General features: G+C 68.7%; 58 protein-coding genes (2 of these 58 cut by a window edge). 32 read left to right on the top strand and 26 right to left on the bottom strand.

Annotation, left to right across the window (positions count from 1 at the left end; translation table 11 throughout):
• On the top strand, window positions 1-321 hold the 3' portion of the coding sequence (locus tag LX12_RS05925; RefSeq protein ID WP_253653591.1) for a DUF7064 domain-containing protein. 1689 nt of this gene lie to the left of the window's left edge; 321 of the gene's 2010 nt are visible here — the last part of the coding sequence; its start codon lies beyond the left edge, outside the window; it ends in the stop codon at window positions 319-321.
• Window positions 322-331: 10 nt separating this feature from the next.
• On the top strand, window positions 332-1858 hold the full coding sequence (locus LX12_RS05920; RefSeq protein ID WP_253653590.1) for a glycosyltransferase family protein: 1527 nt from the start codon (window positions 332-334) through the stop codon (window positions 1856-1858).
• On the opposite strand, the gene LX12_RS05915 is transcribed toward LX12_RS05920, so the two are convergent.
• From LX12_RS05915 to LX12_RS05905, 3 genes are read right to left on the bottom strand one after another with little or no spacing between them, the layout of a single operon-like run.
• Entirely contained in the window at window positions 1747-3318 is a 1572-nt protein-coding gene (locus tag LX12_RS05915; RefSeq protein WP_253653589.1) for a glycosyltransferase family 87 protein, read from the bottom strand. The genes LX12_RS05920 and LX12_RS05915 overlap by 112 nt on opposite strands.
• A 10-nt stretch (window positions 3319-3328) precedes the next feature.
• The gene (locus tag LX12_RS05910; RefSeq protein ID WP_253653588.1) at window positions 3329-5491 is read right to left on the bottom strand and encodes a transglycosylase domain-containing protein; all 2163 of its coding nucleotides are present in this window, start codon (window positions 5489-5491) and stop codon (window positions 3329-3331) included.
• 45 nt (window positions 5492-5536) lie between these two features.
• Window positions 5537-5941, bottom strand: coding sequence for a DUF5318 family protein (locus tag LX12_RS05905; protein ID WP_253653882.1), 405 nt, complete (start codon window positions 5939-5941; stop codon window positions 5537-5539).
• A 221-nt stretch (window positions 5942-6162) separates the two neighbouring features.
• On the opposite strand from LX12_RS05905, the gene LX12_RS05900 reads away from it, so the two are divergent.
• Genes LX12_RS05900 through LX12_RS05890 form a run of 3 tightly spaced genes read left to right on the top strand, consistent with a single transcriptional unit; the run spans window position 6163 to window position 8693 of the window.
• A complete protein-coding gene (locus LX12_RS05900; protein WP_253653587.1) occupies window positions 6163-6759 on the top strand; it encodes a PadR family transcriptional regulator in 597 nt (198 codons plus the stop codon).
• Entirely contained in the window at window positions 6752-7849 is a 1098-nt protein-coding gene (locus LX12_RS05895; RefSeq protein WP_253653586.1) for an inositol-3-phosphate synthase, read from the top strand. Before LX12_RS05900 ends, LX12_RS05895 begins: the two co-directional genes overlap by 8 nt.
• Window position 7850: 1 nt before the next feature.
• A complete protein-coding gene (locus tag LX12_RS05890) occupies window positions 7851-8693 on the top strand; it encodes a DUF1206 domain-containing protein (protein WP_253653881.1) in 843 nt (280 codons plus the stop codon).
• Between the two features lie 7 nt (window positions 8694-8700).
• Here the strand turns inward: LX12_RS05890 and LX12_RS05885 are convergent, their stop codons facing one another.
• The 3 genes from LX12_RS05885 to LX12_RS05875 all read right to left on the bottom strand — a co-directional run bounded on the left by LX12_RS05885 (window position 8701) and on the right by LX12_RS05875 (window position 12017).
• On the bottom strand, window positions 8701-9948 hold the full coding sequence (locus tag LX12_RS05885) for a lipase family protein (protein WP_253653585.1): 1248 nt from the start codon (window positions 9946-9948) through the stop codon (window positions 8701-8703).
• Between the two features lie 78 nt (window positions 9949-10026).
• A complete protein-coding gene (gene dinB, locus LX12_RS05880; RefSeq protein WP_253653584.1) occupies window positions 10027-11283 on the bottom strand; it encodes a DNA polymerase IV in 1257 nt (418 codons plus the stop codon).
• Between the two features lie 38 nt (window positions 11284-11321).
• Window positions 11322-12017 (bottom strand): TetR/AcrR family transcriptional regulator, encoded by a 696-nt coding sequence (locus tag LX12_RS05875; RefSeq protein WP_253653583.1) that lies wholly within the window; start codon window positions 12015-12017, stop codon window positions 11322-11324.
• A gap of 89 nt (window positions 12018-12106) precedes the next feature.
• Here LX12_RS05875 and LX12_RS05870 point away from each other — a divergent pair, with 89 nt between their 5' ends.
• The 5 genes from LX12_RS05870 (at window position 12107) to LX12_RS05850 (ending at window position 16702) form a co-directional block, all read left to right on the top strand.
• Entirely contained in the window at window positions 12107-12814 is a 708-nt protein-coding gene (locus LX12_RS05870) for an SDR family NAD(P)-dependent oxidoreductase (protein WP_253653582.1), read from the top strand.
• Window positions 12811-13242 (top strand): ester cyclase, encoded by a 432-nt coding sequence (locus tag LX12_RS05865; RefSeq protein ID WP_253653581.1) that lies wholly within the window; start codon window positions 12811-12813, stop codon window positions 13240-13242. The genes LX12_RS05870 and LX12_RS05865 overlap by 4 nt, the downstream gene beginning before the upstream one ends.
• A gap of 58 nt (window positions 13243-13300) precedes the next feature.
• Window positions 13301-14116 carry an LLM class F420-dependent oxidoreductase gene (locus LX12_RS05860; RefSeq protein WP_253653580.1) on the top strand — a complete coding sequence of 272 codons (816 nt, stop codon included), beginning with the start codon at window positions 13301-13303 and terminating at the stop codon, window positions 14114-14116.
• A complete protein-coding gene (locus LX12_RS05855) occupies window positions 14113-14526 on the top strand; it encodes a thiol-disulfide oxidoreductase DCC family protein (protein WP_253653579.1) in 414 nt (137 codons plus the stop codon). Before LX12_RS05860 ends, LX12_RS05855 begins: the two co-directional genes overlap by 4 nt.
• A gap of 100 nt (window positions 14527-14626) precedes the next feature.
• Window positions 14627-16702 carry a PhoX family protein gene (locus tag LX12_RS05850; RefSeq protein WP_253653578.1) on the top strand — a complete coding sequence of 692 codons (2076 nt, stop codon included), beginning with the start codon at window positions 14627-14629 and terminating at the stop codon, window positions 16700-16702.
• Between the two features lie 3 nt (window positions 16703-16705).
• On the opposite strand, the gene LX12_RS05845 is transcribed toward LX12_RS05850, so the two are convergent.
• From LX12_RS05845 to LX12_RS05835, 3 genes are all read right to left on the bottom strand, one after another.
• Window positions 16706-17089, bottom strand: coding sequence for a hypothetical protein (locus LX12_RS05845; RefSeq protein ID WP_253653577.1), 384 nt, complete (start codon window positions 17087-17089; stop codon window positions 16706-16708).
• A gap of 120 nt (window positions 17090-17209) precedes the next feature.
• The gene (locus LX12_RS05840; RefSeq protein ID WP_253653576.1) at window positions 17210-18226 is read right to left on the bottom strand and encodes a hemolysin family protein; all 1017 of its coding nucleotides are present in this window, start codon (window positions 18224-18226) and stop codon (window positions 17210-17212) included.
• Window positions 18223-19578: a hemolysin family protein gene (locus LX12_RS05835; protein WP_253653575.1), complete on the bottom strand. Its 1356-nt coding sequence runs from the start codon at window positions 19576-19578 to the stop codon at window positions 18223-18225. Before LX12_RS05835 ends, LX12_RS05840 begins: the two co-directional genes overlap by 4 nt.
• Before the next feature lie 105 nt (window positions 19579-19683).
• Between LX12_RS05835 and LX12_RS05830 the strand changes: the two genes are divergently transcribed.
• The gene (locus LX12_RS05830; protein ID WP_253653574.1) at window positions 19684-20169 is read left to right on the top strand and encodes a DUF421 domain-containing protein; all 486 of its coding nucleotides are present in this window, start codon (window positions 19684-19686) and stop codon (window positions 20167-20169) included.
• Here LX12_RS05830 and LX12_RS05825 read toward each other — a convergent pair.
• Together LX12_RS05825 and ggh are read right to left on the bottom strand one after the other, a co-directional pair.
• Window positions 20163-20444, bottom strand: coding sequence for a YrhK family protein (locus tag LX12_RS05825; RefSeq protein WP_253653573.1), 282 nt, complete (start codon window positions 20442-20444; stop codon window positions 20163-20165). The genes LX12_RS05830 and LX12_RS05825 overlap by 7 nt on opposite strands.
• Window positions 20445-20461: 17 nt before the next feature.
• Entirely contained in the window at window positions 20462-21802 is a 1341-nt protein-coding gene (gene ggh / locus LX12_RS05820; RefSeq protein ID WP_253653572.1) for a glucosylglycerate hydrolase, read from the bottom strand.
• A 165-nt stretch (window positions 21803-21967) separates the two neighbouring features.
• Between ggh and LX12_RS05815 the strand changes: the two genes are divergently transcribed.
• The 4 genes from LX12_RS05815 to LX12_RS05800 are packed head-to-tail and all read left to right on the top strand — an operon-like array spanning window position 21968 to window position 24493.
• Window positions 21968-22228 carry a hypothetical protein gene (locus tag LX12_RS05815; RefSeq protein WP_253653571.1) on the top strand — a complete coding sequence of 87 codons (261 nt, stop codon included), beginning with the start codon at window positions 21968-21970 and terminating at the stop codon, window positions 22226-22228.
• A gap of 16 nt (window positions 22229-22244) precedes the next feature.
• On the top strand, window positions 22245-23453 hold the full coding sequence (locus LX12_RS05810) for an EAL domain-containing protein (RefSeq protein WP_308213980.1): 1209 nt from the start codon (window positions 22245-22247) through the stop codon (window positions 23451-23453).
• Entirely contained in the window at window positions 23362-23784 is a 423-nt protein-coding gene (locus LX12_RS22185; RefSeq protein ID WP_308213979.1) for a YceI family protein, read from the top strand. Before LX12_RS05810 ends, LX12_RS22185 begins: the two co-directional genes overlap by 92 nt.
• 31 nt (window positions 23785-23815) lie before the next feature.
• On the top strand, window positions 23816-24493 hold the full coding sequence (locus tag LX12_RS05800) for an SDR family oxidoreductase (RefSeq protein WP_253653568.1): 678 nt from the start codon (window positions 23816-23818) through the stop codon (window positions 24491-24493).
• 6 nt (window positions 24494-24499) lie between these two features.
• Here LX12_RS05800 and LX12_RS05795 read toward each other — a convergent pair whose 3' ends face one another.
• Entirely contained in the window at window positions 24500-24856 is a 357-nt protein-coding gene (locus LX12_RS05795) for a VOC family protein (RefSeq protein WP_253653567.1), read from the bottom strand.
• Window positions 24857-24976: 120 nt separating this feature from the next.
• Between LX12_RS05795 and LX12_RS05790 the strand changes: the two genes are divergently transcribed.
• Genes LX12_RS05790 through LX12_RS05780 form a run of 3 tightly spaced genes read left to right on the top strand, consistent with a single transcriptional unit; the run spans window position 24977 to window position 28359 of the window.
• Window positions 24977-26605 (top strand): MFS transporter, encoded by a 1629-nt coding sequence (locus tag LX12_RS05790; protein WP_253653566.1) that lies wholly within the window; start codon window positions 24977-24979, stop codon window positions 26603-26605.
• A gap of 40 nt (window positions 26606-26645) precedes the next feature.
• Window positions 26646-27470 carry an alpha/beta fold hydrolase gene (locus LX12_RS05785; protein ID WP_253653565.1) on the top strand — a complete coding sequence of 275 codons (825 nt, stop codon included), beginning with the start codon at window positions 26646-26648 and terminating at the stop codon, window positions 27468-27470.
• 1 nt (window position 27471) lies between these two features.
• Window positions 27472-28359, top strand: a complete 888-nt coding sequence (locus LX12_RS05780; protein WP_253653564.1) for a DUF5996 family protein — start codon at window positions 27472-27474, stop codon at window positions 28357-28359.
• A 1-nt stretch (window position 28360) separates the two neighbouring features.
• Here the strand turns inward: LX12_RS05780 and LX12_RS05775 are convergent, their stop codons facing one another.
• The 3 genes from LX12_RS05775 to LX12_RS05765 form a co-directional block, all read right to left on the bottom strand.
• Window positions 28361-29206, bottom strand: a complete 846-nt coding sequence (locus tag LX12_RS05775; protein ID WP_253653563.1) for a sulfurtransferase — start codon at window positions 29204-29206, stop codon at window positions 28361-28363.
• A gap of 9 nt (window positions 29207-29215) precedes the next feature.
• Window positions 29216-30154 carry a hypothetical protein gene (locus tag LX12_RS05770; protein ID WP_253653562.1) on the bottom strand — a complete coding sequence of 313 codons (939 nt, stop codon included), beginning with the start codon at window positions 30152-30154 and terminating at the stop codon, window positions 29216-29218.
• A gap of 126 nt (window positions 30155-30280) precedes the next feature.
• Window positions 30281-30664: a nuclear transport factor 2 family protein gene (locus LX12_RS05765; RefSeq protein WP_253653561.1), complete on the bottom strand. Its 384-nt coding sequence runs from the start codon at window positions 30662-30664 to the stop codon at window positions 30281-30283.
• Window positions 30665-30837: 173 nt separating this feature from the next.
• Between LX12_RS05765 and LX12_RS05760 the strand changes: the two genes are divergently transcribed.
• Both LX12_RS05760 and LX12_RS05755 read left to right on the top strand, forming a co-directional pair.
• On the top strand, window positions 30838-31881 hold the full coding sequence (locus LX12_RS05760) for a GGDEF domain-containing protein (RefSeq protein WP_253653560.1): 1044 nt from the start codon (window positions 30838-30840) through the stop codon (window positions 31879-31881).
• 49 nt (window positions 31882-31930) lie between these two features.
• On the top strand, window positions 31931-33412 hold the full coding sequence (locus tag LX12_RS05755) for an amidase (RefSeq protein WP_253653559.1): 1482 nt from the start codon (window positions 31931-31933) through the stop codon (window positions 33410-33412).
• A 9-nt stretch (window positions 33413-33421) separates the two neighbouring features.
• Here the strand turns inward: LX12_RS05755 and LX12_RS05750 are convergent, their stop codons facing one another.
• The gene (locus LX12_RS05750; protein WP_253653558.1) at window positions 33422-33919 is read right to left on the bottom strand and encodes a DUF427 domain-containing protein; all 498 of its coding nucleotides are present in this window, start codon (window positions 33917-33919) and stop codon (window positions 33422-33424) included.
• A gap of 140 nt (window positions 33920-34059) precedes the next feature.
• Here LX12_RS05750 and proP point away from each other — a divergent pair, with 140 nt between their 5' ends.
• On the top strand, window positions 34060-35472 hold the full coding sequence (gene proP, locus LX12_RS05745) for a glycine betaine/L-proline transporter ProP (RefSeq protein WP_301284289.1): 1413 nt from the start codon (window positions 34060-34062) through the stop codon (window positions 35470-35472).
• Between the two features lie 3 nt (window positions 35473-35475).
• On the opposite strand, the gene LX12_RS05740 is transcribed toward proP, so the two are convergent.
• On the bottom strand, window positions 35476-35970 hold the full coding sequence (locus LX12_RS05740) for an SRPBCC family protein (protein WP_253653556.1): 495 nt from the start codon (window positions 35968-35970) through the stop codon (window positions 35476-35478).
• Window positions 35971-35979: 9 nt separating this feature from the next.
• Entirely contained in the window at window positions 35980-36939 is a 960-nt protein-coding gene (locus tag LX12_RS05735) for a DAPG hydrolase family protein (RefSeq protein WP_253653555.1), read from the bottom strand.
• Window positions 36940-37179: 240 nt separating this feature from the next.
• Between LX12_RS05735 and LX12_RS05730 the strand changes: the two genes are divergently transcribed.
• The 4 genes from LX12_RS05730 to LX12_RS05715 all read left to right on the top strand — a co-directional run bounded on the left by LX12_RS05730 (window position 37180) and on the right by LX12_RS05715 (window position 40386).
• Window positions 37180-37722 (top strand): TetR/AcrR family transcriptional regulator, encoded by a 543-nt coding sequence (locus tag LX12_RS05730; protein WP_253653554.1) that lies wholly within the window; start codon window positions 37180-37182, stop codon window positions 37720-37722.
• Between the two features lie 166 nt (window positions 37723-37888).
• Window positions 37889-39082 (top strand): hypothetical protein, encoded by a 1194-nt coding sequence (locus tag LX12_RS05725; RefSeq protein ID WP_253653553.1) that lies wholly within the window; start codon window positions 37889-37891, stop codon window positions 39080-39082.
• Window positions 39083-39109: 27 nt separating this feature from the next.
• Window positions 39110-39622: a DUF8176 domain-containing protein gene (locus LX12_RS05720; protein WP_253653552.1), complete on the top strand. Its 513-nt coding sequence runs from the start codon at window positions 39110-39112 to the stop codon at window positions 39620-39622.
• Complete coding sequence (locus tag LX12_RS05715; RefSeq protein ID WP_253653551.1) at window positions 39619-40386, top strand: DUF8176 domain-containing protein; 768 nt, start codon at window positions 39619-39621, stop codon at window positions 40384-40386. Before LX12_RS05720 ends, LX12_RS05715 begins: the two co-directional genes overlap by 4 nt.
• Here the strand turns inward: LX12_RS05715 and LX12_RS05710 are convergent, their stop codons facing one another.
• Entirely contained in the window at window positions 40387-40962 is a 576-nt protein-coding gene (locus LX12_RS05710) for a carboxymuconolactone decarboxylase family protein (RefSeq protein WP_253653550.1), read from the bottom strand.
• A gap of 64 nt (window positions 40963-41026) precedes the next feature.
• Between LX12_RS05710 and LX12_RS05705 the strand changes: the two genes are divergently transcribed.
• Window positions 41027-41701, top strand: coding sequence for a GntR family transcriptional regulator (locus LX12_RS05705; protein WP_253653549.1), 675 nt, complete (start codon window positions 41027-41029; stop codon window positions 41699-41701).
• A gap of 98 nt (window positions 41702-41799) precedes the next feature.
• Complete coding sequence (gene lon / locus LX12_RS05700; RefSeq protein ID WP_253653548.1) at window positions 41800-44121, top strand: endopeptidase La; 2322 nt, start codon at window positions 41800-41802, stop codon at window positions 44119-44121.
• A gap of 4 nt (window positions 44122-44125) precedes the next feature.
• On the opposite strand, the gene LX12_RS05695 is transcribed toward lon, so the two are convergent.
• Together LX12_RS05695 and LX12_RS05690 are read right to left on the bottom strand one after the other, a co-directional pair.
• The gene (locus LX12_RS05695) at window positions 44126-44788 is read right to left on the bottom strand and encodes a cation efflux transmembrane domain-containing protein (protein WP_372504943.1); all 663 of its coding nucleotides are present in this window, start codon (window positions 44786-44788) and stop codon (window positions 44126-44128) included.
• Window positions 44789-44790: 2 nt separating this feature from the next.
• Window positions 44791-45120, bottom strand: a complete 330-nt coding sequence (locus LX12_RS05690) for an ArsR/SmtB family transcription factor (RefSeq protein WP_253653546.1) — start codon at window positions 45118-45120, stop codon at window positions 44791-44793.
• Window positions 45121-45177: 57 nt separating this feature from the next.
• Here LX12_RS05690 and LX12_RS05685 point away from each other — a divergent pair, with 57 nt between their 5' ends.
• A complete protein-coding gene (locus tag LX12_RS05685) occupies window positions 45178-46293 on the top strand; it encodes an alpha/beta hydrolase (RefSeq protein WP_253653545.1) in 1116 nt (371 codons plus the stop codon).
• Window positions 46294-46297: 4 nt separating this feature from the next.
• Window positions 46298-46633, top strand: a complete 336-nt coding sequence (locus LX12_RS05680; RefSeq protein ID WP_253653544.1) for a TfoX/Sxy family protein — start codon at window positions 46298-46300, stop codon at window positions 46631-46633.
• A gap of 1 nt (window position 46634) precedes the next feature.
• On the opposite strand, the gene LX12_RS05675 is transcribed toward LX12_RS05680, so the two are convergent.
• The 4 genes from LX12_RS05675 to leuS form a co-directional block, all read right to left on the bottom strand.
• Window positions 46635-47330, bottom strand: coding sequence for a YoaK family protein (locus tag LX12_RS05675; protein ID WP_253653543.1), 696 nt, complete (start codon window positions 47328-47330; stop codon window positions 46635-46637).
• 273 nt (window positions 47331-47603) lie between these two features.
• Window positions 47604-50054: a hypothetical protein gene (locus LX12_RS05670; RefSeq protein ID WP_253653542.1), complete on the bottom strand. Its 2451-nt coding sequence runs from the start codon at window positions 50052-50054 to the stop codon at window positions 47604-47606.
• Window positions 50051-51373, bottom strand: a complete 1323-nt coding sequence (locus LX12_RS05665; RefSeq protein ID WP_253653541.1) for an alpha/beta hydrolase — start codon at window positions 51371-51373, stop codon at window positions 50051-50053. The genes LX12_RS05670 and LX12_RS05665 overlap by 4 nt, the downstream gene beginning before the upstream one ends.
• Window positions 51374-51455: 82 nt before the next feature.
• Window positions 51456-54287 carry a leucine--tRNA ligase gene (gene leuS, locus LX12_RS05660; protein ID WP_253653540.1) on the bottom strand — a complete coding sequence of 944 codons (2832 nt, stop codon included), beginning with the start codon at window positions 54285-54287 and terminating at the stop codon, window positions 51456-51458.
• A gap of 68 nt (window positions 54288-54355) precedes the next feature.
• On the opposite strand from leuS, the gene LX12_RS05655 reads away from it, so the two are divergent.
• Entirely contained in the window at window positions 54356-54799 is a 444-nt protein-coding gene (locus LX12_RS05655; RefSeq protein WP_253653539.1) for an SdpI family protein, read from the top strand.
• Window positions 54763-55797, top strand: a complete 1035-nt coding sequence (locus LX12_RS05650; RefSeq protein ID WP_253653538.1) for a bile acid:sodium symporter family protein — start codon at window positions 54763-54765, stop codon at window positions 55795-55797. Before LX12_RS05655 ends, LX12_RS05650 begins: the two co-directional genes overlap by 37 nt.
• Here LX12_RS05650 and LX12_RS05645 read toward each other — a convergent pair.
• The gene (locus LX12_RS05645; RefSeq protein WP_253653537.1) at window positions 55754-56485 is read right to left on the bottom strand and encodes a mycothiol-dependent nitroreductase Rv2466c family protein; all 732 of its coding nucleotides are present in this window, start codon (window positions 56483-56485) and stop codon (window positions 55754-55756) included. The genes LX12_RS05650 and LX12_RS05645 overlap by 44 nt on opposite strands.
• A gap of 52 nt (window positions 56486-56537) precedes the next feature.
• On the opposite strand from LX12_RS05645, the gene LX12_RS05640 reads away from it, so the two are divergent.
• On the top strand, window positions 56538-57059 hold the beginning of the coding sequence (locus tag LX12_RS05640) for a Mur ligase family protein (RefSeq protein WP_253653536.1). Its footprint extends 993 nt past the window's final position; the window shows 522 of its 1515 coding nt (coding positions 1-522); it begins with the start codon at window positions 56538-56540; its stop codon lies beyond the right edge, outside the window.

Below are 57059 nucleotides of genomic sequence, written 5' to 3'. Positions count from 1 at the left end.
CTCCAGGGCGCGACGACCGCGCCGGTGCTGGTCGACGTCTGCCGCGTGCTGGACCACGGCGACCCGGACGACCGTGACCGCACCCTGAGCTTCGCGGTGGAGCCGGGCGCGCACACCGTGACCTTCACCCCGACATGTCACGCCGACGTCGCCCGCCCCGGTGGCCCGGGCCGACCGGACGAGGTCATCCGACGCTCCTGGGGCACCTTCACCCGCAACGACGGGCGCCGGGGTGTGGGATGGGTCGAGACCGAGGCCCGCCCGCTCGACGGCGATCACGCCGTCGCGGGGCCTGCGCGTCCTCCCAGGGACTCCCCCTAACCTGTAGGCCATGTCCACCGTGTCCGTCGCCGATCGTCGACGGCTGCGTCGGCACGCCCTGCGCGGCGAGACCACCGTGCTCATGCTGGTCCTGCTGCTGTTCACCCTCGCGTTCATGACGCTCGGCTTCCTGGGCAAGCTCGACTGCGGTGGCCCGCCCTACGACATGTCGGGACGCAGTGCGCACTGGCCGGTCGGCAAGCACGAACTCCTCATGCCGTGCTACTCCGACCTGCAGTTCCTGTGGATCGGGCGCGACATCAACAACCACGTCTTCCCGTTCATCCACGGTGGCATCCGACCCGACGGCGTGCTCTACGGCGGGGCGGTCGAGTACCCGGTCCTGTCGGGTGTGCTCATGTACCTGGGTGCGATCGGTGCCCACACCGACACCCAGTTCTTCGTGCACTCCGCGATCCTGTTGGCGCCCTTCGGGATCCTCGTCACCGTCCTGCTGGGGCTGCTCGTCCGGTGGTGGGCGCTGCTGTGGGCCGCGACGCCGCCGCTGATCCTCTACGCCTTCCACAACTGGGAGCTGCCCGTCGTCGCGACCGCCGTCGGCGCGGTCGCCCTCATGGTGTACGGCGAGTCCGTCTCCGACCGCACCGGCAGACCCCGGATACCGTTGCGCGTCAGCGGTTCCCTGGCCGCGGTGATCCTGGCCGTCGGGTTCTGCCTCAAGCTCTATCCCGGGCTGTTCGTGCTGCCGCTCGCGATCTACGTCGCGACCCGCGGCCTGCGCCGCGTCGACCTGATGTCGGTGTCGGCGGTGCGACGCGGGATCGACGTCGTCGGGGCGGCCTGGGTTCTCGGAGCCGCGATCGTGACCGTCGTGGCCATCCAGCTGCCGTTCATGATCGCCGGGTTCGACGGGTGGAAGGCGTCGCTGACGTTCCAGGGGCGCCGAAAGGCCGAGGTCGACACCAACTCGATCTGGTACTGGGGCCTGCGACACCTCACCGGCGGCATGACACCGACCTACAACTCGATCGTCGGCGTGGCCTCACCGACCCTGATCCTGCTGTCGTTCGCGGTGGTGATCGCGCTCGGGGTCCGTGCGTGGCGGTCCGGGCGCGTGTTCCCGTGGATCGGTGTGAGCGCGGCGATGCTGGCCGGTTTCATGCTGTTCCACAAGGTGCACTCGCCGCAGTACACGCTGTGGATCCTGCCGTTCTTCGTCCTGCTCCGGGTGCGCTGGCAACTCATCGCGATCTACCTCGTCGGCGATCTCGCGTTGGACCTCACCATCTTCCGACTGTTCGGCATCTACACCTCGGGCCAGCCGATGAAGTGGTGGGTGATGACCGGCGTCAACATCGGCGTGTGGTCCCACGCACTGGTGCTCGCCATCCTGCTCGTGGCGTTCGTACGGGCGCCCGCGCGGTGGGAACGGGCGACCGGTGACGACGGTGCACCGCCTCGCGACTATCCGACGGCGGTCGCGACCGCGTCGTCCGGTGCGGGCGACGACGGGTTCCGGGGAGGCCGTACCGCGTCGGCGGCACCATCCAGCACCCCGCCGGCGGGGTCGTCGTAGAGCCGACCGCCCACGCCGACGCGCACGAGATCGCGTCGCGGATGGTAGATCTCCCAGATCACGACGGCGCAGAGGCCGAGCACGGCCACGAAGCGCAGCACGACCGCGCCGGTGAACCACTGTTCCGGTAGCCATTTCACGTCGGCTGGCAGATACAGACCCATGCGTGGTATCCACACCGCCGCGTCGATCACCATCCAGGCCAGCAGGACTCGGAACCGCGGCACCGCGAGCACGGCGACGGGCACGAGCCAGAGCGAGTACTGCGGACTCCACACCTTGTTCACCAACAGGAAGCCGGCGAGCACCAGGAACAGCAACTGCGCGACACGCGGACGGGTCGGGGCTGTCAGGCCGATGGCCACCACCGCGACGCACACCACCGCGAACAACCCTACGAACAGGGCGTTCACCAGCGCGGACCGACCGTTCGCGTCGGCACCCCAGTCATAGCCGGACACCCGGCTGACCACCGTGAACCACGTGTCCGGGTCGGTGCCGCGGGAGGAGTTGTAACGGAAGAACTCCCACCAGCCGCTCGGGAACAGCACCATGATCGGCAGGTTCACCACGAGCCACGCCGCGACGGCCGACGCCGCGGTGACCGTGAACTCGCGTACCTTGCCCGCACGCAGGCACAGCACGGCGAGCGGGATGAGGAACAGCGCCGGGTACAGCTTGGCCGCGGCGCCGAGACCGACGAGCACACCTGCCGCCCAGGGGTTGCGGCGCGCCCACGCGAGCATGGCCAGGGCCAGGAACGCGGTCGCGATCGCGTCGAAGTTGGTGAAGGCGTGCACGATCACCAGCGGCGAGACGGCGGCGATGGCCGCCGACCACACGCGCGCGCCGGCGACGAGGGCGGTCGCCCAGATCGTGACCAGCCAGAACAGGGCGAGGCCGAGCGCACAGACCACGAAGAAGACGACGACGTCGATCGCCGACGGGAATCCCCAGTGGTCGTGCAGCCACTGCCATCCCGCGGTGACCTGCGCGGCGCCATACATGTACATCCCGGTGAGGACCGGGTACTCCATGTGGCGGACCTGGGGGCTGCCGTCGGGCTTCGTCTCCGTCCAGGACACCTTGTAGGGCAGTGCGCCGGTGTTCAACCGCTCGGCGGTGTACAGCGGAACGGTGTCGGAGTAGCACAGCGCGATGTACTGCCGGTGGTTGCTCCAGTCCAGTTGCTGCACACCGGTGTCGGGGTTCGGCGCCTGCTGCAGACACCCCGCCTTGCCGTACCAGCCCAGAGCCAGGACCACCAGGGCGAGCAGGAGGATCACCCGCAGGGGCGTCCAGTACCGGGCGCGACCGACGACCGCGTGCAAGCCGACCGGACCACCGATGGCGATGGATCCCTCGCGGGCGACCGGGTCGGCGTGACTCGGCAGGACGCGGTCGTCGGCGACGCGGGGATCCGGCGCGAACCGCGTCGGGGACTCCCAGTCCTCGGCCACCCCCGGCGCCTCAGCCGCCGTTCTGGAACGGGTCGTTCCCGTTCGCTTCCGGCGTGGGTGTCACGACGGTCTCCGTCGGCGGGCCGGGCAGCGGGATGGTCACGCCGGGCGCGAGCGTCGCCGACGGCGGCGCGAACGTCGTCGTGGGCGACGGCGCCTCCGTGGTCTCCTCGTTGCGCCGCGTGCGTGTCGGGGCCTCGGTGGTCTCGGGCGCCTCGTACGGCACGCCCGCGACGCCGCCGATGGCGGCCGGCTCGGGGAACTGCTCGATCGGCTGCCCGTCGAGCGCACCGTCCATCGCCGCCTGCCAGATGTCCGACGGCAGGCCGGACCCGTAGACGATCGACCCGGTGTAGTTCTTCAGCGCCACACCGGCATCGGTGCCGACCCACACGGCCGTCGACAGCTGCGGGGTGTACCCGACCATCCAGGCGTCCTTGTTCTGGCCGGTGTCGCCGAGCTGGGTGGTGCCGGTCTTCGCGGCCGACGGTCGGCTGCCCCCGTCGAGCGCATGCCCGCGGGAGTACGCGGCGATGGGCTCCATCGCGGAGGTCACGTTGTTCGCGACCGCGGCGGAGAACCGACGCTCACCGGCGTCGGACTTGCGTTCGTAGAGCACCGTGCCGTCGGAGGTCTCGACCTTCTGCACGAAATGCGGTGCGTGGTAGACGCCCTGGTTGGCCAGGGTCGCGTAGGCCGATGCCATGTCGATCACGCGGGACTGGTACTGGCCGAGGACGACACCACCCTCGACGCCGCTGCCGTCGGCGTTGGTGAGCGTCTCCTTGATGTCGCCGAAGCTCTGGGCGATCCCGGCCTGATGCGCCGCGTCGGCGACGGCCTTCGCCTGACCGTCGAGGTCCAGCATCAGCCGGTAGTAGACGGTGTTGAGCGAGAGCTTGAGCGCGGTGGCGAGATTGCACGACCCGCAGCTCTCGCCGTCGGAGTTCGTCACGGTGTTGCCACCGGGGGCGGTGAACGCCGACGAGCTGTACACCTTCGACAGCGGGATGCCCTGCTCGAGAGCGGCGACGAGGGCGAACACCTTGAACGACGACCCCGTCTGCAGGCCGGCCTGGGCGTAGTCGAAGCCCTGGCCGTCGTTGCCGCCGAAGTACCCGCGCACCGCGCCGGTGCCCGGGTCGATCGACACGACCGCGTCGCGGATGTTCTTCGGTTCGCCCTCCAACTGCCCGTTGGCGGCGGAGACGACCGAGCGCTGCACCTGCGGGTCGATCGTGGTGGTGATCTTCAGACCCTCGGTCTGCACGTCCTGCTCGGAGATGTTCAGCGAGTTCAGTTCCGCGAGCACCTGCTGCTTGATCAGACCGTTCGGGCCGCTCGTCACGTTGCCCGAGGTGTCCCGCGGCGCGGCGACCCGCGGGTACTTCAGGGACGCCTCGTCCTGCGGCGTCAGCGCGCCGATGGTGACCATGCCGTCGAGGACGTAGCGCCAGCGCTCCTGCGCCGCCGCGGGATTCGTCGCCGGGTCGTAGTAGGACGGCGACCGGATCGACGAGGCGAGCACCGCCGCCTCGGGCACGGTGATCTGGGTGATGTCCTTGTTGAAGTAGGCCTTCGCCGCGGCGGAGACGCCGTAGGCGCCCCGACCGAAGTAGATCGTGTTCAGGTAGGCGGCCATGATGTCGTCCTTGGACCACTCGTTCGACATCTTGGTCGCGATCGCCAGTTCCTTGAACTTGCGGGTGTAGCTGCGCTCGTCGCCGACCAGCGCGTTCTTCACGTACTGCTGGGTGATCGTCGAACCGCCGCCGGCGTCGGCGTTGTTGGTGAGCTGACCCAGAGCCGCACGCGCCAGACCCGACACCGAGAAGCCGGCGTTCGTCCGGAACTCGCGGTCCTCGGCGGCGATCACCGCGTCCTGCATCGCCTTCGGGATCTTGTCGATGGAGACGTCGGTGCGGTTGCCCTCGGGCGGCACGATCCGCGCGATCTCACCGCCGCGCGAGTCGAGGATCGTCGCGACCTGGTTCTGCTTGATGGCGTCCGGGCCGGGCACCGAGGCGCCCAGGTAGGTGAACAGGAACACCACGGCCATCACGACGACCGCCAGCGGCACCAGACAGCCCAGCACGCCGACGATCCACGCCACCACGTTCAGACGCGACCGCTTCGTGTCCTGCGTCGCGCGCGCACCAGTTCCGTTGCTCACCGTTCACCCACACCGTTCTCGTCGTCGGACCCCGAGGTCCGTCGGTCAGTCTGCACTGCCCGCGGCGCGACGTGATCGTCGCTGCCGCGGTCGGGGCACCCGTCCTGCGACGAACGACTGGACCAGATGGTTCCAGCGACAGCTCCGGCACACCTCCACGACGTGGACGGTGAACTCCTCGCTGTCGGCGGCGAGCCGCGTGATCTCGTCGACGGACCGGGCGGAGCCGTTCACCGTACCGAGGCGGTCGCCGAACACCCACGACACCAGCGTGAGCTGTTCCTTGCGGCAGATCGGGCAGATCACGTCGCTGGGCCGGCCGTGGAAGGCCGCGGCGCGCAGGAGGTATCGGTCCGCGTCGCACACCGCCCCGACAGCCGTCCGACCCGCGTCGACCTCGGACAGCAGGGACCGGCGCTGCAACGCGTAGTCCACCGTCTGCCTCTGCACCAGCACGAGGACAAGAGTACGTGGCCCGCACGAGCGCCGAACGGTCGTCCGTGCACCCGCCGACACAGACCACGGGGCACCTGTCGGCCATGTCACGACCGTTCCCCGGCAAGACGTGGTTCATGTCCGGTTTCCTGTACCGGTTATATCGGCGCGATACATGTGTGTGTAGCATCAGCGGTACACGTTCGTCCGACAGGTCAGGAAGAGGGGTTCGTCCAGTGCTCGAATTGGCAGTGCTCGGTCTCCTCCTGGAGGCACCGATGCACGGCTATGAGCTGCGCAAGCGCCTCACCGGACTGCTCGGCGCGTTCCGTGCCTTCTCCTACGGCTCGCTGTACCCGACGCTGCGTCGGATGCAGTCCGACGGCCTCATCGTCGAGGACGCCGGTCCGCAGGGGACGCTCAAGCGGCGGGCACGGCGTGTGTACAAATTGACCCCCGCGGGACGGGAGCGGTTCGCCGAGCTCGTCGCCGACACCGGTCCGCAGAACTACACCGACGACGGGTTCGGGGTGCACCTCGCGTTCTTCAGCCGCACGCCGGCGGAGGCGCGGATGCGCATCCTCGAGGGCCGTCGTCGTCAGGTGGAGGAGCGGCGCGAGGGTCTGCGGGAGGCGGTCGGGCGCTCGACACGCGCGGTCGACCGGTACACCCGCCAGCTCCACCAGCTCAGCCTCGAATCGAGCGAGCGCGAGGTGCGGTGGCTCAACGAGCTCATCGCCGCCGAGTCCGCGGCCGAACCCGACGGCCCGGTCCTCGAACCCGACACAACGGCAGTTTCGCAACAGAAAGAAGGAGAGCCCGACCATGGGTGACACCAAGTCCGTCCGCGTGGCGATTGTGGGCGTGGGCAACTGCGCCTCATCCCTGGTACAGGGCGTGCAGTACTACAAGGACGCCGACGAGAATGCGGTCGTCCCCGGCCTCATGCACGTCAAGTTCGGCGACTACCACGTGCGCGACGTCGAGTTCGTCGCCGCGTTCGACGTGGACGCCAAGAAGGTCGGGTTCGACCTGTCCGAGGCGATCTTCGCGTCGGAGAACAACACCATCAAGATCGCCGACGTCCCGCCGACCGGCGTGACCGTGCAGCGCGGCCACACCCTCGACGGCCTCGGCAAGTACTACCGCCAGACCATCACCGAGGCCGACGGCGACGGCGGCGACGTCGTGCAGACGCTGAAGGACGCGCAGGTCGACGTCCTCGTCTCGTACCTGCCCGTCGGCTCGGAGCAGGCCGACAAGTTCTACGCGCAGTGCGCCATCGACGCGGGTGTCGCGTTCGTCAACGCTCTGCCGGTCTTCATCGCCTCCGACCCCGAGTGGGCCGAGAAGTTCCGCGCGGCCGGTGTCCCGATCGTCGGCGACGACATCAAGAGCCAGGTCGGTGCCACCATCACCCACCGCGTGATGGCGAAGCTGTTCGAGGACCGTGGCGTTGCGCTGGACCGCACGTACCAGCTGAACGTCGGCGGCAACATGGACTTCAAGAACATGCTCGAGCGCGAGCGTCTGGAGTCGAAGAAGGTCTCGAAGACCCAGGCCGTCACCTCGAACCTCACCGGTTCGCTGGCCGGCAAGATCGAGGACAAGAACGTCCACATCGGCCCGTCGGACCACGTCGAGTGGCTCGACGACCGCAAGTGGGCCTACGTCCGCCTCGAGGGTCGCGCCTTCGGCGACGTGCCGCTGAACCTGGAGTACAAGCTCGAGGTCTGGGACTCGCCGAACTCGGCCGGCATCATCATCGACGCCGTGCGCGCCGCGAAGATCGCCAAGGACCGCGGCCTCGGTGGCCCGATCCTCCCGGCGTCGGCGTACCTGATGAAGAGCCCGCCGGAGCAGATCGCCGACGACACCGCGCGTCAGCAGCTCGAGGCGTTCATCATCGGCGCGGACTCCTGATCTGACGCCACACGACCAGGGCCCGTCACCTCTACGGAGGTGGCGGGCCTTCGTCGACCGCGCGACCGACGAGCCGTGGTTCGAGGGCGCCGCCCGCGCCGGCCACGTCGTCAGCGGGATCGTGCACCTGCTCATCGCCTACGTGGTGATACGGATCGCGATCGGCGACGGCGGCAACGCCGACCAGTCGGGTGCACTGGCCGCCGTCTCGGCGACCACCGGCGGCACCATCGCGCTGGTGCTCGCGGCGGCCGCGTTCGTGGCGATGGCGTTGTGGCGCCTCGCCGAGACCGCGATCGGCGTGCACGCCACCGAGCCGGACGACGGTGACCGCGGTCCGTCGGCGTGGCTCGACCGCGGCAAGGCCCTGAGCCTGGCCGTCATCTACTTCGCGTTCGCGTGGACCGCAGCGCGCTTCGCGCTGGGCGACCACTCGTCGAGCGGCAGCCAGAACGCCGGGATGAGTGCGCGGCTGATGTCCTCCACGGTGGGGACGCTGCTGCTGATCGTCGTGGCGGTCACCGTGGTGTGCGTCGGCGGCTACCACGTGTACAAAGGCGCCTCGCGCGCCTTCATGGACGATCTCACGATCACCCACCAACCCGTGGTCGTCGTCGCGGGCGTCGTCGGGTACGTGGCCAAGGGCCTGGTGCTCGCCGTCGCCGGGATCCTGCTGGTCGTCGCCGTCCTGCGCGCCGACCCGTCCAAGGCGACCGGCCTCGACGGCGCGGTGAAGACGCTCGGCTCGTGGCCCGCGGGCCCGACGCTGCTGGTGATCGCAGCGATCGGGCTCGCGGCCTACGGCGTCTACGCGTTCGTCATGGCGCGCTGGGCGCGCATGTGAGGCGCGGTCAGTTCGTCGCGTTGAACCGGTCGTAGAGGAACTGCGACGCGGGCAGAGCCCCGAACAGGTACGGGAACACGTGGTTCGCGGCGAGCTTCGGGAAGATCGGCGGGGTCCCGTCGGTCACCACACGCACGTTCGCGCCCTGCGCCCGCCAGCTGCGCACCATCGTCATCACCTGGCTGTTGGGGATGATGTCGTCGTTGATGCCGGTGTCGACGAGGACTGGCGCGTTCGGCTTCATTTTCCCGATCAGCTGGTCGGCCAACGCCTTCTGGATCTGCGGGTACTTCTGCGAGATCTGGTAGAGCGACTGTCCCGAGGTGGTCCACCCGTTGGTGCGCTGGAACCCGTAGCGGAACACGGTGTCGCCGATGCACGAGGTCGCGAGCTGCTTGAGCGCCGCCTTGCCCGCCGGGCTGGCCTCCTTCTGGATCAGCGGACCCAGCTCGGGGTAGCGGGCGACGAGACCGTTGACCGTGTACCCGATGACACCGGCGATCGACGAGCCGTCGACGGCCTTGAGGACGACCTCGAGGTCGGCCGGCGGGGCGCCCGCGTAGGTGCCCTTGATGTTCAGCTCGGGCGCGTAGGTCGACGCCATCTCGGCCGCGGATGCGGTCGCGCCGCCGCCCTGCGAGTAGCCCCAGAACCCGATCGGCGACCCGGCCGGGAGCTTGCCGAGGTTGAGCGCGGCACGGGCACCGTCGAGGACGGCGTGCCCCTCCTCGACGCGGTTGACATAGGTGTGGACGCCCGGGGTGCCCATGCCGATGTAGTCGGTCATCAGGACCCGGTAGCCCTGGTAGAGCAGCACGTTCGCGAACAGCTGCTCGTAGTTCGACCCGAGCGCGAGGTTTTTCGTGTCCAGTGAGATCGGGAAGGACACGAGCTTCGACGGGGCGCAGTCGTCACCCTGGCCGATGGTGCCGGGCGCCATGACGACGGTCGGCCGTGGGCCGCGGCCGCGCCACGGTGCGAACGGCTCGATGTAGGTGCCGGTGACCGCGGTCGGCGTGCCATCCTGCAGCTCCGAGGTGTACATCACCGTCTGCGCTGCGCCGGGGAACGGACGGGGATCACCCGGGATCTGCAGGAAGATCGGCGTCGGGCGCGTCTTGACGATCGCGCCGTTGCCGGACGGCAACGTCGGAGGCGGCGTGTAGAACGCGTCGCCCGGTGCCGCCTGCGCAGGCGATGCGCCGACGACGAGTGCGGTCGCCGCGGCGACGGCGGCGCTGGTGATGACGGTCATGACCCCACGAAATGACTTCACCCGGGTCACTGTAAGCCACGCCACACTCACTGGACACGCGGGTTGGAAATTGTCCAGTCAGTCGGGAAGAAGGGGTGTGTCGTCGGGGTCTGCGCGGCCCACCAGCGCACCGCGGGTGACCGACGTCGCGCCGAACCGGGAACGGAGTTCGTCGAGGGTGGCGTCCAGGGCCCCGGTGTCCATCGAGACCCGGCCGCCGCTGACGGGCGCCGCGGCGCCCTTCTCCTGCTCCCGGAAGGGCAGCGACAGCTGGTAGGGGTCTGCGTCGGCGAGGTTGGTGAGCGCGACGCCCACCAGCGTGCATCCCTGCTCCGCGATCAGCGGTGCCGCGTCGGCGAGCAGTCGTCGGGCCGCGGAGAGGATGAGATCTGTCGAGTCGGTGGCGTCGTGGAACGAGTGCGACCGCGACGCCCGGGTGAAGTCGTCGAAGCGCAGTCGCAGCACGACCGTCCGCGTCACGCGTTCGGCGGTGCGCAGGCGACGGCCGAGCTTGTCGACGATGCCCATCACCGTCGCGTCGAGGTCGGCGAAGGCGTGCGGCCCGCGACCTATGGCACGTTGCGCTCCGATCGACCGGTGTCGGCGGCCCGTCGTGACCCGACGCGGATCCCGCGCCAGCGACAACGCGTGCAGGTGCGCAGCAGCACCTCGGCCCACGATGGTCGCCAGTCGATCCTCGCCCGCGTCGGCGATGTCCCCGACGGTGTCGATCCCGTGGGACCGCAGCTTCGCCGAGGTCACCTTCCCGACGCCCCACAGCCGCTCGATGGGTAACGGGTGGAGGAAGGCGAGTTCGCCGTGCGCCGGGACCTCCAGCAGCCCATCGGGTTTGGCGACGGCACTGGCCACCTTCGCGAGGAACTTCGTCCGCGCGATGCCGACGGTGATCGGGAGACCCACCTCGGCGGCCACGCGCTCCCGCAGTGTGCGCCCGATCTCGACCGGCGATCCCCGGATACGGCGAAGCCCCGACACGTCGAGGAAGGCCTCGTCGACCGAGATCCCCTCCACGAGCGGTGTGGTGTCGTGGAAGATCGAGAACACCGCCCGGCTCGCCTCGGTGTAGGCCGCGAAGCGCGGGGGCACGACGATCACATGCGGACAGAGACGCCGCGCAGCGCTGCCGCCCATCGGGGTCGAGATGCCGAAGGCCTTCGCCTCGTAGCTGGCGGCGAGTACCACCCCACCGCCGACCACCACGGGCCTGCCGCGAAGCGCGGGGTCGTCGCGCTGCTCGACGGACGCGTAGAACGAGTCGAGGTCGGCGTGGAGGATCGCCGGACGAGACCGCTGCTCGGCGTCGTCGGTGCTCACCGCCGCATCGTCCCACCTGCCACCGACACCGACCCCGGTCAGCCGCGGCCGCTCACCGTGGCCAACCACTGGCGCATCAGTGCGACCTCCGCGTCGGTGAGTCCGTGCGGGTCCTGCGCCAGCAGGGTCGCCAGTGCCACGGCGTGCCGGGCGGCACCCCCGGATCTCGGGGCGGAGGACCCCGATGTGACGGCACCGATGACGGCATCACGCGTAGTCGACGACAGCTCCGCAGCGGCAGGGAGATCGTCCGACGAGGTGGTTATGAGTGTCATCGCCACTCCGATACCGCTCGCGTAGATCACCGACGCCGCGACGTCGACGGGGACCGTCAGCCGACCGGCCGCCGCGGCACGCTGCACGATGCCGTGCAGGACCTCGTAGACCTCGAGGACGTCGGACCCGGGGCGGGGCTCGCCGTACATGAGCGCGTAGATCTGCGGGTTGTCCAGCGCGAACTCGATGTGTAGATCCCATCCCGCGCGCAACTCCTGAACCGGGTCGTCCCCGGCCTCCCGCGACTTCTTGGCGCGCAAGAACGCACGGAAGCCGTCGGCGGCGACGGTGGTGAGCAACGTCCGCATGTCGCCGAAGTGGCGGTAGATCGTCTGCGCCTGCACCCCCGCCTCGCGGCAGACCGCCCTCGTGGTGACCGCGTCCCGGCCCTCGTCGACGAGCAGCCGCGCGGCCGCGGCGAGGATCCGCTCGCGCGGGGAGATCGGGTCAACGGCCATGTGATCGATGATAACACTTGACGTACATCGCTGGTGTGTTAGCGTCGATGTCGCCGCAGATACAACGCTGATCACATCAGGAGGCCGCCATGCCCGACAGCAGGATCACCCTCGTCACCGGCGCGAACCGCGGTATCGGTCGCGCACTCACCGCCCAACTCGCCGACCGCGGACACACGGTGCTGCTCGCGGCGCGCGACCCCGACGCGGCGAAAGCCGCCGCCGCCGACCTGTCGGGCGGGTCCCCCGAGCGGGCGATCCTCCCCCTGACGCTCGATGTCACCGACCCCGGATCCGTCACGGCCGCTGCGGAACTCGTGAGGTCCGAACACGGGCACCTCGACGTCCTCGTGAACAACGCGGCCATCCACTTCGACCCATGGCAGACCGCCGTCGACGCCGACCTGACCGTGGTGGACGAGGCGATACGCACCAATCTCCTCGGGACCTGGCGGGTGACGCAGTCCTTCCTGCCGCTGCTCCGCGGGGGCCACGATCCGCGGATCGTCATCGTGTCGTCCGAGCAGGCGTCGCTGGCGCGGATGGGCGGCGGTGTACCCGCCTACAAGACGTCGAAGGCGGCCGTGAACGCCCTCGGCCGCATGCTGGCCGCGGAGCTGGCCGACGACGGGATCACCGTCGACCTCGCGTCGCCGGGATGGACCGCGACGGACATGGGCGGCGACGGGGGACGGCCCGTGGACGACGGCGCCGCGAGTGTTCGTCAGGTCGTCGAACTCGAGACCGGTACCGGGGCCGGTCGTTTCCTGCAGGACGGAATCGAGCTCCCGTGGTGACCGACCCGAACACCCCGGCCCTCGACGACCTCGTGTCGACGTTCTACCGCGCCTTCGCGGGCCACCCTGAACTCCTCGCCGACGTCGTCACACCCGACTGGGAGGACGTCCCACTCGCCCCGGGCCAGGGTCCCGGCCCCGAGGGAGCCGCACCGGTCATCCGCGGCCTGCAGGCGGCACTCTCCGGACTCGAGATCGTCGTGCGCCGGGTCGTCGACGGGCGCGACGCCGATGGCGTCGGCACGATCGCGACGCGCTGTGAGATCCGCGGGCGGCACACCGGGGAACTCGTCGGCGCGCCGCCATCCGGACGCGCCGTCTCCATAGCCCTGCACGAGTTCCACGACGTCGTCGACGGCCGGATCCGTCGGACCCACCACCTCGAGGACTGGGCCGGTTTCCTCGCGCAGGTGTCCGGCGCGGCCTGAGGGCCGTGGCGCGAAGTCCGTCCTGGCCAAGTCCGCTCCCAACGGGTTGACTGTGACCATGGCGAAAGACGTTCGTATCGGTGTCCAGATCCAGCCCCAGCACGCCCCCGACTACGGACTCATCCGCGACGCGGTGCGCCGCGCGGAGGACGCCGGTGTCGACGTCGCGTTCAACTGGGATCACTTCTACCCGCTTTACGGCGACCCGGACGGCGCCCACTTCGAGTGCTGGACGATGCTCGCCGCCTGGGCCGAGCAGACCTCCCGGATCGAGATCGGTGCGCTCGTCACGTGCAACAGCTATCGCAACCCGGAGCTGCTCGCCGACATGGCGCGCACCGTCGACCACATCTCCGGCGGTCGCCTCATCCTGGGCATCGGGTCGGGCTGGTTCGAGAAGGACTACACCGAGTACGGATACGAGTTCGGCACGGCCGGTTCGCGTCTGAACGATCTCGGCGCCGCACTGCCGCGCATCGTCGACCGCTGGGGCAAGCTCAACCCCGCGCCGACCCGCAAGATCCCCGTCCTGATCGGGGGTGGTGGTGAGAAGAAGACGCTGCGCTACGTCGCCGAGTACGCCGACACATGGCACTACTTCGTCGATCCGGAGTCCTACCGCCACAAGTCGTCGGTGCTGGAGTCGCACTGCTCGGACATCGGCCGCGACCCCGGCGAGATCGAGCACTCCGCCGGCGTCGAGTTCAACCCCGCCGACGCCGCCTCCGGTGATGCGCTGAAGGATCTGGTCGCCCGCGCCGAGCAGTTGCACGCCGAGGGTGTCACCTTCTTCACCGTCGGGGTCACGGGACCCGAGTACGACCTCACCGGCGTCGAGGAACTCTGTCGCTGGCGGGACTCGCTGCGCGGGTGAGCGCGTCACCGTCGGGTCCGGGCGTCCTCTTCTTCGACGGACACTGCGGGATGTGCACGCGCTCCCGCGATCTCCTGGAGCGGCTGAACCGCACCGGAGACGTCCGACTCGAGCCGTTGCAGAAGGCCGACGTCGTCGACCGGTTGTCCACGGCACTCGGTCGGCGACTGTCCCAGGACGAGTTGATGGCGTCGATCTGGTGGCTCGGCGACGACGGCAGGGTGTGCGCTGCGGCCGAGGCGGCTGCCGTCGCCGCGGCCGTCGCCACCGGGGTACCGGTTCCCCGCTGGCTCTACCGGGTCCCGGGTGCGGGACCGCTGTCGGAGACCGCGTACCGGTGGGTGGCCGCCAACCGCGGACGGTTCCCGGGGACGACGCCGTACTGCGAGCGGGAACCGGCCAACTGCTGACAGGCGTCTTTGCCATTCGTTTACCCGGGGCTGGACACCGCTTTACCTCACGCACGTAGCGTTCGCGGGTCACCTCACCTCCCCAGCCCTGGAGATCTGCGTGGTCCGCATCCCGTTGCCCTTGTCCACCCTCGGCGCGCCCGGCTCGTCGTCGCGCGCGCACGTCACCTGCCAGTACAAGTGCGGTGAGGCCTGTTGGAAGCAGCCGGGCAACACCAGCGACAACGCGTATTTCGGCGACGTGGTGCGATCTGTGGTGTCGCGGCGATCGCTGCTGAAGGGCGGCGCCGCGACCGCCGTCGGAGTGGGAGCCGTCTCCCTCCTAGGGGCCTGCGGGGCCGACGGGAACCCGACGTCCACCCCGTCGACACCTCCCGTCACCGGCACAGGGACGGGCACCGGGATGGACTTCACCGCCGTCGCACCCAACACGCAGGACGCCGTGGTGATCCCCGACGGCTACGAGCAGTCGGTCGTGATCCGCTGGGGCGACCCGGTCATCCCCGGCGCACCCCGCTTCGACATCGCTGCCCAGACACCCGAGGCCCAGGAGAAGCAGTTCGGATTCAACAACGATTTCGCCGGCCTGATCCCGATCGAGGGTGAGGCGGCCCGGTTCTACCTGGTCTGCAACCAGGAGTACACGACCGAGGAGTTCATGTTCACGGGCTACGAGCCCAAGAACCCCACCGAGAACCAGGCCCGGGTGTCCATGGCCGCCCACGGCATCACCGTCGTCGAGGTGACGGCCGAGTCCGGCACGGGCAAGCTCACACCGGTTGTCGGAGAACGCAACCGGCGGATCACGGCCTCGACGCCTTTCACGCTCACCGGCCCGGCCGCGGGCAGCGAGTTCGTCCGGACCTCGGCCGACCCGGCCGGCACCCGCATCCTCGGGACGATCGGGAACTGCTCCGGTGGGCTCACCCCGTGGGGCACCATGCTGTCCGGCGAGGAGAACTTCCCCAACTACTTCAGCGGCGCGTCCGCGGTGACCGACCCGACCGCCAAGGAGCGTCTGAACCGCTACAGCTTCGAGGACGACGCGGACTACCACCAGTGGGGCCGCTACGAGGAGCGCTTCGACCTCTCGAAGAACCCGAACGAGGGCAACCGCTTCGGATACATCGTCGAGGTCGACCCGCACGATCCGTCGTCGACGCCGATCAAGCACTCCGCGCTGGGCCGCGCCAAGCACGAGTCGGCCACGATCCACGTCACCGACGACGGCACCGTCGTCGCGTACTCCGGTGACGACGAACGGTTCGAGTACATCTACAAGTTCGTGTCGTCGAGGAAGGTGCGGTCGGGGACGAGCGCTGCCGCGATGCGCAGCAACCTCCGCATCCTCGACGAGGGGACGCTGTACGTCGCGGTGCTCACCGGCGACACCCCGCGGCAGGTGGACGGCTCGGGCGAACTGCCGGCCGGCCAGAAGTTCGCGGGCACCGGACGGTGGGTCCCGCTGCTCACCGTCGACGAGTCCGGCAGGGCCACCTCGCGGATCGAGGGGATGTCACCCGCCGAGGTCGCCGTGTTCACCCGCATGGCCGCGGACAAGGCTGGCGCCACGAAGATGGATCGCCCCGAGGACATCGAGCCCCATCCGAAAACCGGAAAGGTGTACTGCGCGCTGACCAACAACTCGAAACGCGGCACCACGGGAGAAGCCGTCGCCGACGCGGCGAATCCCCGAAACGAGAACAAGAACGGCCAGATCATCGAACTCACCGACGATCACGCCGGTACCGACTTCACCTGGGAGCTGCTGTTGGTCTGCGGCGACCCGGCAGCAGCCGACACGTACTACGGCGGCTTCGACAAGACGAAGGTCAGCCCCATCTCATGCCCGGACAACGTCGCGTTCGACCCGCACGGCAACCTGTGGATCTCCACCGACGGCAACGCACTGGAGAGCAACGACGGCCTGTTCGCCGTCGCACTCGACGGCCCGAATCGCGGAGAGACCAAACAGTTCCTGACCGTGCCGAAGGGCGCCGAGACGTGCGGACCGATCATCACCTCGGAGCGTGTCCTCGTCTGCGTGCAGCACCCCGGCGAGACCGACGACGCCAGCGCCGACAACCCGTCGTCGAACTGGCCCGACGGAGGGTCGAGTCAGCCGAGACCGTCGGTGGTCGCGGTGTGGAAGAAGGACGGGTCGATCGGCGTGTGACGCTCAGCCGCGGCGGGACGGGCGCTCGCTCGCCAGCGCGGCGAGCGCGGACACGACGCCGCCACCGTTGATGACGGCCCAGGCGATGTTGCCGGGCTTGCCGCCCGACTGCGCTGCCGCCACTGCGTGATTCACGCCGAACAGCGTCGACAGCACGGCGAGGCCACGCAGCTGTGCACGCACCGGATCCCGGTCGCCGGCGACGATCGCGCCTCCCGCGACGAGCGTGCCGAGGTTCCAGATCGCGATCTCGCGTTGCCACCCCGCGTTGCGACCCCATGCGGTGGTGTCGGCGAACTGGTTGGGGAACAGCCCCTGGGTGATCAACGCGATCGATGTCCCGGCGAGCCAGGTCGCGGTCGCTGCACGAACTGTGGGTCGGTACACGGTGTCCTCCTCGGTGAACGGCGAGACGACCGTACCGCGCGGAGGTGAACCCGCGACTCCTCAGCGAACCCGCGCCATGCATGACGCGGATCTGCCTGCAGGCCGCGGGTCGGCCTCGGATCAGACCGGTGTCCCCGTACCCCGCAGGATCCGGTCCGCGACATCGGTGACCGTCACGACGCCCAGCGTGCGGTCGTCGTCGACGACCACCGCGAGGTGCGTTCGGTCCGAGCGCATGGTGTGCAGCAGGTCGCCGAGACGCTCCTGCGGTGTCGCACGCGCCACCGGGCGCATGAGGCTGCGCGCGGTCGCGTCTGACGGTGCCGCCACAGCATCACGGGCGTGCACCATGCCGACGGGCACCCCCGCCGACCGGACGAGCAGGCGGAGGTGGCCCGAGTCGTCCGCGGCGGAGCGGATCTGAGCCGGCGATGCGTCGATGTCGACCTGCGCCGGATGGGTGTCTCCGGCACCGAGCACGTCGGCGACCGTCATCTGCTGCAGGTCGAGGGCACTGAGCAGGCGACCGCGGTACTCGTCGTCGAGGGCGCCGGTGGTCCCGGAGTGCTCGACCAGGTGGCGCAGCGCGGCGGGGTCCTGCCCCGACGACGTCTCGTCGACGGGCTCGACGCCGACGCGGCGCAGGAACCAGTTCGCGATCGTGTTGAGCGACAACAGGAGCGGGCGGGTGACGATCAGGAAGCCGCGCATCGGCAACGCCAGCAGGATCGCCGACTTCTCCGGGTGTGCGATGGCCCAGGACTTCGGCGCCATCTCACCGACGACCAGGTGCAGGAAGGTGACGACGACCAACGCGAGGACGAACCCCGCGACGTCGGCGACCCAGGTGGGTGCACCCCAGCCCTCGATGAGCGGCGTCAACGCATAGTGCACAGCGGGTTTCGTGACGGCACCGAGCGCGAGGGTGCACACGGTGATGCCCAGCTGCGCGCCCGCCAGCAGCACCGACAGGTCGGTGGCGCTGCGGACGGCCGCACGGGCGGAGCGACTGGTGGCCGCGTCCTCCGCGAGTCGGTGCGTGCGCGCGGCGATCAGGGCGAACTCGACGGCGACGAAGAATGCGCTTGCCGCGATCAGCAGGACGCTGACGGCCAGGACGACCCACGGGTTGCTCATCGCAGCACCTCCGAGTCCTCGCGCAGGTCGACCTCGACGACGGCCGGTACCCGTCGGCGCACCTCACGGACGGTGAACGCCAGCGTGCGGCGGGGGTGGTCGTCGGTGCGGGCGGCCTCCGTCGGGTCGGGCTCGAGATCGACGAGGACGGTCTCACCGGTCTCCGGGAAACGTTGCAGCACGGCGAGAACCGCCCCCGCGACGGTCTCGTGGTCACCGGCCGGGAGCTTGTGCCCGACCAGCCGCTCGAGTTCGTCGACGGCCAGGTCACCCCGGACGGTCCACGACGACTCCGTGGACGACCGCAGCGCGGCCACGACGACGTCGTGCTCGTCGGCGATGTCCCCGAGCAGCTCCTCGGCGACGTCCTCGCGGGTGAGGATGCCCGCGAACCCGCCGTACTCGTCGATCACCGCCACCATCTGTACCCGCCGGGTGTCCATCTCCTGCAGCACTTCCGGCAGAGGAAGCGACGTCGGGACGGCGACGGCCGGTCGGGCGACGTCGGCGGCGACACCCGTCACGGAGTCGTCGAGCAGGTCGTGCAGCGACACGATGCCGCGCAGGTCGTCGGGGTCGGACCCGAGAACGGGGTACCGCGTGTGACCGGTCGCCATCCGCGCGCGAACCTCGGCGACCGGTGTGTCGGCCGCCAGCGTGTCGACGCGCGGGCGCGGCACCATCGCGTGATCGGCGGTCCGCGTGGGGAAGTCGAGGATGCGGTCGAGCAGCGTCGAGGTGTCGTCGTCGATCTCGCCGGTCGCCCGTGAGGCGGCGACGATGTGGGTGAGGTCCCGCGGGGTCGCCGAGTGTTCCACGTCGTGGACGGGTTCGATCTTCAAAGCCTTCAGCAACAGGTTCGACGACTGGTCGAAGAGCCAGATGAGCCACCCGAACAGCGAGAGGTAGATCGTGGTCGACCGCGCCAACCACCGCGCGACCGGCTCCGGCCGGGCGATCGCGAGGTTCTTGGGGAAGAGCTCACCGAACACCATCTGCACGCCGGTCGAGACGACGACGGCGACGACGGTGCCGATGGTGACGCCGACGGCGGTACCGATACCGATCCCGCCGAGGAGCTCGCCGACCCCCTGACCGATCAGCGGTTCCGCGACGTACCCCACGAGCAGTCCGGTGACCGTGATGCCGAGCTGCGCACCGGAGAGCATGAACGACGTGCGCCGGGTGACGGTGAGCGCACGCGCTGCGGCGCCGTCACCGGCATCTGCTGCGGCGCCGAGTCGCGAGCGGTCGGCCGCCATGTACGCGAACTCCTGCGCCACGAAGTAGCCGGTGAACGCCGTGATGACCACGACGACCAGCAGTCCGGCGAGGATCTCGAGGACGATCACGCGTGCATCATCCCAGCACCAGGGGTGTCCATGACATCCCGACGAACGACCAAGGGTAAAAGTTCCTTTACCCATTTCTCGTCACTCCGGGGCATCACCGGTGGCATGACCTCATTCACCGACCAACTCGTCGGCGACGCCGGCCGGTTGGTGCTTACGGCAGTCAAGACGGTGGCGATGTTCGCGACCGCGGCGATCGCGCTACGCCTCTCCGAGCGCCGCACCATCGCCGAGTTCGCGCCGTACGACTGGGCCGCCGCCGTCGCCATCGGTGCGATCGTGGGCCGCACCGCCACCGCGGCGGACACCTCCTGCCTCGTCGGTTCCGTCGCCCTCGTCGCGCTGCTGGCCGCTCATTCGGCGCTCACCCGCGCGAGGTTCCTCCCCGGGGTGGCGCGACTGGTGGATCCACCGATCAGGGTGCTCGTGGAGCACGGACACGTGAACCGCCGGGCGGCACGACGCGCCGGGCTCACCGACGCCGATCTCGACGGCATCCTCCGCCGCCACGGACACTTCTCGGCGGCCACGGTGCGGTGGGCGATCGTCGAGCCCAAGGGCGCGGTGACGGTGATCGACGACGATCAGTAGTCGTCGGCGCTGTCGGCCTGGACCTGCCCGCCGCGGATGCGCTGCAGGTGGAACCGTCGGCTCAGCCGGATGGCCGGGCGGATGAGGAACTGGATGCTGCCGATCAGGAAGAACCACGTCGCGGCGAAGGTCGTCGACTCCCAGAAGAACAGCACGCTGCCGATCACGAACCAGACGGCGATGAGGAAGTCGTTGGCGATGCTCGCGGCCTCCCACCTCTGACGGACGATCAGCTCGTCGCGTCCGATGCGGATGGTCAGGTCTCTGTCGGTCACAAGAGACCGTCATACCCTCAGTCGAGCCAGTCCAAGACGGCGGCCGCCGTCCAGCTCTGTTGCATGCTGCCGAGCGGCTCGCCGGTGAACGGCTCGTAGTACTCGGCGAACGACCCGTCCTGCGCCTGTCGCAGACCCTCGTCGCGCAACCTGACCGCGCGTTCGGGCCAGCCCCGCCGCGCGAACGCCCACGAGAACAACCACGTCATCACCGGCCACACCGGACCGCGCCAGTACTCCTTGGGTCGGAAGTCCGGGGAGATCGGCGACGTCGACGGCGGCACCACGTACCGCAGGTCGGGGTGGCCGCAGAAGCGCGGTCCGTCGAAGACACGCACCAGTGTCCGCTCGCGGTCGCGGGGCAGGCCGCCGCAGAGGAGGGGCGCGAACGCGGCGATGGTCTCGGTGGTGATCCATCGCCCGGCGCGGAGGTCGAAGTCGCGCGCCATCCCGTTGCGTTCCGAACTCGCGGCGACGACGCCGGCGCGGAACCTGTCGGACCATGCGCGGAGGTCGCGGACGTCCGACCTCGGCTTGGCGTAGTCCTCGCCGATGGTGGCGAGGACGTCACACGCGACGGCGAAGATGGCGCTGACGAACACGTCCTCGACGGCGAAATCCATCACCTGCGGGAGCTTCTCGTCGTCGTAGTGGGCGCGCTTCATCTGTTCGACGAGCCAGAGATAGCGGTCGTACTCGGAGTCGCTGGGACGCATCGCCGAGTCGTCGACGTGGTCGAGATCGGCCCGTCGGTAGGGCGGGAGATCGTCCCCGACGACCACGTTCGCGTAGGCCGCGTCCCACCGGGGGGAGTTGTCCATGCCGGACTCCCACCCGTGGAACAGCGTGATCCGACCGCGACCCTGGGGGTCACGTGCGTGCGCGAGCCACCGGTGCCAGCGCACCAGGTTCCCCCAGCGGCGATCGATGAACTCGTCGGCGGCCTGGCGGGTGGTGCGTCCTCGCCGTCGGGAGTGGTCGAGGATGCGTTGCACCGCGATCGCGTGCACGGGCGGCTGGGTGATGCCCGAGGTGTCGACGAACGTCGGCGCGTGCGCGGCCAGCCGCGCGGTCTCCCATCGCGCGGGGCCCGGGAAATACCCGTCGCGGCCGTTCGCGAAGACGATGTGCGGGATCATCCCGTTGCTCCACTGCGCCGAGAGCAGCGTGTCCATCTCGATCACGGCACGTTCCACCGACAGCGGCGCGAGACCGACCGCGACGAAGGCGGCGTCCCAACTCCACATGTGGGGGTAGAGCTTGGGGGCGGCGCTGGTCATCGTTCCCAGGTCGTTGCCCCGCAACAGGTAGGCCGCGCGGGCCGCCAGCTGCGTCGAGGTGAAACCCACGTTCGGCACGTGGCCATTCTGGCCCCCGATCGCTCGTTCCCGCTCGTCAGGGGCGGTGCCGACACCCATCAGCCATCCTGCATCCCCGTTATCGCATCGTTACAGCTGACACGATCGTGCGGCTGTTCCCGTCCTGGCTGTCGATCACGCGTTCGGATCCCTACCGTCGAAGACATGACCGAGTTGAAGTCGATCGCCGATCACGTCGCGCACGGCGAATCGCTGGCCGAGACGGCCCGCGCCCTCGACATCACCGAGGACGAGGTGATTCGGTGGGCGCACGAGATGATGGTGATCCTGAAGGTCGACACGATCGACGCGCTGGCCGAGCAGTTGCGGCACATGCAGTACGGGGCACCGACCACGCAGCCGTGGCGGCGGTCTCTGTTCACCCGGTCACATCCGGTGAGCGAATCAGCCGACTCGGTGGCATAACTGTCCCTGGTCCAGCATCGCGCCGGCGGCGCGCCATGCACGTGAGCGTGATCGAGAGGGTGTCATGCAATTCGCGCCGGTTCGACGGCTGTCCGACGGGGCGCTGGCGGCCGCGGAACTCCGTCTGCGGGGAACGCACCACACCCGCATCGATCAGACCGAGGATCTGCTGCGCGCCGCCGGCCTGATGAGTCAGCAGGTCGCCGCACCGACCAGCTCGGTCCGCGGAACCGCCACCGCCGTCGACGTCGCCGACACACTGCCGCTCTTGGTCTCCATCGACATGGACGTCACCGAGTCCTTCACCGACGACGACCTGCATCCGCTGGCCAAGGTCGTCGTGTGCGTCTCCCCCGACGACGTGATCGCCCACCCCCATCGGTGCCTGCGCACCATCGCCGACGCCCGCGACCGCGGCCGGTTGATCTGCGTCGACGACATGGGCTCCACCGAGAACGCGCTGGCGATGCTGCCGCTCATCGAGCCGGACATCATCATCACGCCGCCGGAACTGCTTGCGCGCATGACCGACCCGGACATGGCAGACCTCGCGAACGCCCTCCAGGCGTACATCGAGCGCAGCCACGCCGTCCTCGTCGCCGAGGGTGTCGATTCCGACGACCTCCGCGAGGCCGCCCTGACCGCCGGTGCCGGATTCGGGGTCGGTGCGCTCTACCCCGCCGTCGACGACCCGCGCGGGTTCGTGGGCGAACCGGTCGTGGCTCTGCCCGACGCCCCCGTCTGGAACACCCCCCGTACCGAGCTGCCGACGCCATATGCGATCGCCTCGCAGGGCGTCCGACCCCGGCGCGGCACCAAGCAGCTACTCATCGAGATGAGCAAGTCGCTGGAGGCGCAGGCCGCCGGCGTCGGGCACTCGATGATCGTGATAGGCACCTTCCAACACAAGCGTCATTTCACGACCGAGACGTCGAAGCGGTGGCATCTGCTTTCGGAGGCAACGGGTTTCGCCGGCGTCTACGGTGTCGGTCTCGAGGACCGCATCGAGGGCAACGTGCAGCACGCCCCGCTCGCCCCCGAGGACGACCTGGTCAACGAGTGGACCGTCGCCGTCCTCGGCCCGCACTACGCCGCGCTGCTGTCCGCCCGGGACCTGCACGACAACGGGCCCGATCTGGACCGCACCTTCGACTTCGTGCAGAGCTTCGACCGCGTCACCGTCACCCAGGCCGTCAACAGCATCCTGTCGCGGTTCACGGGCTGAGTCGCGGCGTTCCGCGGAACGCCGCCGAACCACCCGAATCAGACATCGTCGGTACCCTCGGTGGCTCACCGGAGGCGTCGACCTGTCGACCGTTCCCTCCAGTGGCGCGCCCGCGACCGTCCGCGCGACCGGGACCATGGAGATCAAGGGCACCAGCCGGCCGGTGACCACCGACCTGCGCGTGGCCCGCTCCGGTGACGCGGTCATCGTCCAGGGCGCCGTGCCCGTCCGCTGGTCCGACCACGGCGTCGAGCCGCCGAGGATCGGGGATTTCGTCCAGGTCGAGGACACCGGCACGATCGAGTTCCTGCTCAACCTCGCACGACGCTGAGGCGGGCCGACGCGCCAGTAGTGTCGCGGGCATGCCCACCGCCCTCGTCACCGGAGCGTCCCGCGGACTCGGCGCCGCGATCGCCCGCGCGCTGTCCCCCACCCACGACCTGCTGCTCGGCGGACGTCCGAGCGCGGAACTGGACGCTCTGGCAGCCGATCTCGACGGCGCGTCGACATGGCCGGTGGAGCTGACCGACCACGAGGAGATGGAGGCGGCGACCGAACCCATCAGCGAACTCGACGTGCTGGTGCACAACGCCGGTGTCGGGGCGATCGCACCCGTCGAGGACACCTACGCCGACGAGTACCGCGCGATGATGGAGGTCAACTTCATCGCCGTCGCCGAACTCACCCGACAGCTGTTGCCCGCCCTGCGTGCAGCGCGCGGCCACGTCGTCATCATCAACTCCGGTGCCGGACGCGACGCGAAGCCGGGATGGAGCGCCTACGCGGCCAGCAAGTTCGCCGCGCGCGCCTTCGCCGACTCCCTGCGGGCCGAGGAACCCGACCTGCGCGTCACCACCGTCTACCCGGGACGCATCGACACCGACATGCAGCGCGACATCGTCGCCATGGAGGGCGACGACTACGACGGCAGCCGCTTCCTCCGGGTGGAGTCGGTGGCTGCCGCCGTCGTCGCCGCGGTCACCGCGTCGGCCGACGCCCACCCGACCGAGATCGTGCTGAAGCCGACCGGTCGGGGCTGACGACCCTCAGGCCGGCGGCGCGTAGATCTGCAGTTCGTTGCCGTCCGGATCGGCGAACGGAGCGATGCGTCCCCACGGGTGGTCGCTGATGCCACCGGGGAACTCGACGCCCTGCCCCTGCAGTCGGGACACCTCGTCGTCGATCGACCCCTCCGGTTGGAAGGTGATCACGGCGCCACCCTTGTCACCCGGTCGCGACGTGCCCTCGCGCGCGTTCAGCCCGATGGTCAGCGGTCCCGCGTCGATCTCGGACCAGTCCGACCCGGTCGACTTCACCGAGAGACCCAGGGTCTCGCCGTAGAACCGCACTGCGGCGTCCATGTCGTCGACAGGTACCCACACCGTCGTGTTGCCCGTGGCCATCACTTCTCCGTTCGTCGTGGTCTGACTGGTCGCCGCACGGGTGCCCCGTCGACGGAAACGGCAAACACCGCTTCGCGCACGACCCGCGGACCAGGCGCGGGGGAATTACTGTTCTCGCCCGTGGACAGCACGTCGGCCTGGGCCCCACTTCGGAACGCCGTCTATCGCAACCTGTTCGTCGCACAGCTGGTGTCCAACATCGGTCTGTGGATGCAGACCGTCGGTGCCCAGTGGTTCCTGGTCGACCGCGGGGCGAGCACCACCGTGATCGCGCTCGTGCAGACCGCGGGACTCGCTCCCAGCCTGGTGCTGTCGTTGCCGGCCGGGGTCCTCGCCGACCTGCTCGACCGACGTCGCCTGCTGATCGCCACCTCGATCTACTCACTGCTCGGCGCGGCGGTCCTCACCGCAGTGTCCTGGGTCGGCGCGCTGACGCCGGCGACCCTGCTCGCGATGACCTTCCTGCTGGCCTGCGGCGCGGCTCTGACGTCACCGGCGTGGCAGGCGATACAGCCCGAACTGGTTCCCCGCGCACAGATCCCGGCCGCGTCATCCCTCGGCAGCGTCACCGTCAACGCCGCCCGGGCCGTCGGCCCGGCCCTGGGCGGTCTCGTCGTCGCGATCTCCGGTCCGACGGCGGTCTTCGCACTCAACGCCGTGTCGTTCGTCGCCATCATCGCGGCACTCGTGCTCTGGCGGAGGCCGCGCGACCACCGCGCCACCGGGCGCGAGTCGCCGGGTGCGGCCATCGCGTCCGGCCTGCGATACGTGCGGTCGGCGCCGATCGTGCGGCGCATCATGCTCCGGTCGGCGCTGTTCGCCGTCCCCGCGTCGGCCCTCTGGGCACTGTTGCCGTCGGCGTCGTCGGACCACCTGCACCTCGACGCCTCGGGCTACGGCGCCATCCTGGGTGTCCTCGGGGTGGGAGGCGTCGCGGGCGTCGTCGTCATCCCCCGCGCTCGACGACAGGTCGGACCGAACGTCATCCTCGCGGCGTCTGCGCTGATCTACGCGGCCGGGGTGATCGCGATCGGTCACCTCCCCCTCGTCCCGACGGCGGTGCTCCTGTTCTTCGCGGGTACCGCTTGGATCGGGACGCTCACGGTCCTGAACGCGTCGGTGCAGTTGTCCCTGGCGCAGTGGGTCCGCGCCCGGGCGATGTCGGTCTACCTGCTGGTCTTCATGGGATCGCAGGCCGTCGGCTCCTACGTCTGGGGCGCGCTGGCCGGGGCGGTCGGGCTGGGTCCGACCCTGGCGATCGCCGCGGCGATCCTCGTCCTGGTGGCGGCGAGCGTGGTGGTTCTCCCGCTGCGTGCCGAGACGGGCACACTCGACCGCGCCGTGTCCACCGCGTGGCCCACCCCGACCATCGTCTTCGACGTCGACCCCACGGACGGCCCCGTCCTGGTGACCGTGCGGTGGACGGTGCTCCCCGGCCGGGAGCGCGCGTTCGTGAGCGCCATGCGTGCCGTCGGCCGGGCGCGGCGTCGAACCGGCGCCTACCGGTGGGGCCTGTTCCGTCAGGGCGACGCCCCCGACGTGATGCTCGAGCACTTCATGGTGCGCTCGTGGTCGGAGTACGAGAGCCAGACGCAGACGCGATGGACCGCCTCCGACCACGCCGCCATCGAGGCCGCACGATCGCACACGGTGCCCGGATCCGTGATCCAGCAACCCTTCGTGGCCATCGCCGATGACCGCATGCGTGCGCCTTCGACATCCGCTGACACGGCGACGTCATCGCCATAAGGTGACTCACGGCCGAGCCCGTACGAGCGCAGGAGTGCCCATGCCGACGATCACCACCCCCGACGGAGTCGAGATCTTCTACAAGGACTGGGGGTCGGGCCAGCCGATCGTCTTCAGCCACGGGTGGCCGCTGTCGTCCGACGACTGGGACACGCAGATGATGTTCTTCCTGGGCCACGGTTATCGCGTCGTCGCCCACGATCGACGGGGTCACGGGCGCTCCGAGCAGGTCGATTCCGGCCACGACATGGACCACTACGCCGACGACCTCGCCGCCGTGGTGAACCACCTCGACCTGACCGACGCCATCCATGTCGGACACTCCACCGGTGGCGGCGAGGTGGCCCACTACCTGGCGCGGCACGGCAGCGAGCGCGCGGTGAAAGCCGTTCTCATCAGCTCGGTCCCGCCCATCATGGTGAAGACCGACAGCAACCCCGACGGCATCGAGAAGAGCTTCTTCGACGGGCTGCAGGAGCAGGTGGCCACCGGCCGTGCCCACCTCTTCCGGACGTTCGCCGAGGGGCCGTTCTACGGCTACAACCGGCCGGGGGCGGCGCCCTCGGAGGGAGTCATCGCGAACTGGTACCGCCAGGGGATGTCCGGTGGCGCCAAGGCCCACTACGACGGGATCGTGGCGTTCTCCCAGACCGACTTCACCGAGGACCTCCGGTCCATCACGATCCCGACTCTGGTCCTGCACGGCGAGGACGACCAGGTCGTCCCCTACGAGAACACCGGCGTGCGGTCAGCCGAACTGCTCCCGAACAGCACGCTGAAGACCTACCCGGGCTTCCCCCACGGCATGCCGACCACCGAGGCGGAGACGATCAACGCCGACCTTCTCGAGTTCTTCCGCAGCTGACGTGAGCGCACGAGCATGGCCGGCGCTGCGTGTCGACGAGTGGGAGGCGACCCGGGACACCGTGCACCTGTGGACGCAGATCGTCGGCAAGACGCGGATGGAACTCGCTCCGGCACTGAACCATTGGTGGGGTGTCACGCTCTACGTCGACGCGACAGGTCTCACGACGTCACTGATCCCCGTCGGAGAACGGGGCCTGGAGATCCGATTCGACTTCACGTCCCATGAGCTCGTGGTGCTGACCACCGACGGCGACGTCCGACGCATGGCGCTGCGGCCGCGCTCGACCGCGGACTTCTACGAGGAGTACCTGGGCCACCTCCGAGATCTCGGGATCGAGGTGACGCTGCACGGCTCCCCGGTGGAGTTGCCGGAGGTCGTCCCGTTCGCCGAGGACACCGCCGAACGCCCCTACGACGCCGACGCGGTGTCGTCGTTCTGGCGTCTTCTCGTCGACGCGCACCGGGTGTTCTCCCGGTTCCGGGGCGAGTTCCGCGGGAAGTCGAGCCCCGTGCACTTCTTCTGGGGTGCCTTCGATCTCGCGGTGACGCGCTTCTCGGGGCGGCCGGCGCCGCAGCACCCCGGCGGCATCCCGAACTGTCCGGACCATGTGATGCACGAGGCCTACAGCGACGAGGTGTCGAGCGCCGGGTTCTGGCCCGGCGGCGCCGACGAGGGGGTCTTCTACTCCTACGCCTATCCACACCCCGACGGGTATGACACCCATCCGGCCGTCGAGGCGCCCGGTGTCTGGAACAGCGAGCTGGGAGAATGGATACTGCCGTACCACCTGGTCCGTCAGTCCGCCGATCCCGACGGGACGCTGCTGGCATTCCTGCGCCAGACCCACCGGGCAGCCGCGGAGACCGCCGACTGGCCGCCGAGCTGACTCATCGGGGTTGCGGCCCGGTGGCCGCCGGGCGGTCGGGATCCGACGACCACTGCGACCACGAGCCCGGGTAGAGGGCGGCGTCGACGCCGGCGATGGCCAGGGCCGCGACCTGGTGGGCGGCGGTGATCCCCGAGCCGCAGTAGACGGCCGCCGGGGCCGCGGGATCCACGCCGAGCGCAGCGAACCGCGTGCGCAGCTCCGCCGGTTGCAGGAACCGGCCTGTGGCGTCGAGGTTGCCGGCCGTCGGTGCGCTGACCGCACCCGGGATGTGGCCCGCCCGCGGGTCGATCGGCTCGACCTCGCCGCGGTACCGCTCCCCCGCCCGTGCGTCGAGCAGCGTTCCGCGGAACGTCGCGACGTCGTCGATGTCCACGGTCGGCAGGCTCCCGGCGCGCAGCGTGGCCGTGCCCGGCGCCGCGGGCACACCGTCTCCGGTGTGCAGGTCGCGGCCGGACTCCAGCCACGCCCGCAACCCGCCGTCGAGCAGTCGCACGTCACCGACACCGGCCCAGCGGAGCAGCCACCATGCGCGCGCCGCGGACCGGTTGCCGTTGTCGTCGTACGCGACCACCGTCCTGTCGTCGCGCACTCCCCACCGGCGTGCGGCGTCCTGCAGCACCTCGATGTCCGGCAGCGGATGTCGTCCCCGAGCGGGGTCGGCCGGTCCGGCGAGTTCGGTGTCGAGGTCGACGTACACGGCGCCCGGGATGTGTCCCTCACGGAAGTGGTCGTGGCCGCGGTCGTCGCCGAGGCGCCATCGGACGTCGAGCACCACCGGCGGGTCGGCCGAGGTCAGTCGCGTGGCCAGGTCGTCCGCATCGATCGTCACCGCGTCGTGGTCCATGGGACGTGTCTACTCCCGCTGGCGCCGTGCGCGTTCCCGGTGTCCGTAGGTCGCCTCGAGGATGTCGTCGTAGCTGTCCGCGCTCGACCCGACTGCCCCGGCAACGGTGCCCATCGACGTCGCGAGCCAGGCCAGGAAGACGTACCCGCGCAGACCGGTGTGGCTGCCCACCTGGGAGGCGAGGTAGCCGTCGTCGATGACCGCGAGCGCACCGCAGAGCGTCACGACGAGCAGGCCCAGGTAGAGGACGATCGCGTTGAGCACGATGGTGACGGTGGTCGCCGCGTTGTAGAGCCGGGCGCGATACCGGGGCAGGGCGTCCCGTCGTTCCCAGAGCCGGTTGTTCGCGATGAGCCAGACCGTCATCACCGTCACCGACAGCACCGACAGGCCGGCCAGGCGCCACGGGCTCAGCGCGTTCGCCATTGCCCAGATCGACGAGTAGAAGACACCGAAGGACGCGGTCGCGGCGGCCGCGGCCATCACGCCGGTCAGGGTGGGGATGAGCCGCCACGGTCGGTTGCCGCGCACCATCCCGAGGACCATGCGGGTGCGTCCCAGGGCCGACCGGGTCGCGAGATACTCACCACCGTCGACTGCGAACCACCGCGCACCGTGCACCGTGGGAGCCGCGTCGCGGTCACGCAGCCGTCGGATCGCGTCCTCGATCACCCGGATGAGTCGTCGGTCGGGTGCGACACCGAGTGCCGGCAACGAGACGAGTGCCGTACATGCGTCGTGGTCGATCTCGACCATCACCTGGTGCCGACCGCGCAGACGCGGGAACTCCGTGACGACGACTGCCGCCGACGAGTTCCGATGCGTGCGTTCGACGAGCTCGGGTACCAGCAGGGCGCCGTCCGGTCCGAGGGCGAGCATCTCCGTGTCGACGGTGACCGAGTCGACCCCGAGCGACGTCGACAGTCTCTCGGCGAGGCGGTCGCGCACGCGGTCGACGGTGGTCGCGGGTGGACCGGGGTCTACGACGATGCGCACGTCGTCCGACGACGATGGGGAACGCGGGGACATCGCCGACGGGGCTACCCCACCCGGCGTCGTGTCACACCTGCGGTGTCAGGAGATGGCGATGTCCTTCTCGGGATCCCACACCGCACGCATGCTGACCACGTGCGCGTCGTCGTCGAACCGCATGATGTCGATCGGCGTGACGGTGAACGTGCTGTCGCCGGCCTTCGTGTGGAGGACGAATTCGAAGACCGCCGTGTCCCCGGCGACCCGCACCCACTTCAACTCCGTCGACGGGCTCATCGCGCAGACGCCGCCGTAGAACTCGAGCAGTTCCTCGCGGGTCGTCTTCAGGTCGCTGCCGATGGGGTCCTCGACGGTGGCCCCGTCGGCGAACAGTCCGACGATCTTCTCGGCGTCGCCGGCGGCGAGGTGGTCGACGTAGGCCTGGACCGTGGCGGTGATGCTGTCGGTGGACACACTGGTGGTCACGGGGGTGCTCCTGTCGAAAACGAGAACGTGTTCTAGTGTCCGGCGAGAGTAGCGCACGCGCCCGATGTCCGTGTCCGGGCGCACGAACGGCCGATCCCATAGGACAATCACCACCGACACGGTCCGAAGGAACCCGGACCGACTCGCCCCGGAGGTGCACCCTGAGACGCTCGTTGGCCGGTGGGATCGCCTGGCTCTCGCTGCTCGTCGCGGCGGCATGGGTCGCGATGGTCTCGGCGCCGGGTGGGCCGGACTCGACGGCACGCTACGTCGTCGTCGGCGTCGCGGCGGCGATCGCCGTCGTCGTCGCCGTGATCTGGCTGTCGCGGCCGGAGCCCGGGCCCCGCATCCGCACGGCGTTCATCGCCGGATCGAACGTCGCCTGTCTCGCCGCCGGGGTGGCGGCGGTCGACGGCCGCGTCGGACTCGTGGCGACCGTGCCGTTGGCCTTCGTCGGCATGTACGCCGCGACGTTCTCCACCCGCCCCGCGTTCGGCGGACAGATGATCGCCGCGACCGTGGTGGTCTTCCTGGTGACGGTGATCGGGGTGGCCGACGGTGGCGAGGACATCGCGGAGTTGTCACCGTTCGTGGTCCAGGCCGCGTTTGCGGCCCTCGCGGTGCCGGTGATCCTGCATCATGGTCTGACGATCGCCGGGCGGGATCGGACGGCGACGCAGACGGGGGAACCGATGCAGGACACGTTGACCGAGGTACTCACACGACACGGGCTGTACTCGGCGGCGCAGACGAGCCTGTCGGCGTTGAACCGCAAGAGTCGGCTCGTCGTCGTGCGCGTGCACCTCGACCAGTTCCAGGACATCACCGTCGGCGACGGTCGCGAACGCGGCGAGCAGGTGCTCAAGCGCGTCGCCCACCGCCTCGCACAGGGCGTCCGCGGCGGCGACTTCGTGGCGCGCACAGGCGACGCCGAGTTCTCCGCGCTGGCCGGCGTCACCGACGAGGGCGTCGAGATCTTCGCGAACCGGTTCCGCGAGTTGGTGTTCGACGTCGAAGACCCTGTGCCCGTGAGCGCCAGCGTCGGTGTCGCGTTCGCGGTGACACCCATCGCCTCGACCGACGTGCAGACCACCATCGACGACCTCCTCCACCGTGCCGAGGTCGCCATGCAGGCCGCGCACGACGCCGGCGGCGACCGCGTCGAGATCGACTGGAGCGCGGACCCTACGGCGGCCGAGGGCCCCGGAACGGTCTGAGGCGACCGGGTACGGTTCCCTCAACACCGGTTGACGGGAGGCCCGGGCAATGGACCAGGGCGACTACCTCGCGCTCGACGCGACCGCGATGGCCGCGTCGGTCCGCGACGGCGCCGTGACCGCGAGCGAGCTGCTCGAGGCCGCCATCGTCCGGGCCGACACGGTGGACCCGCAGATCCACGCGATCACCCGTCGCCTCGACGACGACGTCCGCGACCGGGCCATGTGTGCTCTCGACGGTCCGCTCGCCGGGGTGCCGTTCCTGCTGAAGGACCTCTTCCAGTCACAGGCGGGTGTCGTCGAGACCGGCGGTTCGCGCGCTCTCGCCGACGCGGTGGCGCCGGAGACCGACACCGTGGTCGCTCGATGGCTCAACGCCGGTGCGGTCGTGTTCGGCCGGACCAACGTCCCCGAGTTCGGGATCAAGGGCACGACGAACCCCGCCCTGTTCGGTCCCACCCACAACCCGTGGGACCTGACGCGATCCCCCGGCGGGTCCTCGGGCGGCTCCGCCGCCGCTGTCGCCGCGGGCATCGTCCCGGTGGCGGGCGCGAACGACGGTGGGGGGTCCATCCGCATCCCGGCCGCGTGCTGCGGTGTCTTCGGGCTCAAGCCCGGCCGGGGCGTGGTGCCCACCGGGCCCGGGCAGGGCGAGTTCTTTTACGGTGGCGCGGTCACCGGCGTCGTGTCCCGGACCGTCCGCGACAGCGCCCTGTTCCTCGACGTCGTCCGGGGCACCGACCCCGTGGCGCCCCCGTACACCTTCGCCTCCCCGGCGCGCAGCTACGTCGCTGCGACACAGCAGGATCCACCGCGACTGCGGATCGGTGTGCAGCTCGAGTCGTCTCTCGCCGACGGACCCGACCCCGAGGTGGTCGCCGCGGTCCGGGCGACGGCCGATCAGCTGACCGAGCTGGGGCACACCGTCGTCGAGGCGCGCCCCGCGATCGACGAGCAGCAGCTCGCCGAGGACTTCCTCGTCCCGTGGTTCGCCCACGTGGCAGCGACCGTCGACGAGCTGCGCGAACGTGGCGCCCGTGACGATGATTTCGAGCTCGACACCCGGGTCCTCGCCGCCCTCGGTCGCGCCACCGGCGCCGTCGATCACGAACGCGCGTTGCTGCGCTGGCACACCCACGTGCGGGCGCTCAGTGAGTTCCACCGCGACCACGACCTGCTGCTCACACCGACCACCGCGACCACCGCGCCGCCCCTCGGGGCGTATGCGACCTCGGGTCTGGAGCGGGCGGGCGCCGGCATCGCGCTGCGCGCACGCCTCGGGCGGCTCATCGCGTCGACGGGCGCCGCGCAGGCCGGCGTGTTGCGCAACCTCCGGTGGGTGCCGTTCACGCAGCTGGCCAACATCACCGGCCGTCCTGCGGTCAGTGTGCCGCTGCACGAGTCCAGTGCCGGGTTGCCGATCGGCGTGCAGTTCGTCGCACCACCCGGCGGCGAGGGACTGCTGTTCTCGCTGTCGGCGCGCCTCGAGGAGGCGCTCCCCTGGGCGGTTCGACGCCCGCCGATCCGCTGAGCGGTGGGGCTACCAGCCCATCGACCCGGGGATCCCCTTGAACGGTCCGACGACCTTGCTGGTCACCCAGCCGCCGTAGAAGTTCCCCGGCTGGGGCACCACGGTCTCGCCGTCGACGGTCGCGCGGTCGACGAGCCCGGGCATCACCGCGATCGCGCCGGCGAGGTCGGTGAACCCCGGCGTCGGGTTCGGGTACGTCCACGCCGCACGGTGGGCCGCGACCTCGGGGGTGACCAGGTCGAAGTAGGCGGCCTGCCCCTTCCACTCACACCACGAGGCGCCCTCGGTCGGACGCAGCGCGCCGTCGACGAAGGCGGCTGCCGGGATGTAGTAGGTCGGCGGGTGGCTCGTCTCGAGCACGCGCCACCCGTGGGTCGCCGACGCGATGGTCTGTCCGCCGAGCTCGATCGTGATCGACCCGGCGAACGTCTCGAGGCGGGGCGGTCGCGGGTAGTCCCACACCGATTCCTGGCCGGGACCGGGCTTCTCCGGGGTCGGGTGTCGCATCACTCCAGCGTACGGGCGGCGCATGCGTGCGCCAGGAGCTTCCGTACGCTCACGAAGTGAGCACCGAGATCGACCACCGCCCCGGCGACTGGGAAGTCGAGACGCTGCGCAGGTCCCGGTGGGACTCGCTGCGACGACTCATGCGGGCCAAACCGCCGCTGACCCGCGAGTCGATCACCGTCGTCGACCAGCCCATGCTCAAGCGCGCGGTGACCGCGGCCGCGCTGGGCAACACCATGGAGTGGTTCGACTTCGGCGTGTACGGCTACCTCGCCGCCACGCTGGGCAAGGTCTTCTACCCGTCCGCGTCCAGCAGTGCCCAGCTGCTCGCCACGTTCGCCACGTTCGCGGCCGCGTTCATCGTCCGGCCGCTCGGCGGGCTGTTCTTCGGCCCCCTCGGCGACAGGATCGGCCGGCAGAAGGTCCTCGCGGCCACGATGATCATGATGTCGATCGGCACGTTCGCGGTCGGACTGATCCCCAGCTACGGCTCCATCGGCATCTGGGCACCGATACTCCTGCTCGTCGCGCGGATGGTGCAGGGCTTCTCGACCGGCGGCGAGTACGGCGGTGCGACCACGTTCATCGCCGAGTACGCGCCCGACCGACGGCGCGGGTTCCTCGGCAGCTGGCTCGATTTCGGCACGTTCATCGGGTACTCGATGGGCTCGCTGCTGGTGACCGTCCTCAACGCGGGACTGGGCGAGGCCACGATGACCGACTGGGGTTGGCGGATCCCGTTCTTCATCGCCGGGCCGATGGGCATCATCGGCCTGTACCTGCGACTCAAACTCGAGGACACACCCGCCTACCGCGCCCAACTCGACGAGCACGAGGCGAAGGTGAAGGAGACCCAGACCGCGGGTCGCAACATCCGCACCGTCGTCGTCGACCACTGGCGCGCGCTGCTCATCTGCATCGGCCTGGTGGTCCTCTACAACGTCACCAACTACATGGTGACCGCCTACCTCCCCACGTATTTCACCGACGTGATCGGCCGCAGTCAGCTGAGCGCGGACCTGCTGGTCCTGTTGGCGATGCTCGTCGTCGTCGGGCTCATCGTCGTGATCGGACGGCTGTCGGATCACGTCGGACGACGACCGGTGTTCGCCGCCGCCGCCGTCGGGCAGATCGTCCTGGCGGTCCCGGCCTTCTGGCTGCTCGACCAGAAACCGCTGTGGGCCCCGATCGTGGCGTGCATCGTCCTCGGTGTGCTGTTGGCCGGTTTCGCCGCACCGACGGCCGCGACGCTGCCCGCGCTGTTCCCCACCGTCGTGCGGTACGGCGCACTCTCGATCGGGTTCAACGTCGCGGTGTCCGCGTTCGGTGGCACGACGCCGCTGGTCACCTCGGCGCTGGTGACCGCATCCGGCAACCACCTGATGCCGGGGTTCTACCTCGTCGCCGGCGGCGTCGTGGGCCTGGTCGCCGTCCTGTTCCTCCGCGAGACGGCCACCGCCCCGCTCGCCGGATCACCCCCGCAGGTCGACGACGCCGACGAGGCCACGCGTCTCTTCGCCGAGGCGAAAGAGGCTGTGGCGCAGAAGAGCTGACGCTCAGCGCGGAGTCGCCTGGGGATAACCGCGACGAATGGTGCGGGCGAGGATCCCCAGTGTCGCCCGGAGCGACTCCGGGTTGATGACGGGGAACAGCCCGGCGTCGCGGTAGTCGGGGTGGATGTCCGACCAGTCCATGTAGGACGTGACATCGGTTGCGTCGCCGTTCGGTTCGAGCCGGTACCCGTAGACGTGACCGATCGGTGGCCGCATCACCCCGACGATGGTCCAGGCGATCTCGCGGTCGGGGACGAACGTGGTCACGGTGACCGTGACGTCGTACTCCCCCATCGGCCGGTCGCCGAGAGCCTCGCGGTCCATGTGCACCACGAACGTGTCGCCGGCCGCGGTGACGCGGTCCCCGTCGGCGGCCATGAGCATCCCGGACGAGTCGATCGCCACGTGCCCCTGAGGGTCCGTCAGCACAGCGAAGATCGCGTCGGCCGGCGCGTCGATGCGACGGTGCGCCTCGAGTCGTGTCGTCTCGGTTCCCATGGCGCGAGGCTACGTCGCGCGCGCCCCGGAGAACTCGCGGTAGAGCTCCGGCAGGAACCGCGACAAGTGGTTCATCTCCTGACCGCAGTGCAGCAGCAGGTTCCGGGCGACGTCGACGCCGAGGAACAGGTCGCCCGGGTCGACCGCGGGGCCACGACCGATCGCGCACGCCGCCTGGCCGAGGTCGGGCACGTGCAGACCACGGATGTTCAGGTAGAAGCGGCTGCGCATCTCGACACCGCCCGACACGGGACGCACCTGATGCGCGAGCCACCCGAGATCGACCGGGGCGATGGAACTCCCGACGCGACCCGCGATGATCGTGTGGCCGTCGGGAACGGTCAGCCCGACGCTGCGCGGGTCACGGAAGGCGATGCCGAGCTGCTGCAGCTTGGGGCCGATGTACTCGTCGACGTAGCTGATGTTCCCGACGTACCGAGCGCGGTCGGTGATCGGGGCAGAGGTCAGGTCGGTCTTCAACCCCGCGTACTCATGCGCGTCGGGGTGCCACAGCTTGTACTTGGCCGACTCGTTCGAGTGCCACCCGAACCACCAGTCCCACATCGCCGCGGTGTTGCGGGGCATCGTGGTGAGCACCGCGACGAACAGGACGCCGTCCGACCGCTGCCCGTAGCCGAACTCGATCGGTGAATATCCCGAGGGCTTCAGGTCCGCGGCGATCTGCTCGAACGGGGGGATCGACCCGGCGGGCAGAGGCGGCCCCGCGAAAGCGTCGGCGACACCTTGCTGCGGCGGATCGGTGCGGGTCTTGAAGTACTTCGCGTACGGCTTCGCGTAGTCCTCGGTGCGATAGCCCTGATAGCGGACCGTGCAGTTCTGACCCACGGCACTCCCCGTGCTCGAGGGCGGGGTGTCGGCGCTCGCCGTCCCCGCCACCGCTCCCCCGGCGATCGCCCCCGCGGCCGTCGCCGCGCTCACCAGGAACTGACGCCTCCCCATGCTCAACATCGGTTGAGTGTAGGTCGACCGGCGCTCGAGGCGCCAGATCGTTCGCATCGGGTTGGGCATCCTCCGACACAGGTCGGTGGACTACCGTGTCCTCACCAACAGCTGTTCGACCGCGTCGGGGGTCGGTCGCCGCCACGAAAGGGCAGACCCATCGACGCTCGATCCGCATCTGCAAGCTCCCCGGATGCCGGCACCGACGGTCCCGCGCCCACGCCGGGGTCGACCCGCCGCGACACGATCATGGCCGCGGCCGTCGTCGTCCTGGCCGAGCGCGGTCCCCGCGGGTTCACGCACCGCGCGGTCGACGCGCAGGCCGGCCTCGGACAGGGGGCGGTCAACTACCACGCCCCGTCGCGGTCGAAGTTGCTGTCGCTGGCGCTGGAGGAGGTCTTCCGCCGCGACCTCGAGACCGTCGTGCGGTTCTTCGCCCTCGAGGACTGGTCACCGGGGTCGGTCGTCGCCGCGCTGACCGGGTTCGTCCGTGAGATGACGACCGGGGACAACCGGCTGCGCGTGATCGCGCGCCACCACCTCCGTGGGGAGTCGGTGACCAGCCCGGAGGTCAAGGCAGCCTTCGACGAGCAGCAGGCGCAGTTCGTGCGGACCGTGAGCGAGGGTTTCGCCGCGGCGGGCAACCCGATCGGCCCCGCCCGCGCGGAACTCTTCCGGATCGCCGTCGACGGACTCATGGCCCGACAGACGATGTACGGCGCGGAACCCCTCCCCGACGGGGTCCTCGACGAGATCGCGTGGTTGATCGTCGACCCGTCTCGATCGGCCTGATCGGTATCCACAGCCCCCGTTTGTCCCGTGCATACGTACGTGATTAACTCTGCTCAACATTTCGTCTGGGGGTAGCGGACGGCTCGGGGTCGGCACGTGCGGTCCTGGGCTGCGCGCCGGACCGACCACGAGGAGAACGACCGTGTCACAGCGTCATTCGCAGCGGATGACCCGTACGACCGCCGGCGTGGTGCTGGCAGCAGCGATCGCCTCGGCCGCCGCGGGCCAGGCCGTCGCGGCCCCGGCACCGGGTACCGCGCCGCCGAGCAACGAGACGGCGCCCGGCACCGCACCGGAGTCCGCCCCGGGCACGGCACCCGGGACCGCCCCCGGCACACCGACGCCGCAGGCACCGCCCCCGCCCGCAGGGCCCAGCATCATCCCGGCGCCGACCTACGACGCACCGGTCATCTACGAGGACTCCCCCGGCTACACCCCGCCGGTCTATTCCGGGAACTACAACCCGATCCCGCCGGTGCTCACCGCCCCGCGCCGGGTCGCGCCGGTGAACCCGATCCTGCCGCGGCCGGGCGTCATCAAGCTCGGCAACATCCGGACTCCGCAGCCGGCGTGGCTGTCGGACGCCGACGCCCGCAACCTCAACGGCCAGGCCGCGACCATCGAGGCCCGCGTCGCCACGTACTACGAGTCCATCGGCTTCCCGAAGGACCAGGCCGCCCGCACCGCGGCCTCCACCACCGTCGGCATCCTCCTTGGTGGCGCCACCGGCGCGGCCATAGGTGCAGTCCCCGGCGCCATCATCGGTCTCCCGGTCGGCGCCGGTGTCGGCGCGCTGACAGGTTTGGCCATCGGCGCAGCTATCTCTGCGCCGGCCGGCTTCGTTCTCGCTGGCCCCGGCGCAGGGACCGGCGCGCTCATCGGCCTTGGTGTCGGTCCGGTTGCCGGCGCGGCAGGCGGTGCTGCACTCGGCGCCCTCATCGGTGGCGGTATCGGCGGCGCGATCGGCTACGCCGTCGGCGCCGGCGATCCGGGTGGTAACCCGAACGCTCCGATCGGCGGCGCGACGAACGAGGACCCGAGCAAGTCCAAGCCCGCTCCCCCGAACCCGGACGCGAACCAGTACGAGCTGCACGGCACCGGGGTCGACTACGTCGTGGCCAAGAACGGCGACGTCTCGGGCTCGGTGAAGGTCGGCGGTGCGACGGTGCCGATCTCGATCGGCCACGACGCCGCGGACGCGCCGTACAAGGCGGCCGGTGTCTTCGCGCAGACCGCGCGGGACTCCGTCACCGCGGCGGTGGTCAACTTCGGCAAGGAGGCGCAGAAGGCGTTCCCGGGCCTGCAGATCGAGTACCCGCAGTACGCCGCCGCGTCGACCGGGGGCAAGCACCGCAGGTGATCCGGCCCCACCAGTAATCTGCGTCAGGTGTCGCGCCTCCGCATCATCGGCTCGCTCGGGCTGCTCGCCGGGACGATCGGCGTCTCGGGCTGCGGCGGGTCACCTGCTCCGGACTACGCGACCGCGCCGTCCGGGTCGGTGTCAGTTGCCGCGCTGCCCGCCGAGTCCCCGATCGAGTGCGATCCGTCGACAGCTGCGCCCGGCGAGACCGTGACGCGCGGTCCGGGGGACTATCAGTCGGCACTCGGGGTGGTGGCCGACTACCACTGGTCGATCATCACCGCCCGCGACGCCGCCCGCGCCAAGCGCGCCATCCGGGAGAACCAGCCGATGGGCACGGATCCCCTGATCGACGCCGCGCTCACCGGCTTCCCCGTCGGGAGCACCTACTGCCTACGGATGCGACAGACCGCACCCGACACGGTGCTGCTGACGCTGACCACCCGACCGCCGGGCGGCGGCACCACGAGCTTCGCCCTTCGTGCGACGGTCGACGGTGTGCCCGGCGACATGAAGATCCGGGGTGAGGTGTCGCAGTGACCAACAGCCCCGATCGCCCGACCCAGGACGAACCCGACTCCCCCGACGAGCAGCCGAACCGCCCCGAGCAGCCTGAGCGCCCCGAGCCGCCGCGGGCGTCGCTGCCCGAACCTCCCTGGTTCGCGATGCGCGAGCCGGAACCGCCCCGCGGGTCACCCGAGGCGCCACCGCTCGCCGCAGCCGAGTACCGCTCGCCCGAATCGTGGTCGGCGGGCCTCGAACAGCTCGCCGTCGCGGGCCGGGAACGCGCCCGGACCAGCCGTCGCCGACCGACCCGGCTCCTCGTCGCGGCCGTCGTCCTGGTCGTCGTCGCCGTCGCTGCGGGTGTGACTGTTTTCCTCGTACATGGCGACTCCTCCACCAGCGCCGCCCGGGTCCCGTTCTGCGACCCGGGGACACGTGGTGACGCGACGACCATCGCGGGGGGCCAGGATCCGACAACCCCGGTGGGTGCGGTCGCTGCCTTCCTGAAAGCAGCGGTCACCGACCGTTCCGTCGCCGGTGCCCGGGCCACGATGTCGACCGGGGCGGTCACCCCGTCGACCGACGAGCTCCAGACCTGGATCTCGGCACTCCCCGCGTCGACAGACGGCTGGTGCGCCACCGTGACGACGACCGAGTCGACCGCGCGACTGCTCGTCGACGTCCGCATCCGCACCGCAGACGGCGTCGGGACCGTCGCCCGTCAGGACAGTGTCTACGTGTCCTCGCCCTCACCCGATCGCTGGACCCTCGACGCCATCGTCGGAGCGTCGACGAGCTGATCAGCCCAGCGGCGACGTCCGGTTACCGATCTTGTCGGTCGTCTCGAGGGGAACGCGAGTGGCGTTCAGGAACAGGCTGAGAAGGCTGAACCATGCGATGGTGGCGATGTACTTGCGAGTGAATAGAGCACCGAAGGTCTCGAGCATCGTCGCCAGCGTCTCGTCCGTGAGCGTTGCCGCCGGCGAGTACATCTCGTCCACCGCCGTGCACAGCAGCACGAACTCCTCGTCGATGCCGGTGACCGCATCGTCCGCCGCGACGGCGTCGATCTCGTGGGCGCTGAGTCCCGCGTTGCGCGCCATCTGCTCGTTTGCCTGCCACTCGTAGGGTGCGTTCAGCACGGCTGCTGCCCGCAGGATGATCACCTCGCGGTGACGTGCGTCGATCCCCTCCGTGCCGAAGATCGCGCGAACCATCCCGATCAGGCCGGGGTGGATGTCCGCGGTCCCCGCGAACATCTTCACGACGTTGAGCGTGGTGGCGGGGTCGTAGTCGTCGCCGATGACACGCCTGATCTCGTCATCCGTGGGCAGCGGTACCGAGATATGCGCGTCGTAGGTGGCCGGTCGAGCCATCGTCGTTTCCCTCTCATCAGTATCCCGTCTGGATACTTTCGGTATACCACCGTAGGGTTGCGGTGTGCCAGCCACCGATCGCTCACACGACGTCTACGCCGCACTGCGGGACCAGATCGTTCGTGGGGACATGCCCGCGGGGACGGTCCTCAGCGAGAGCGAGATCGCCGCGGCGATGTCGGTGTCGCGAACACCCGTTCGCCAGGCCGTCGCCCGCCTTCGGCGGGACGGCCTGCTGCATCAGCCCCCGGGCCGCTCCGCGGTGGTCACCGCGGTGTCTGCCGAGACGGCGGTCGAGCTCTACCAGGCACGGGAAGCGCTCGAGCCCTACGCACTGACGTTGGTCGCGCGATCGCGGGAACGCGACCATTTCACCTCACTCGCGGGCTCTTTCAACGAGCTCGCCTCCGCCGACCGCATCGACCTCGACGATCTGCACGCCCTGTCCCGGGAGTTCGACGCGCAGGTGCGGAAGCGCTGCGGGAACGGTTACATCGCGCGCCTGCTGGAGGAACTGTCGGTGCACACGGCGCGATTGCGCATGCTCGCCCGGGGTGACCAGGACCGCCTGCACGCGAGTGCCCGCCAGCGCTCGGCGATCGCTCACGCGGTCGCGCGGGGCGACGGGCCTGAGGCGGCCCGGCTCGAGGCGGCACGTCTGTCGGACAGCCTGGCCGTGGTGCTGCGCGAACTGCTCGGGACCACGGTCGGCATCCACCGGGGTGAGCCGATCGCGTGATCGTCCGGCGATTTCGCTGTCGACGAACACCGGGGTTGAGCGGGAACACCTCAAGTCCAGGGTCAGTTGAGCGGTCAGTGCTCAACACTGGAGGAAGCATGAGCGAACGTCTCCCCGTCCTGTTCCTGACCAACCCGATCGTCCTGCCCGGGATGGTCGTTCCCCTCGAACTCGATGACGCCGCACGCGCCGCCGTCGACGCGGCACAGGCCGCCGGCGGCTCGAAGAAGCTGCTCGTCGCGCCGCGCCTCGAGGACCGTTACCCGTCGCACGGTGTCGTCGCATCGATCGTGCAAGTCGGGCGCCTCGCCGGTGGCGAACCGGCCGCCGTCGTGAAGGGCGAGTCCCGCGCCCACATCGGGTCCGGCACCACCGGCCCCGGCGCCGCATTGTGGGTCGAGGTCGACCTCGTCGAGGAGGGCCCCGTCACCGACGAGGTCCGCGAGCTCGCCGCCGAGTACAAAAAACTCGTCCTGGCGATCCTGCAGCGCCGCGAGGCGTGGCAGGTCATCGACTCCGTCAACCGGCTCACCGAGCCGTCGGCGCTCGCCGACACCGCCGGCTACGCGTCGTATCTCAGCGACGTCCAGAAGCGCCAGCTCCTGGAGACCCCCGACGTCGCCGACCGTCTGCGCGCACTGATCGGCTGGACCACGGACCACCTCGCCGAGGTGGAGGTGAACGACAAGATCGCCGACGACGTCCGTGACGGCATGGAGAAGCAGCAGAAGGAGTTCCTGCTCCGTCAGCAGCTCGCCGCCATCCGCAAGGAGCTCGGCGAGGGTGAGCCGGAGGGCTCCGACGACTACCGCGCCCGCGTCGAGGCGGCCGATCTGCCCGATGCTGTCCGCACGGCGGCGATGCGCGAGGTCGACAAGTTGGAGCGCGCCAGCGACCAGAGCCCCGAGACCGGCTGGATCCGCACCTGGCTCGACACCGTGCTGGACCTGCCGTGGTCGGTGACGACCACCGACTCGACCGACATCGTCGAGGCGCGGCGCATCCTGGACGCCGATCACCACGGGCTGTCGGACGTGAAGGACCGCATCGTCGAGTACCTCGCCGTGCGTGCCCGTCGCGCCGACCGCGGCCTGCAGGTCGTCGGCGGACGCGGTTCGGGTGCCGTGCTGGCACTCGCCGGCCCTCCCGGGGTCGGCAAGACGTCACTGGGCGAGAGCGTCGCGAAGGCGTTGGGGCGCAACTTCGTCCGTGTCGCGCTCGGTGGTGTGCGCGACGAGGCCGAGATCCGTGGGCACCGGCGCACCTACGTCGGAGCGCTGCCCGGCCGCATCGTGCGAGCGATCAACGAGGCCGGTTCGATGAACCCTGTCGTCCTGCTCGACGAGGTCGACAAGGTCGGGTCGGACTTCCGCGGCGACCCCGCGGCGGCTCTGCTGGAGGTGCTCGACCCGGCGCAGAACCACACGTTCCGTGACCACTACCTCGATCTCGACCTCGACCTGTCCGACGTCGTGTTCCTCGCGACCGCCAATGTGGTGGAACAGATCCCGGGTCCGCTGTTGGACCGCATGGAGCTGATCACCATCGACGGGTACACCGAGGACGACAAGGTCGCCATCGCGCGTGACCACCTGCTGCCCCGGCAGCGGGAGCGTGCGGCGTTGACCGAGGACGAGGTGGTCATCACCGACGAGGCTCTGCGGGAGATCGCCGCGAATCACACCCGGGAACCCGGTGTGCGACAGTTCGAGAGGTTCCTCGCCACGGCACTGCGGAAGGCTGCGACGCGTCTGGCGGACGGGTCGACGGAAGCGGTGACCGTCGACGTCGACAACCTCACCGACTTCATCGGCAAGCCGCGCTTCACCCCGGACTCCGACGAGCGGACCGCGGTGCCCGGCGTCGCGACGGGTCTGGCCGTGACCGGCATGGGTGGCGACGTCCTCTACATCGAGGCGACCGCGACCGACGGCAAGCCGGGTCTGAACCTGACCGGTCAGCTCGGCGACGTGATGAAGGAATCGGCGCAGATCGCGCTGTCCTACGTGCGATCGCACGCGGCCGAGCTCGGCGTCGACCCCGCCGCGCTCGAGAAGGGCATCCACGTCCACGTCCCGGCGGGGGCGATCCCCAAGGACGGGCCGTCGGCCGGCGTCACCATGGTCACCGCGCTGGTGTCGATGGCGACCGGGCGCCGCGTCCGCGCGGACGTCGGCATGACCGGTGAGGTCACGCTGAACGGCCGGGTCCTGCCGATCGGTGGCGTGAAGCAGAAGCTCCTCGCCGCCCAGCGGGCCGGGTTGTCGACCGTCTTCGTGCCGCACCGCAACGCGCCCGATCTGGATGACGTCCCGGCCGAGGTGCTCGAGGCGCTGGACGTGCGCCCGATGACCGACGTCGCCGACATCGTCGCGGTCGCGCTGGAAGAGGCACCGGCGCAGGTGACGGCAGCCGCCTGATCGATCAGTCGCAGCACGCGCAGGTGTGGCCCGGGTCCGTGTCGGACCCGGGCCACGCCGGTGCGCAGCAGGACTCGCCTCGCCATGCGTTCAGGCCCTCACGGACCGCGATGGCTGCGATGACGAGAGCGGCGATCGGGTCGGCCCACGACCATCCGAGCAGGCTGTTGACCACGAGGCCGGCGAGCACGACCGCGGACAGGTAGGTGCACAGCAGGGTCTGCTTGGAGTCCGCCACCGCAGACATCGAACCGAGTTCGCGTCCCGCGCGACGCTGCGCGTACGACAGCACCGGCATGACCACGAGACTCAGCGCAGTCAGGGCGATCCCGACCGTCGAGTGTCGGGCGTCGTCCGCGCCGAGGAGGGTGCGGACCGCGTCGACGGTCACGTAGGCGGCGAGCGCGAAGAACGACATCGCGATGACCCGGAGGGCGACGCGCTCACGTGACTCAGGGTCGCGACCGGCGAATTGCCAGGCGACGGCCGCGGCCGACGACACCTCGATGACCGAGTCGAGTCCGAACCCGATCAACGCCGTCGACGAGACGCGGCTGCCCTCGACGAGGGCCACCGCCGCCTCGACGACGTTGTACGAGATGGTGATCGCGACGAACCACCGGATCCGTCGTGTCACGACGGACCGGCGCGAATCGGTGAGTGTCACCATCAGCAGCATCCGTCGCTGCCGGAGTCCGGACAGCAGGTGGGATCGACGGCAAGGACCAGTCCGGTCAGCTCCTGCAGAGCACGGCTGATCCGCTCATCGGCGAGTTCGTACCGCACTCGCCGTCCCTGGGGTACTGCGACTACCAGCCCGCACCCGCGCAGACATGCGAGGTGGTTCGACACGATCTGTCGCGACACCCCCAGCTTCTCGGCGAGGTCGGACGGGTGAGACGGCGACGCGCTGAGCAGCAGGAGCACGCGCACTCGTGTGGGGTCGGACAGCGCCTGTCCGAACCGGACAAGAGCGTCGTGTCGCAGTGCCGTCGTCATGGGCGATAACGATACAGATGGCGCTGTACTGACAACGCGGTCCCTACACTGACCTGCATGGTGATGGCGGATCGTCCCGAGGTGGAGACCGCGTCGGCGCCGGTGACGGCCCTGGCGATGGTCGGATTGGCCGAAAGCATGCTGAACGGTCTCGCGCGGGTCCCGTTCCGGAAGTTCTGGCGGGGTCCGGGCGGACTGCTCGACAACATCGGGCAGTCGGTGACCCGGCAGACCATCCGGTCGTTCATGGGCTACGCGATGTCGTTGCCGATCGACGAGTTCCGGTCGATGGAGAAGATCCTCGACGAGATCTGCCGCACCGTGATGCCCCCGTTCATCAGCGTCACCGACAACGTCGAGATCACCGACGACACGATCGGCGGCGTCGAGGGCATCTGGTGTCGGTCGAAGGCGAGTTCCGACGAGTACGTCGAGCAGGTCACGGACAAGGAGACCATCACCGCGACGGTGCTCTACCTCCACGGCGGCGGCTACATCGGGACGTCACCGATCATGTACTCCGCCTTCGCCGCATCGCTGGTGAACATCACCGGCTACGAGGTGTTCATCGCCGACTACCGGATGGCCCCCGAGTTCCCCTTCCCCGCCGGCGTGCACGACGCCGCCGACGTCTACCGGGGTCTGCTCGAACGCGGCGTCGACCCCGAGCACCTCGTCGTCGCCGGCGATTCCGGTGGCGGCGGCCTCGCGACGTCGCTGGTCTCGTACCTGCACGATCACGAGCTGCCGAAACCTGCTGCGGTGATGCTTTTCTCGCCCGAGGTCGATCTGGACCTCAACCACCCGTCGATCACCGAGAACGCCCAGCTCGACATCCTTCCGTGGAACGTGCCGGTGAGCCCGTACCTGCAGGGCGTGCAGCCCAACGACGAGCGGGTGTCGGCGATCTACGCCAAGCCGCATCCGGATTGGTTCCCGCCCACGTTCGTCTGCTGGGGCGCGGACGAGATGTTCCGTGACGGGATCCGCAAATTCGCCAACGGCCTGTCCGCGGCAGGCGTCACGGTGTACGCGATGGAGGAGGAGGGCATGTTCCACGTGTTCCCGATCCTCATGCCGTGGGCCGAGTCGTCCCGACGGGTGTTCCGCGCGCTGCGTGAGTTGTCGCACCGCCACGTCGAATCCGACCCGAACGCCATCGCCACCCACTGAGCAGATGGCGTACGACGAGGCGCTGGCCGACCGCATCCGCGATGCGATGGAGACCGAGCCGCACCTCACCGAGAAGCGGATGTTCGGCGGGTTGGCCTTTCTCGTCGACGGTCACATGGCCGTGGTCATCCTGAGCAAGCAGCAGGGGTTGATGATCCGTGTCGACCCCGACGAAGCCGATGCGCTGCTCGCACGCGACCACGTGAACCCGATGATCATGTCCGGCAAACCCGCTCGTGGTTGGTTGCGCATCGATCCACCCGGTCTCGTCGACGACGACGACCTCGGCGACTGGGTGGACCGCGCGGCGGCGTTCGTGCTCACGCTGCCGGCGAAGTGAGTCACCCCTCGGGTTCTGCTGCGTCGCCGTCGATCTGACGGGCGTCGTACAGGACCATCAGCGCGACGACGACCATCGCCCCCCCGCACACGGCGACCGCAGGAGTGCCGAGCCACCGGGAGATCACGGCACCGACCACCGCTCCCCCGGCGAACGCAGCGACGACCGCGGAGTAGAGCGCACACCGACGACGACTGTCGCTGTCGCGCTGGGTGATCACCGCATGCACCGACTCGACGAAACGCATCAGGTTGCCGGTCGTCGCGATGGTGATGATGGGCAAACCACCGATCGACCGGAAGAGTTCCATCTGCATCGCCGCGACGAAGGCGATCGGCACAGTGACGACCACGTTCGGCCAGGAAGCCGGGACGGCGGCAACGAGCCCCAGGACGACGGCCTGCGCGAGCGTCACGGACAACAGCAGTGACGCGCTGGTCGCGTCACGCCACCACGTCCGCAGCATCGTCGCCACCAGGACACCGACGACGAACGCCAGGATCGACCACAGGTGGGCGACAGCGCGGTGCCACTCGCCCGCGGCGCTCGACGTCGCGAGCAGGATGACGTTGCCGGTCTGCGTGTTCGCGAACACTCCCCCGCGCGTCAGGTATGTGTACGCGTCGAGGAAGCCGCCCACGCCGATGAGGATCAACACGAACCGCGGCGTCGACGCCGTCGCCACACCTCTCGTCACAGACAAAGAGTCTGTCGGTCCGGCGACTGCAGCGCCTGAGACTCTGCGCGTATGTCCGATAAGCGTGATTCCCCGTCTTCTCCGACTTCTCGAAGGCTGGTATGAGCGATCCTCATCCTCAAGGGACCCGCACTGCGACTGCGAGTCCCAGAAGGAACGCGGTCTCGACCCGTAGTTCGACCCGGCGACGATCGGCGTCGTCGCTGCGCACTTCTGGGATCAACGCCGGACAACCGCCGACGCGCATAAGGATCCCCCCAGTGCATTATCAGGTCAAGCCCACTGAGTAATGAGTTCGCGCGCTGCACGTCTGACTTGCTCCGACATGTGTCCACTTCTGTAGCGATCAAGAATTCCGTAGACCACCGTCTGAAAATCTTTCGATGCAGCGAATTTACCGCGAACTAATCGCAGCTCCCGGACGATTGCAAAGGGCATGGCCATACCGTCCTCGCGACTCAGCGCCTCGATGCGTTCTAGGATCCGTCCTGACGGCGAGCCGTCTCGAGACAGAGATTGAATTATTCCTCTCGCGCTGGACGCCCGTACCTCAGCGTCTTCATCATAGGAAAGCCTTACTAAAATCCACAACAGTTCCGGACGGAATTCGATCCTTACAGCCTCAGCAAGGGCAACGCACCCATCTCGGCGAGTGGTAAGCGAAGGAGACGCGGACAAGAGCGTGAGATAGTGGGCAACCTCATCAGGCGACAACAATTGATACGCGATGGCGAATTCTAATGCGGAAATGAATACTTCGGAATCCGGATCGCCGAACATCGAAACCGGCGATCGTTGATTAACGAGCTGGGTGACCCGTTCCGCGTAAGTGGCGAGGACATTAGCCGGAATTGATGGCGTCTCGCGGGCCAGCCGACCTAATGCTACGGAACGATCGTTCCGGGGGACGTTGGCGTCAAAGATGAAGTCGAGCACCTCGCCGCAATATTCTTCGTCGGGGTCCTCGATCAAAAGCAAAGTAGCTATCTCACCCGGATCGTAAGCCCAACCCGAGAACTGTCCCTGGCGCGCGTTGCTACGGATCTGATAAAGCTTCTCCGACGCCAGGCGCTTCGACACTCGAAGTTTTGAGTTCGGAAAGTCCCGGCCGAGTGCAATAGTTGCGTTAAATAGTTCTACTACGTCGGAGAGATCCGACGGTGTGCCCTCGAGGCGTTCGCTAAGCAGGTCTTCACTTCTGGTCAACTGCAGATAGGCGCGCATCGTGGCTCGACCGATATCGGCATTCCGACCCAGGGCCGACTTCCAGCTTTCCGCGACAGCACCCGTGGCCGGACGCGTTACGTCCAGTATGTTCAGGGCGCGGCCGATCAGGCGATCCCACAGCTCATCGGAAGAATACTGCGTCGCCACATCCGCAAGTGTTGCTGCAATACGGTCGGCCTCTCCGACCGTGTTCGCCAGCGTGGCCAAGGTGGTCCAAGCCGCCTCCGCCCAGGTCGTTTCATGCCGCCACCTGCCCACCATCCTGGATTCGCCGTGCTCGACTTCGTTCGCCACCAGATCGAATGCCGCGCGCGCGTCGTCTGCAGTCATTAAGTCCGCAGAGTGCTTTAAAACGGACAACTCCGCAACATCAACGTTGCCCAACCTCCGGCGTGTTCTAACTATCTGTCGCGCATCCCTAGTGACGGCCGCCAATGGCCCGGACGAACGCAATGCCCTCACGAATCGAGATAGCGTCTTATCGTCGCCAGAACGTCGGAGTAGGCGAAGAATATCCTCGGCGAATTCAACGGAGAACGGCCTTTCGGCCTGAACAACTCTGAATAATGCCAGCTCCTTCCTAGTCTCCCTCGACGCTTGATGCCCAAGCAATTCATAGCGGAGCAATGAGTAGAAGATATCCGGCCGTGTTCGACCAATTGTCGTTGCGCTGCTTGGAACAATGTCGCCGAATTTATCCTCGACGAGCCGTTCGTACTCATTTGCGGCGTCGCGACTGATGGTCAATAGTAACTCAGATCGAGGAGAGCGTATCCGAGCGAAAATGGAGTCAAATGGGTTATTCGAGAGACTGGAATTGGCCGTACCGGCGTTTTCGGTCCAGAACTGTCCGGGCGACAGGCTCCACGCCGACCGTTGCAGGGCCGCGACCATTCGAGAAACTATTATGTGAGGCGGTTCGCCCGTTCCCGAGTTGGTCGGAAAATCAGCGCACTGCCGCGAATCTACGGTTTCTAAAATCTCATACGCCAGCTTGGCGTCAGAAATTGGCGAAAGACCAGCGTCAAGTCTTCGCAGACCCCTTTGCGCAAGCAAGGCACTCCGCCAGACTCTAGATTCATGGGAGTCGTTAAGCGCCTCGAGGTGCTGCAACTGAGACGTAAGGATTTGTTCGCACTGGTCATAGTCTTCCAGCTCTGCCAGACAAGCCGAAACAAAGATGGCAAGAGCGCAGCATTCGGGGACTGTTTCAGCGGTCTGACTTTCCGACTCTAAGTGGCTAGACAGACTTTCAATGCCCAGATGCTGTTCGCGAAAGTCGAGTGACTGAAGGGCGGCGTGCAAGTATTCTGGCATTTCGTGATGGGGTTCGTCCGACGCGAGTGCGCGTAATTGCGCACGTCCCCATGGATTTTGGCCGAGCACGATCGCGGCGAGAACGGCGGGCGGCCTAGACAAATTGTCGTCATTCGAGAAATTTGGATGAGGCGCGATCTCGTGTGGGCTTATCAACGCCGCTAGCCATTCTAAACTCACAGCCGATCCCTTCCTTCGCTGTTGGCGTAAATGAGCTGACGACGCCGGGGATCGGCGGCAACTATGCCGGTGAACCACCGGAGTAGGCCATCACCGAAACTCTCAACGTCAGAGAACTCCTTGACTGCTAGCCGATGAGCAGAACCATCACTTGCCGCGTCATGAAGAATTTCTTTTACAGCGGCTAGCTTTTGCACCGCCGGGGTGTTTGGCGCGGCCACCATAAGCGATACTGTTCGAGTACGAAACCTTTGATCGAGTCTCTGCAGAAGCGGAGTTGGCTGGTATATGTCGTTGACTAAACGGTCAGGTCGCTGAATCGCCACAAGTATGGATGCGTCCATGCCGGCGGGAGCGGCTATCCGATCGACAAAAACCACCGCTTCGGTTGTAAGTCGGTTACGAACTTCGTTATACACATCCACCCAATCAGTAAGGTCAATATCAGAATTTACCTCAGTCACAAGGACTAGCGGACCAGGTAGATTCTGGCTCGCCATTGGGGGCTTGTTAGCCTTTTCGGCTAGGGATGCATACCATTCCTGCCGGCGGCTAGAAATTTCACGAATTACGCCACCAAGCCATGCAGCAGATGGCGAGTCCGCGGTTTCAGGCTTCACCAACTTTTTATGGCCACAATCGAGAAGCTTAATTTGCGCCTCGCGCACCCCGAAAGTTGCACTTAATTCATCGACCATCCGGTCCTTTGTCCCGGCGCACACGAAACGCGGAATTTGTACCTTCCCATTCGACGGCGCCACATCAATATCAACATTAACGTGATTACTGAAGAATTCCTCAATATCGCCTTGTATACCCGAGTGTCGTCGGAGGTAGAACGACTCCCTTAGTGCGATGGCCGACCAACTGCGGACCCACTTCGAGCCGAGTCTAGGGCTGCCGAAGACGATAACACCGGCGATAATTCCGACTTCAGGGTAGCTCCCCTTCTTCTGCTGGTGGAATCGGCGTACCGCATCCTCGGCTATTAAGCCGCCCAGGCTGTGACCGACCAAATAGATTTCTTGGTAATCATTCGCAACTTGTGTGAGATGGTTCGCTAATTGACGCGACCTAACTTGTGGCGAAGGGCGTCGGCGAAGTAGGGATTTGGCTCCCTTGTAGTAGCGAAAGATGGCCGAATCTTTGGAGGCGCCGCCCAGCCCATCGATAGCCAGTTCGGGGAACTTCGCCCAGGTATCTTCGCTCCCCCCGAGTCCGTGGACGAATACGATTAATGTTCTAGATGCTCCCGCCTGTGCTCTAATCAGGACAAAGTTGCTGTCGAGTTCAGTACGCACATGCTTCGTCGAACTCAATGCTCCTGCTCCCCCCAACGATCTCGCCAGAGTAGCCCGCGGCTTTTGAGCAGCGCGCCCGCATCTGCAATTTGTGAATCACTCAGGGGACGACGTTCACCATGCGGCCGGGAACATAGATCACCTTGCGCGGCTCGCCGTCGAGCAAGGCGGCGATCTTGTCGTCTGCCAGCGCAGCACCGACGACGGTCGCCTCATCGGCCTCGGCCGCGACGGTGATCCTGCTGCGCACCTTGCCCTTCACCTGCACCGGGATCTCCACGGTGTCCTCGACGAGCAGCGACTCGTCGGCGACGGGGAACGGCCCGTGTGCGAGCGACTCGTCATGTCCGAGAGCCGACCACAACTCCTCGGCGAGGTGCGGGGCCACCGGCGCGACCATCGAGACCAGGGGCGACACCGCATCCCGCGGTGCGCCGTCCGGGTACTGCTTGGTGAGGTGGTTCGTGTACTCGATGAGCTTCGCGATCGCGGTGTTGAACCGCAGCGCCGCGTAGTCGTCGCGCACGCCGGCGATGGTGCGGTGCAACGTCTTCGCCGTCTCGTCGGCCGGGGCGTCGTCCGTCAGCCGCACCGAGCCGGACTCCTCGTCGACGACGAGCCGCCACACGCGCTGCAGGAACCGCTGCGCGCCGACGACGTCCTTCGTCGCCCACGGACGCGACTGGTCCAGCGGACCCATCGACAGCTCGTAGACACGCAGGGTATCCGCACCGTAGTCCCGGCAGATGTCGTCGGGCGCAACGGAGTTCTTGAGCGACTTGCCCATCTTCCCGTACTCGCGGCGGACCGGCTGGCCCTGGAAGAAGAAGCCGCCGTCGCGCTCCTCGACCTCCTCGGCCGGCACGTAGATCCCGCGCGCGTCGGTGTAGGCGAAAGCCTGGATCATGCCCTGGTTGTAGAGCTTCCGATACGGCTCGATGCTCGAGACGTGGCCCAGGTCGTAGAGGACCTTGTGCCAGAACCGCGCGTACAGCAGGTGCAGCACCGCGTGCTCGACGCCGCCGATGTACAGGTCCAGTCCACCGGGGTCGTTCTCCCCGTGCAGATCCGGGCGCGGACCCATCCAGTACTGCTCGTTCTCCGGTTCGCAGAACCGGTTCTCGTCGGTCGGGTCGATGTAGCGCAGCTGGTACCAGGAGCTGCCCGCCCACTGGGGCATCACGTTGGTGTCGCGGGTGTAGTGCTGCAGTCCGTCACCCAGATCGAGTTCGACGTTCACCCAGTCGGTCGCCTTCGCCAGCGGGGGAGAGGGGACGCTGTCCGCGTCGTCGGGGTCGAACGAGACCGGCGCGAAGTCGTCGACCTCGGGCAGCTCGACCGGCAATTGTGACTCGGGGATCTGATGGGCCTGTCCCGCATCGTCGTAGACGATGGGGAAGGGCTCTCCCCAGTACCGCTGGCGCGCGAAGAGCCAGTCACGCAACTTGTACTGCACTGTGCCCGTGCCGGTCCCGTCGGCCTCGAGACGGTCGATGATGGCGGCTTTGGCCTCGTCGACGCGCATCCCGTCCAGGAATCCGGAGTTCACCAGTGGTCCGTCGCCCACGAAGGCGGCCTCCGCGACACCCTCGTCGGACCCGATGACCTCGACGATGGGCAGACCGAACGCGGTCGCGAACTCGAAGTCACGTCCGTCGTGCGCGGGGACCGCCATGATCGCGCCGGTGCCGTAGCCGATCAGCACGTAGTCGGCGATGAACACCGGGACCCGTTCGCCGTTCACGGGGTTCACCGCGAACGCGCCGGTGAAGACGCCGGTCTTCTCCTTGTTCTCCTGGCGCTCGAGGTCCGACTTGGCGGCGACCGACGCGCGATAGGCGGCGACGGCGTCGGCCGGGGACGCGGCACCACCGGTCCAGCGGGCGTCGACGTCCGCGGGCCAGGCGTCGGCGACGATCCGGTCGACCAGATCGTGCTCGGGCGCGAGCACCATGTAGGTGGCGCCGAACAGCGTGTCGGGACGAGTGGTGAACACCTCGATCGGGGTGTCCACGCCGGGGACCGAGAACGACACGCGCGCACCGCGGGATCGCCCGATCCAGTTCTGCTGCATCGACTTCACCTTGTCCGGCCAGTCGAGCAGCTCGAGATCGTCGAGCAGGCGGTCGGAGTAGGCGGTGATGCGCATCATCCACTGCCGCAGCCGCTTCCGGAACACCGGGAAGTTGCCGCGATCGCTGCGCCCGTCGGCCGTGACCTCCTCGTTGGCCAACACGGTGCCCAGCCCGGGACACCAGTTGACCATCGAGTCGGACTGGTAGACGAGACGGTACGAGTCCACGACGGCCGCCTTCGCGGCGTCGTCGAGTTCGGCCCACACCGACCCGTCGGCGGGAACGCGGGTCCCGGCGTCGAACTCGGCGATCAGCTCGGCGACCGGTCGGGCGCGGTTCGCGTCCTCGTCGTACCAGGCACCGTGGATCTGCAGGAAGATCCACTGCGTCCACTTGTAGAAGTCGACGTCGGTGGTCGACACCCGACGGCGCTCGTCGTGACCCAGACCGAGGCGACGGATCTGGGCGAGGTAGCGCTCGACGTTCGCCTCGGTGGTGGTGCGCGGGTGCGTGCCCGTCTGGACGGCGTACTGCTCGGCGGGCAGCCCGAACGCGTCGAAGCCCATCGTGTGGAGGACGTTGACGCCGATCATCCGGTGGAAGCGGGCGTACACGTCGCTGGCGATGAAGCCCAGCGGGTGGCCGACGTGCAGCCCCGAGCCGGACGGGTAGGGGAACATGTCCTGCACGAACAACTTCTCGGTGGTGCCGCCGAGATCACCCGCGAGCGGTCCGACCGGATTGGGCGCCTCGAAGGTGCCCCGCTCGGTCCAGATCCGCTGCCAGCGGGCCTCGATGTCGCCGGCCACCGCCGCGGTGTAGCGGTGGCCGGTGGCAGAGGTGGTGTCGCTTGTCACCTGACCAGCGTAAAGCGTGGCCACAGGCCCGCAGACCCCCGGTCGCGGGCGCCTCGTATCCTGGGTCGGTGACCACCGCAGCCCTCGTCCTGGGAGTCCTCGACGCCGTTCTGGCCGTCGTCGTCCTCGTGGTCGGTGCGCTCGGTGTGACGCGCCGCCTGCCGCGGAACCGCTTCGTCGGCATCCGCACCCCGGTCACCCTCCGCTCCGACGACGCGTTCCGCGCGACCCACGCCGTCGCCGGACCCGGCCTGCTCGGGGCCGGGCTGATCGCGGCCCTCGGTGCCGTCCTCGGCCTCGCGGCGGGTTCGGTGACCGGCACCGTGTTCGCCGCCGTCGCGGTGGTCGCCGCATTGGTCATCGTGGGTGCCGCCGCGTCCTTCGGGCTGCGGGCCGCCATGCGCGTGCCCGACGCGGATGACGAGGAGTCGTCGTGCGGGACGGGCGGATGCGGCAGCTGTGTGCTCGCCGGAGCATGCGGGACCGCTGCCGACCCTGCCGCGCGGTGCTGAAGAAGCTCCACGTCGACGGCTTCATCCTGGCGATCCTCGCCGCCGTCGTCGTCGCGTCGGTCCTACCGGCCCGCGGGGTGTTCGCCGACATCATGTCCTGGGTCGTCGTCGCCGCGATCGCGCTGCTGTTCTTCCTCTACGGCGCGCGGATGCACCCCCGCGAGGCTCTCGAGGGCCTGACCCACTGGCGTCTGCACCTGACGATCCTGGCGTTCACGTTCGTGCTGTTCCCGATCATCGGCGTCGCGCTGCGCCCGCTGGCGAGCCCGGTGCTCGGCGACGATCTCGCCCTCGGTGTCGTCTTCCTCTGCCTCCTGCCGTCGACGGTGCAGTCGTCGATCGCGTTCACCTCGATCGCCCGCGGGAACGTCGCCGGCGCGATCGTGAGCGCCTCCGCGTCGAACCTGATCGGCGTCATCCTGACCCCGCTGCTGGTGGTCGCGCTGCTCAGCGGCGGGTCGGGCGTCCACATCGACGCGTCGGCGATCCTGCAGATCGTCCTGCAGATCCTGGTGCCGTTCGTCGTCGGGCAGCTCGCCCGACCGCTCGTCGGGGGATTCCTGACCCGTCACGCGGGACCCACCAAGCTCGTCGACCGCGGGTCGATCGTGCTGGTCGTCTACGTCGCCTTCAGCGAGGGCGTGCGCGAACACATCTGGTCGATCGTCCGCTGGTGGCAGATCCTCGTCGTGATCGGCGGCTCCGTGGTCCTGGTCGCGGTCATGCTGTTCCTGACCGGCTGGGTGGCCCGACGGTTCCACTTCGGCCGGGCCGACGCGGTCGCGATCCAGTTCTGCGGCACCAAGAAGAGCCTCGCGACGGGCCTCCCGATGGCCGCGGTGCTGTTCGCGAACCAACAGATCGGCCTGATCGTGCTGCCGCTGTTGGTGTTCCACCAGATCCAGCTGATGATGTGCGCCTGGTACGCCGCGCGGCTGTCGCGGGAGAACCCAGCTATTTCTTCTGCCGACGACTCCCTTGGTGCCAGTCCTCGGTGAGTCCCTCGGTGCCTGGCTCGACGCCGAACGCACGCAGCTGAGGCCGCTCGCGTAGTGACCGCTTCATCTCCGCGAAGCCGGGGAAACTGGCCAGCCCGATGACGTGGTCCCACAGTTCGAGGGCGTCGGCGTCGTCGGGGAGTCGGCTGATCACCGGGCCGAAGAACGCGACCCCCGTAGGCGGGGAGAACTGCAGGATCGGGGTGCCGACGTCCTTGCCGGTGAGTTCCAGTGCGCAGTCGGTCTCCTGTTGGATCCCTGCGTCGCGGCCGGCGTCGTCGAGGGCGTCGGCGTGGTCGGCCGGCAGGTCGAGCCCGGCGAGGATCGGCGCGACGAACTCGGGCGTACCGCGGCGGGCCTGGCCCTCGGCGTCGTCGGGGGCGGGCTCGGTGTCGAAGATCGCCGTGCCGAGCGCCTCGTAGAACGGGCCGACGGCCTCGTCGCCGTGTCGGTCACGGATGCTCGACGCGACCCGCAGCAGTCGGAGGCCCGCGGTGTGCTGCGCCTCGTACTCGGGCGGGAAGTGGCTGTCGTAGTCGACGCCGGCGTTGAGCTGTCGCAGGGAGATGAACCGCCAGCCGACGGTGTAGTCGCGTTGCCGCGCGACGCTGCGGACCCACTTGCTGGTCATCCAGGCGAACGGGCACACGGGGTCGAACCAGAAGTCGAGGTCGGTCTGCGAGGCCATGTCCACCACTCTGCCCGTTTGCCCGAGCCGTCGTCCGGGTATCCCGATCGCGATGCCGACCGCCCGCGAGATCGCCCGGTTCCTCGGCGCGCGCAGCGTCGGCTCGACGTCACCGCTCCCGATCCTCGACATCGTCGACGACTCCCGGAGCGTCTGTGCCGGGGATGCCTACCTCGCGATCCCCGGTGCGCGCCGACACGGCCTCGACTTCGAGGACGACGTCGCCGCCGCGGGTGCGGCGCTCGTCATCAGCGACCGTCCGGCGCGCCTGCTGCCGACCGTCGTCGTCGACGACCCGCGCCGCATCGCGGGACCGCTCGCCGACTGGTTCCATCGGCGTCCGTCGGCGGATCTCGCGGTGTACGGAGTGACCGGTACCAACGGCAAGTCGAGCACCGCGGCCATGGTCCACGCCGGGCTCGTCGGGGCCGGTCGGGAGCCCGGGCTGATGTCGGGCATCGAGATCACCGGGCCGGGCGTCGCCCTGGCACCCACACGCACCACGCCGGAGGCGACCGTCGTCCACCGGACCCTGGACCTGTTCCGCCGCGGTGGCTGCGACAGTGCGGTGGTC

Source organism: Williamsia serinedens, assembly GCF_024171725.1.
Lineage (GTDB): Bacteria > Actinomycetota > Actinomycetes > Mycobacteriales > Mycobacteriaceae > Williamsia_A > Williamsia_A serinedens.
This window is presented reverse-complemented; position numbering and strand designations above follow the sequence as displayed.

What these genes read in the sequence shown, in the direction of transcription:
- LX12_RS05920 (WP_253653590.1), top strand. Translation starts at nt 332, where the DNA reads ATGTCCACCGTGTCCGTCGCCGATCGTCGACGGCTGCGTCGGCACGCC.
- LX12_RS05895 (WP_253653586.1), top strand. Translation starts at nt 6,752, where the DNA reads ATGGGTGACACCAAGTCCGTCCGCGTGGCGATTGTGGGCGTGGGCAAC.
- LX12_RS05885 (WP_253653585.1), bottom strand. Translation starts at nt 9,948, where the DNA reads ATGACCGTCATCACCAGCGCCGCCGTCGCCGCGGCGACCGCACTCGTC.
- LX12_RS05875 (WP_253653583.1), bottom strand. Translation starts at nt 12,017, where the DNA reads ATGGCCGTTGACCCGATCTCCCCGCGCGAGCGGATCCTCGCCGCGGCC.
- LX12_RS05870 (WP_253653582.1), top strand. Translation starts at nt 12,107, where the DNA reads ATGCCCGACAGCAGGATCACCCTCGTCACCGGCGCGAACCGCGGTATC.
- LX12_RS05860 (WP_253653580.1), top strand. Translation starts at nt 13,301, where the DNA reads ATGGCGAAAGACGTTCGTATCGGTGTCCAGATCCAGCCCCAGCACGCC.
- LX12_RS05840 (WP_253653576.1), bottom strand. Translation starts at nt 18,226, where the DNA reads ATGAGCAACCCGTGGGTCGTCCTGGCCGTCAGCGTCCTGCTGATCGCG.
- LX12_RS05830 (WP_253653574.1), top strand. Translation starts at nt 19,684, where the DNA reads ATGACCTCATTCACCGACCAACTCGTCGGCGACGCCGGCCGGTTGGTG.
- LX12_RS05815 (WP_253653571.1), top strand. Translation starts at nt 21,968, where the DNA reads ATGACCGAGTTGAAGTCGATCGCCGATCACGTCGCGCACGGCGAATCG.
- LX12_RS05800 (WP_253653568.1), top strand. Translation starts at nt 23,816, where the DNA reads ATGCCCACCGCCCTCGTCACCGGAGCGTCCCGCGGACTCGGCGCCGCG.
- LX12_RS05795 (WP_253653567.1), bottom strand. Translation starts at nt 24,856, where the DNA reads ATGGCCACGGGCAACACGACGGTGTGGGTACCTGTCGACGACATGGAC.
- LX12_RS05785 (WP_253653565.1), top strand. Translation starts at nt 26,646, where the DNA reads ATGCCGACGATCACCACCCCCGACGGAGTCGAGATCTTCTACAAGGAC.
- LX12_RS05775 (WP_253653563.1), bottom strand. Translation starts at nt 29,206, where the DNA reads ATGGACCACGACGCGGTGACGATCGATGCGGACGACCTGGCCACGCGA.
- LX12_RS05755 (WP_253653559.1), top strand. Translation starts at nt 31,931, where the DNA reads ATGGACCAGGGCGACTACCTCGCGCTCGACGCGACCGCGATGGCCGCG.
- LX12_RS05750 (WP_253653558.1), bottom strand. Translation starts at nt 33,919, where the DNA reads ATGCGACACCCGACCCCGGAGAAGCCCGGTCCCGGCCAGGAATCGGTG.
- proP (WP_301284289.1), top strand. Translation starts at nt 34,060, where the DNA reads ATGCGGGCCAAACCGCCGCTGACCCGCGAGTCGATCACCGTCGTCGAC.
- LX12_RS05740 (WP_253653556.1), bottom strand. Translation starts at nt 35,970, where the DNA reads ATGGGAACCGAGACGACACGACTCGAGGCGCACCGTCGCATCGACGCG.
- LX12_RS05735 (WP_253653555.1), bottom strand. Translation starts at nt 36,939, where the DNA reads ATGTTGAGCATGGGGAGGCGTCAGTTCCTGGTGAGCGCGGCGACGGCC.
- LX12_RS05730 (WP_253653554.1), top strand. Translation starts at nt 37,180, where the DNA reads ATGGCCGCGGCCGTCGTCGTCCTGGCCGAGCGCGGTCCCCGCGGGTTC.
- LX12_RS05725 (WP_253653553.1), top strand. Translation starts at nt 37,889, where the DNA reads ATGACCCGTACGACCGCCGGCGTGGTGCTGGCAGCAGCGATCGCCTCG.
- LX12_RS05710 (WP_253653550.1), bottom strand. Translation starts at nt 40,962, where the DNA reads ATGGCTCGACCGGCCACCTACGACGCGCATATCTCGGTACCGCTGCCC.
- lon (WP_253653548.1), top strand. Translation starts at nt 41,800, where the DNA reads ATGAGCGAACGTCTCCCCGTCCTGTTCCTGACCAACCCGATCGTCCTG.
- LX12_RS05690 (WP_253653546.1), bottom strand. Translation starts at nt 45,120, where the DNA reads ATGACGACGGCACTGCGACACGACGCTCTTGTCCGGTTCGGACAGGCG.
- LX12_RS05685 (WP_253653545.1), top strand. Translation starts at nt 45,178, where the DNA reads ATGGTGATGGCGGATCGTCCCGAGGTGGAGACCGCGTCGGCGCCGGTG.
- LX12_RS05680 (WP_253653544.1), top strand. Translation starts at nt 46,298, where the DNA reads ATGGCGTACGACGAGGCGCTGGCCGACCGCATCCGCGATGCGATGGAG.
- LX12_RS05650 (WP_253653538.1), top strand. Translation starts at nt 54,763, where the DNA reads ATGCGGGACCGCTGCCGACCCTGCCGCGCGGTGCTGAAGAAGCTCCAC.
- LX12_RS05645 (WP_253653537.1), bottom strand. Translation starts at nt 56,485, where the DNA reads ATGGCCTCGCAGACCGACCTCGACTTCTGGTTCGACCCCGTGTGCCCG.